This window comes from Crenobacter sp. CS_VA4, assembly GCF_055597485.1.
Genome location: NZ_JBVMAE010000027.1, coordinates 1 through 44,479, shown reverse-complemented (window position 1 = coordinate 44,479; position 44,479 = coordinate 1). Strand labels below are relative to the sequence as shown.

The following is a 44,479-nucleotide window of genomic DNA, read 5'->3' as shown; positions in this document are numbered from 1 at the left end:
ACTGGCTTCGTTTCGCTGTGTCAGCAGCAGAGGAGGCGAACTATACCGAGCCGCCCTGCCTCCGTCAACACCTTTTCGCGAAGAAAATCCAAGAAAACACCACGAACCAATCACCACATCACCCAAACCTATGATCTGCAACAGAATATGAAATTCGACTGTTTGCACAAATCGTTAATGACCCGCCGCAGACCCGCCACCGGCGGTCGTTTCAGCCCGGAACCGGCCCTGAAATCCCGGCCGTTAACCCTGTTCTATTACCCCGAAAAGCAAAAAGCTTGGCCGAACTGCCGTTCGGCCAAGCTTTCATCTAACTAAGATTGCTCTCTCTATATATATAGAGACGAACCGTTACAGCACGTAGCGCGCCAGGTCCTCGCTCTGCGCCACTTCGCCGAGTCGGCTATCGACGTAGGCGGCGTCGATCTCGACGCGGCCGGCCTTGGCGTCGAACGAGACCTCCTCGAGCAGCTTCTCCATCACCGTATAGAGACGACGAGCACCGATGTTCTCGGTCTTCTCGTTGACCCGCCAGGCAATCTCGGCCAGCCGTTCGATGCCGGAATCGGCAAACACCAGCTCGACCCCCTCGGTTTCCAGCAGCGCCTGATACTGACGGGTCAGGCAGGCGTCGGTACTGGTCAGGATTGCCTTGAAGTCGTCGATGCTGAGGCTGCCCAGCTCGACGCGGATCGGTAGACGGCCCTGCAGTTCCGGAATCAGATCGGACGGCCTGGAGAGTTGGAACGCGCCAGAGGCGATGAACAGGATGTGGTCGGTCTTGACCATGCCGTACTTGGTCGAGATGGTGGTGCCTTCGATCAGCGGCAGCAGGTCGCGCTGCACGCCGGCGCGTGACACGTCGGCCGAAGCCCCGTCGCTGCGGCCGGTGATCTTGTCGATCTCGTCGAGGAACACGATGCCGTTCTGCTCGACGTTCTTCAGCGCGTCGGCCTTGGTGTCCTCGTCGTTGACCAGCTTGGCGGCCTCTTCGTCGATCATCTGCTTGAGCGCGTCGGGCACCTTCATCTTGCTGGTCTTCTTCTGGCCGGCGCCGATGCCTTGGAACATCGACTGCAGCTGGCTGGTGAAGTCTTCCATCCCCGGCGGGCCCATGATGTTCATCTGCGCCGGCAGCGCGGCGACGTCGATCTCGATTTCCTTGTCGTCGAACTTGCCCTCGCGCAGCATCTTGCGGAATTTCTGGCGGGTGGCGCTGTCCTCGGCCTTTTCCTCGGGCGCCGGCTCGCCGTAGAAGCCGGCCTTGTGTGCGCGCGGCAGCAGCACGTCGAGGATGCGATCCTCGGCGGCGTCTTCGGCGCGGTGGCGGTTCTTCTTGATCGCCGCGTCGCGCGCGTCCTTGATGGCGGTTTCCATCAGGTCGCGGATGATGGTGTCGACGTCACGGCCGACGTAACCGACCTCGGTGAACTTGGTCGCTTCGATCTTAATGAACGGCGCATTGGCGAGGCGGGCCAGGCGGCGGGCGATCTCGGTCTTGCCGACGCCGGTCGGACCGATCATCAGGATGTTCTTCGGGGTGATCTCGTGGCGCAGCGGCTCGGCCACCTGCTGGCGGCGCCAGCGGTTGCGCAACGCGACGGCGACCGCCTTCTTGGCGTCGCGCTGGCCGATGATGTGCTTGTCGAGTTCGTGAACGATTTCTTGCGGTGTCATGGACATGGGGACTGCCCTTCGTGCGAGGGGCCGCGCCCGTGGCGCCGGCCCGAATGTTTCGGCCAACCTTACGCCAGGATGTCGCTCGGGGTGAGCGTTTCGATCACGTGGTTATGGTTGGTATAGATGCAGATATCGCCGGCGATCTCCAGCGACTTCTTGACCACCACCTCGGGGGGAAGGTCGGTGTTATCGAACAGCGCGCGCGCCGCCGCCTGGGCGTAAGCGCCGCCGGAGCCGATCGCGGCGATGCCCTGCTCGGGCTCGAGCACGTCGCCATTGCCGGTGATGATCAGGGTGCTGTCGATGTCGGCGACGATCAGCATCGCCTCGAGGCGGCGCAGCGCACGGTCGGTGCGCCAGTCCTTGGCCAACTCGATCGCCGCCACCACCAGATTGCCCTGGTGCTTCTGCAGCTTGGCTTCGAAGCGCTCGATCAGGGTGAAGGCGTCGGCGGTGCCGCCGGCAAACCCGGCGAGCACTTTGCCGCCGTGGAGCGTGCGCACCTTGCGCGCACTGGCCTTGATCACGATGTTGCCGAGGGTGACCTGGCCGTCGCCGCCCAGCGCCACATGCTGCCCGCGCCGGACGGAGACGATGGTGGTGCCGTCGAATTGCTGCATAGTCGTATCAACTCCAGATGAAAAAAGCGGCCGGCATGCCGTTGCGTGCGGCCACTTTGCCGATATGGCGACGATGAACGCGATTACAAGCGCCCGGCGGTGGCGGCGCCTGACGAGCCTGACCAGGCAACGGTCGAGCGCGATTGACACGGCACAATGCCGTGCCTAGTCTGTTCAAAAATGAGAATAGTTTGTATTATTGTTCTCATCATGAATTTCCGAGCCCCCCACTTTGCCGTACTGCTCGGCGTGACCGCGCTACATGGCGCGGCGCTGTTCCCGCTCAGCCGCCTCGGCCAGACCCCGGTGATGCCGCCGACGCAGACGAGCCTGGCGCTGGTCTCGCTGCCGGCACTCGGCACCCCGCAGCCGACACCGTCCGCGCCGAAGGCCGCACCGGCGCCGAAACAGCCGACACCGCCCAAGCCTAAGCCGGTCGAGAAACCGACACCGAAACCGCTCGAGAAGGCGATGGCCAAGAGCGTGACCGCGCCGGTCGCTCCGAGCACGCCGGCCCCGACGCCGCCTGCCCAGAGTAAGAGCAGTGCCAGCGAGCACAGCGACAGCCCGCAGAAAGCCGGTCCGGCCAATGGCAACAGCAGCGATGCCCCGGCCCGCGAGGGCCCGGTGACGCCGCCGACCCAGGTCGGCGGCTATGCCAGTACGCCGCGTCCGTCCTACCCGCCGCTGTCGATCGAGATGGGCGAGGAGGGCTCGGTGCGGATCCGCGCGCAGATCGGCGTCGACGGCAACCCGACCGACGTATCGGTCGCCAAGGGGAGCGGCTTCCCGCGTCTCGACCGCGCCGCGGTCACCGCGGTGAAGGGCTGGCGCTTCAACCCGGCCCGCCGCGGCAACGAGCCGATCCCGTTTACCTACACCTTCTCGGTGGACTTCACTCTACGTAACCCTAAGCCATGAACCTGCTGACCGTATTCCACCAAGGCGACGCCGTTCTCGTGACGGTATTTATGATCCTGATCGCGATGTCGATCGCCACCTGGTATTTGATCCTGGTCCGCGGCGTGCACGCCTGGCGCGTGCGCCAGGGCAACCGTCAGGCCGAACAGGCGGTGTGGGCCGCCAGCGACTGGAAGAGCGCCGAGTCGGCGGTGGCCGATTCCGACGCCCCGATCGCCGCGCTGGCGCGTCAGGGCCTGACCGCGGTGCGGCACTACCACGCCAACGCCCACAAGGGCCTCGGCGACTCGTGCACGCTCGACGTGTTCCTGACCCGGGCGATCCGCAAGGGCCTGGCGCAGCAGACCGGCCGGCTGGAATCGGGTCTGACGCTGTTGGCCTCGGTCGGCTCGACCGCGCCGTTCGTCGGCCTGTTCGGCACGGTGTGGGGCATCTACAACGCGCTGGTGCACATCGGCCTGCAGGGCCAGGTGTCGATCGGCACCGTGTCCGGCCCGATCGGCGAGGCGCTGGTCGCCACCGCCGCCGGCCTCGCCGCCGCGATCCCGGCGGTGCTCGCCTACAACGCGCTGACCCGCAGCAACCGGGTGATCGGCCAGGAGCTCGACCACTTCGCCCACGACCTGCATGCGCAGCTGTTGACCGCCCCGGAGGCCGGCCATGGCGTTCGGTAGTTTCGAGAAGGATAGCGCGGCGCCGATGGCCGAGATCAACACCACGCCGCTGGTCGACGTGATGCTGGTGCTGTTGGTGGTGTTCATCGTGACCGCGCCGCTGTTGACCAACGCGGTGCGCGTCAACCTGCCGCGCGCCGCCGCCACCGCCCACACCGAGAAGCCGGACACGATCCGGCTGGTGATCGACGCCCAGGGCGACTACCACTGGAACGACCAGCCGGTCGCGCCCGCCCAGTTGGCCGAACGCTTCGCCGCGGCCGCTTCGGCCAACCCGGAGATCACGCTGGCGCTGTCCGCCGACAAGGACGCCCGCTACGACGCGGTCGCGCAGGCGGTCGCCAAGGCACAGCAGGCCGGCGTGTCGCGCATTGGCTTCGTCACCGAGGCGCCCGGCCGCTAAAAGAAGGGAGCCGCTAAAACCGTCGCGAGCATTCCGCAGGCGAGGCGGACGGAGCGCAGAAACCGGAGTGGACTCGATGTCCATGAGGATTTCGAGCACCGCCCAACGAAGCATCCGGAATGCGCAGCAGATTTTAGCGGCTTCCTAACCGGCGCGTCAGACGCCGGGCTCCACCCCTACCCCGTATTGCCATAACAGACCGCCCGCACCCCTGGTGACGGGCGGCGTGATTTCGTCCGTCCGTCAACAACTCAAAAAGGGAAAACCATGCTTTCCTCGGTGAAGCATTCCTCCTCCATCCGTCACCGCAAGCGCATCGCCTACCCGGCGATCGGCCTGATGGCCGCCGCGCTCTCGCCCGCCCCGGCGTTCGCCGACAGCGCCGAACTGAGCCGCGTCGAGGTGGTCGGCGAGGCCGCGCAACGCGGCACCTACAAGGCCGAGACCAGCTCGATCGGCAAGCCAACCAGAAACTCAAGGACATCCCGCAGTCGGTCGACGTAGTGACCCGCCAGCTGATGGACGACCAGGGCGTCGCGACGCTGAAGGACGCGCTGCGCAACGTGCCGGGCCTGACCTTCACCGCCGGTGAGGCCGGCCGCAGCGGCGACAACATCGTGATCCGCGGCTTCGCCGCCACCACCGACACCTACCTCGACGGCATGCGCGACGTCGGCCAGTACAACCGCGACCCGTTCAACGACGAGCGCGTCGAGGTGCTGAAGGGCGCAAGCTCGATGCTGTTCGGCCGCGGCTCGACCGGCGGCGTGGTCAACCAGGTCGGCAAGACCCCGTACGCCGGCGAGAAGCTCGAGGGCAACCTGACCGTCGGCACCAACGATTTCTACCGCGTCACCGCCGACATCAACCAGGCGCTCGGCGACACCAGCGCGGTACGGCTGAACCTGATGGGCACCGAGGACGGCAGCGACCGCGGCCCGGCGAAGCAGAAACGCTGGGGCGTCGCACCGTCGGTGGCGTTCGGCCTGGGCGAGCCGCTGACCCTGACGCTGTCGTACTTCCACATGGAAGAGGACAACGTGCCCGACTACGGCGTGCCCTACGACCCGAACACGCTGCGCCCGCTCAACGTCGACCGCAAGAAGTTCTACGGCTTCGACAGCGACTTCGAGAAGACCCGTACCGACATCGCCACCGCCAAGCTGAGCTACAGGCTCAGCGACAAGAGCACCCTCACCAACCAGCTGCGCTACAACCGCTTCTGGCGCGACCTGTCGCCGACCGCGCCGCGCCTGCAGGGGGTAAGCGCCGGCGTGCCGGTCACCGACAGCACGGTGATGCACCGGACCAAGCCGCCGCGCAGCGGTGTCGACGAGTCGTGGAACAACCAGACCGACCTGGTCACCCAGTTCGACACCGGCACGGTAAAGCACACTGTGCTGGCAGGCATGGAGCTGACTTCGGAGAAATCCGACTCCAGCCGCTACGCGCTGAAGAACACGCCGCCGAACACCACGGTCGGCAGCCCGAACCCGGGCGACTTCGTCAACCAAGACAGGGTCACCACCAGCACCACCCGCTTCAACGCGACCGACGTCGGCCTGTACGCGATGGACACGCTGGAGCTGACGCCGCAGTGGAAGGCGGTGCTCGGCGTGCGCTGGGACCGCTTCGACGGCGACTACCAGACCCGCGGCTTCCTCGCCAACGGCGCGCTCAACCCGGACCCGAGCCGCACCTTCGATGCCAGCCGCACCGACCGGGTGTGGAGCTACCGCGCCGGCCTGATCTGGCAGCCGGATGTCAGCCAGAGCTACTACGCCAGCTACGGCACCTCGTTCAACCCGTCCGGCGAGACCTACTCGCTCGACACCGCCTCGGCCAAGGTCGACCCGGAAAAGAACCGGAACATCGAGATCGGCGCCAAGTGGGAGCTGATGGACGGCGACGCCAGCCTGCGCGCCGCGCTGTTCCGCATCGAGAAGACCAACGAGCGCAACACCGACCCGCTCACCCCGGGCATCATCGTGCTGTCCGGCAAGCGTCACACCGACGGCATCGAGCTGGAAGGCGCCGGCCGGCTGACCGAACGCTGGGAGATCTTCGCCGGCACCACGTATATGCAGTCGAAGGTCGACAAGGCGGCGCCGGCAGGCACCGGCCAAGTAGGCACCGAGGGCAAGCGGCCGCGCAACACGCCGAACGTCACCGCCAATCTGTGGACCACGTACAAGCTGACCGACGAATTCACCGTCGGCGGCGGGCTGAACTATGTCGGCAAACGCTACGTGTCCGAGGCCAATACCAACTACCTGCCGGCGTACACCGTCGCCAACGCGATGGTCGGCTATGAGACCCGCCGCTACCTGGTGCAGTTGAACCTGAACAACCTGTTCAACAAGACCTATTACGACGGCGCCTACCCGGGCCACGCTCAGTTCGGCACGCCGCGCGAGGCGCAGCTGACCGTCGGCTTCAAGTACTGAGTCCCCGCCGCCGCCGGCCTTGCACCGGCGGCGGGCGTTCGGCCAACGTTGCAAGGTTGGCCGAACGCCCGCGCCCCGGTGAACGACACCGTTTTCCAAGCGGGCCACAGGCCGTCCCCAACCAAGGAAACCCCATGCTGCTCCACATCCCCAACGTGCTGACGCCGGAACAAGTCGCGCACGCCCGCACCCTGATGGCCGCCGCCGACTGGGCCGACGGTCGCGTCACCTCCGGCAGCCAGTCGGCCAAGGTGAAGCACAACCTGCAACTACCCGAAGACAGTCCGGCAGCACAGCAGCTGGCCCAGCTAGTGCTCGATGCGCTAAAGCGCCACGACCTGTTCTTCTCGGCCGCCCTGCCGAAGACGGTGTTCCCGCCGCTGTTCAACTGCTACCAGGGCGGCATGAACTTCGGCAACCACGTCGACAACGCGCTGCGCCGCCACCCGCACAGCGGCGAGTGGATCCGCACCGACGTGTCGTGCACGCTGTTCTTCAGCGAGCCTCATGAATACGACGGCGGCGAGCTGATCGTCGAGGACAGCTACGGCCTGCACAGCGTCAAGCTACCGGCCGGCGACTTGGTGCTCTACCCGTCGACCAGCCTGCACCGGGGTCGAGCCGGTGACGCGCGGCGCCCGCCTCGCCTCGTTCTTCTGGACGCAGAGCATGATCCGCGACGACGCCCGCCGCAGCCTGCTGTTCGACATGGACATGGCGATCTCGGCGCTGCGCCAGCGCCACGGCGACGGTGACGAGCTGGTCGCGCTGACCGCCAGTTATCACAACCTGCTGCGGATGTGGTCGGAGCTCTGAGCCGCTGACTCTCGCTTCGGCGCGGGCCGCCGGCCTGCGCCCTCTTTCCCCGCTGTCACTCCTCGCCCTTCTCCTCGCGGCGCCCATTCCACGCTCACCGACACCGGCCACATACTGACCTCTAGGAAAAAGGCGAGAGATGACATCACGCATGGATATTCACCATGTAATCCATGCAATAACGCACACAAATGCCGATGGAATCAACGAAATAACGGGGCAGGAGAAAAACGGCCCGGGGGAAATCACCCTCAGGAGAAGCTGATTCGGGCCCTACAGACCTAACATAGCGGCAAACTGGAAAGGCCAAATAGTGGCGCCAGGAAGTCTGAAAATCGTCTGCGACCATCGTGCAAACCACTGATTTTTCAGCCATTTCACCATATCACGATTGAATAAAAATCGGAACCGGATCACTGTTGATACGGCGCAATCCGGACGCCGTTGCGGCGGCGACGCGACAGCCAGCTGCCCAGACGAATAACAGACAAGCCAAGTGCGTCGCCCCGCCGGGCAGATCGGCCAGCGGAGCGCTACGCTGACAGCACATGCCGCCGCGCTACGCCCACGTCACAAGTCGGACACGGATAGTCATCCCCAGGCGCGCGGTGTACATTAGGCGACTGTATACAATTTTCCGGTGCGGCCACGATCCACCCGCCGCCGCGCTGTCCACAAGAGAGAAAAGGAAAAACTGCCCCATGTTTTCCGCCGACATCTACACCGCGCGCCGTGCCGCGCTCGCCGCCACCGACCTCGACGGCCTGCTGCTGTTCGTAGGCAACGTCGAGGCGCCGATGAACTACCTGCACAACACCTACCCGTTCCGCCAGGATTCGAGCTTCCGCTACTTCTTCGGCCTAGACGAGCCGAAGCTGGCCGGCCTGATCGACGCGCAAAGCGGCGAGGCGACGCTGTACGGCATCGAGCCGGAAGTCGACGACATCGTCTGGGAAGGCCCGCTGCCGAGCCTGGCCGAGCGCGGTACAACGGTCGGCGTGTCGCATGCCCGCCCGTACGCCGAGCTCGCCGCGGCGTTGGCCGAAGCGCGCGCCGCCGGCCGCCGCGTGCACTACCTGCTGCCGTACCGCGGCGAGACGCAGATCGAGCTGGCACGCCTGTTAGCCGTGCAGCCGGCCGAGGTGAACGGCGGCTACTCGGCCGAGCTGACCCGCGCGGTGGTGGCGCTGCGCGAGATCAAGGGCCCGGAAGAGATCGCCGAGATGGAAGCGGCGCTGGCGGTGACCCGCGAGATGCACATCGCCGCGATGCGCACCGCCCGCCCGGGCGTGGTCGAGCATGAGGTGGTCGGCATCATGGAAGGCATCATGCGCCGCCGCGACTGGCAGCTGGCCTACCCGTCGATCTTCTCGCGCCGCGGCGAGGTGCTGCACAACCACCGCCACGACCAGATGCTGGAAACCGGCGACCTGGTGGTCAACGACACCGGCTGTACCTCGGGCGGCGGCTACGCCAGCGACATCACCCGCACCATCCCGGTCGGCGGCAAGTTCAGCGAACGCCAGCGCGCGCTGTACGACACGGTGCTGGCGATGCAGCTGGCGGCGATCGATGCGCTGCGTGCCGGCGTACGCTACTTCGACGTGCACAAGCTGTCGGCGCGGGTGATGGTCGAGCAGATGCGCGCGCTGGGCTTCTTCCACGGCGACACCGACGAGATCGTCAATTCCGGCGCGTACGCGATCGCGTTCCCGCACGGCCTGGGCCACCAGATCGGCATGGACGTGCACGATATGGAAGGGCTGGGCGAAAACCTGGTCGGCTACGGCGACGAGCTCGAGCGCAGCCCGCTGTTCGGCCTCGGCTACCTGCGGCTGGGCAAGACGCTGAAGGCCGGCATGGTGCTGACCGTCGAGCCGGGCATCTACTTCATCCCGGCGCTGATCGACGCCTGGCGCGCCGAGGGCAAGTTCTACCAGTACATCGACTACGTCAAGTTCGACGAGTACCGCGACTTCGGCGGCATCCGCATCGAGGACAACGTGCTGGTCACCGAGACCGGCAGCCGCGTGCTCGGCGAGCCGATCCCGAAGAGCGCCGACGAGGTCGAGGCGATCATGGCCGGCTGAGCGTTCGGCCAAGCTAGTCACCAACAGGCTGCCCACGGGCAGCCTGTTTTGTTTGGCGCGCCGCCTGCCCAACTTGCGCCGATCCGGTGCACCCCGCGCACCGGATTAGGGAAAACACCAACTGTCGAGTGTTTGCTCGACTCTTATGATGCCCTTGAACCTGCCATTCGGCAGTGCCGGCAGCCACCCGCCCGACAGAGGCAGGGCCCTGCCACCAGCTCCGTCACACCGGCTGCGGAAATCTCAACAATTGCACAGGACGTTCCTGAAGGAGCGCAACAACCATGACGAAGAAGCAACCGTTCTACCGAATCCTGTATGTCCAGGTGATCTTCGCGATCGTCGTCGGCATTCTGTTCGGCCACTTCGCGCCGGAGCTGGCGGTGAAGTTCAAGCCGCTCGGCGACGCCTTCATCAAGCTGATCAAGATGATCATCGGCCCGATCATCTTCTGCACCGTGGTCACCGGCATGGCCGGCATGCACGACATGAAGCAGGTCGGCCGCGTCGGCGGCAAGGCACTGCTGTACTTCGAAGTGGTGTCGACCTTCGCACTCTTGATCGGCCTGGCCGCCGGCCACCTGCTGCAGCCGGGCGCCGGCTTCAACGTCGACCCGGCGCACCTCGACACCGGCGCGATCAGCCAGTACACCAGCCAGGCCAAGCACGGCGACACGCTGGTCGACTTCCTGATGCACCTGATCCCGAACACGCTGTTCAGCGGCTTCGCCGACGGCAACATCCTGCAGATCCTGCTGGTGGCGATCCTGTTCGGCGCCGGCCTGTCGGCGATGGGCAAGACCGGCGAGCCGGTGACGCAGCTGTTCGACAAGATCGCCCACGTGCTGTTCGGCATCGTGCGCATCATCACCAAGCTGGCCCCGCTCGGCGCCTTCGGCGCGATGGCGTTCACCATCGGCAAGTACGGTCTCGGCTCGCTGATCCCGATGGCGAAGCTGGTCGGCACCTTCTACCTGACCGCGATCCTGTTCGTGGTGGTGGTGCTCGGCAGCATCGCCTGGTACGTCGGCTTCAACATCTTCCGCTTCATCGGCTACATCAAGGAAGAGCTGCTGATTGTGCTCGGCACCAGCTCGTCCGAGTCGGCGCTGCCGCAGCTGATGGACAAACTGGAGAACCTCGGCTGCAGCAAGTCAGTGGTCGGGCTGGTGATCCCGACCGGCTATTCGTTCAACCTCGACGGCACCAATATCTACATGACGATGGCGGTGCTGTTCATCGCACAGGCGACCAACACCGACCTATCGCTGACGCAGCAGCTGACACTGCTGGCGGTGACGATGCTGACCTCGAAGGGTGCCTCGGGCGTGACCGGCGCCGGCTTCATCACGCTGGCGGCGACGCTGGCGGTGGTGCCGACCATCCCGGTGTCGGGCATGGTGCTGATCCTCGGCATCGACCGCTTCATGAGCGAATGCCGCTCGCTGACCAATATCACCGGCAACGCCGTCGCCGCGGTGGTGATCTCGGCCTGGGAAAAGGCGCTCGACCGCGACCGGATGCGTGCGGTGCTCGGCGGCAAGGACGTCGCGCCGCTGGCGGACGCTCCGCAACTGCCCTAATCGACGGTCTCGCGCCGGCATGAAAAAACCGCCCCTCGGGGCGGTTTTTCGTTGGCCGAACGGCCGATGGCGCTTACGGCGCCGGGGTCACGGTGCGCTCGACCTTCTGCGACATCACCACGCGCTCCAGCACGTAGCGCACGCTCGACGCGTCGGCCGGCGGATTCGCGACCGGGATGGCCTTCACCTTGACGTAGTAGCTCACGCCCGGCTGCGGCTCGAAGCCCTCGATGCGGCCGTAGAAGTTCTGCCACTGCTCGTCGGCGCTGCGACGCACCTGCAGGCACTCCATCTTGCCGGCGCCGGCGCTGCAGCTCTGGCGCTCTGGGCCGACGTACAGGTACTGCTCGCCGGCGGTCGCTTCACCGGCCGCCGGCTGCTTGGCGGCCCCGCCCGGAGCGGTCGACCCGGCTGCAGCGACACGCTTGAACTGGTAGGTGGCGCCGTCGGCGGCGACCATCTTCAGGTTCTGCGCCCGGCCGTCCGGCATCAGCCGCGGATGGCTCTCGAGCATCTTCAGGAACGCCGCCTCGGTCTGCATCGCCGGCGGCGGACACATCATCTTGGTACCGGCGACCACGGTCTTGCCTTCGGCGTTGGAGGTGGCGACATAGCGGTTGCAGCCGGAGAAGCCGGTCATCTTGCCCGGCTCGAACGCGATGGTCGGCGCACGGCCTTCGACCTTCGGCGACACCTGCTCCCACTGGGTTCCTATCAGGTTCGGAAAGGCCATGGCCGGGGCGGCCACCAGCGCGGCCAGCAGGACGGAATAGCGTTTTTGCATTGTTGCTCCTTTCTGAAACACGCAGGACACGAGCTTCATTATGCACGCGCAACCGTAAATATCACAATATTAGATAAAACTAATTAACAATAAAGAGATCGTAACCGAACTTGCCGATCAGCACCGTCACCAGGATCAGGAACAGCACACGGATCAGCTTCACTCCGCCGTGGATCGCCAAGCGCGCGCCGAGCATGCCGCCGGCCATATTGCACACCGCCATCGGGATCGCCCACGCCCAGACGATGTGGCCGGCCGGGATGAAGAACGACAGCGCGGCGATGTTGGTCGCCATGTTCACCACCTTGGCCGACGCGGTGGCGTGCAGGAAGTCGAAGGCGAAGAAGCGGATGAACAGGAAGGCGAGGAAGCTGCCGGTGCCCGGGCCGAACAGGCCGTCGTAGAAGCCGATCGCCGCGCCGAGCAAGGCCGCGTTGACCCGCTCGCGCCGGGTGATCTCCTTCGGCTTGTGCAGACTGCCGAAGTCCTTCTTGATGAAGGTGTAGATCGCCATGCCGATCAACAGCATGAAGATCAGCGGCTTCATCACCTTGACCGGGATGTAGCTGACCGCGGTGGCACCGGCGAACGAGAACGCGAACGCGAAGCCGGCCGCCGGCAGGATCAGCGCCCACGGCAGCCTGACCCGGCGCAGGTACTGGCGGGTGGCCATGCCGGTGCCGGACACCGAGGCGAACTTGTTGATGCCGAACAGCGTGGCCGGCGGCAGATTGGGCAACAGGTTGAACAGGCCGGGGATCTGCACCAGCCCGCCGCCGCCGACCGCGGCGTCGATCAGGCCGGAGACGAAGGCAATACCACCCAGAAAGACCAGGATTTCCATCGAGAACATCCTTGGGGGAGGGAAAGCGGGCGCACAGGTTGGCTGCACACCCGAAACGCCCCGCTGGGCCGGGTCGGCCGCGGGCAGCCCGGCAGTATACACCCGATGACGTGGTAATTACCGGGGTGACCACCCGTTCGCCCAAGCTAAGCCGCGCTCCAGCGAGCGCCGGCCGACCAGTTTGCCGTGGGCGGCAAGGTTGGCCGAAGCACAAGAAAAAAGCCGCCCCGGGCGGGGCGGCTATCAAGATCAGGAAAACGCGGTCGGTGATCAGCTGTGCTCGACGGCCTTCACCAGGTCTTCGACCACTTTCTTCGCGTCGCCGAACACCATCATCGTCTTGTCCATGTAGAACAGCTCGTTGTCGAGACCGGCGTAACCGGCGTTCATCGAGCGCTTCACCACGATGGTGGTGCGCGCCTTGTACGCCTCGAGGATAGGCATGCCGTAGATCGGGCTCGCCTTGTCCTTCTGCGCCGCCGGGTTCACCACGTCGTTGGCGCCGATCACCAGCACCACGTCGGTGTTGGAGAAGTCGGAGTTGATCTCCTCCATCTCCAGCACCTGCTCGTACGGCACCTCGGCCTCGGCCAACAGCACGTTCATGTGGCCCGGCATCCGGCCGGCCACCGGGTGGATCGCGTAACGCACGGTCACGCCCTTCTCGGTGAGCTTGTCGGCGAATTCCTGCAGCGCGTGCTGGGCGCGCGACACCGCCAGGCCGTAACCCGGCACGATGATCACGCTGTCGGCGTTGCCCATCAGGAACGCCGCATCGTCGGCCGAACCGGACTTGTAGTTCTTCGGACCCGACGCGGCCGCGCCGCCGGCCGCCGTCTCGGTGCCGAAGCCGCCGAGCAGCACCGACACGATCGAGCGGTTCATCGCACGGCACATGATGTACGACAGGATCGCACCGGACGAGCCGACGCAGGCGCCGGCGATGATCAGCACCGGGTTGTTCAGCGTGAAGCCGATACCGGCGGCCGCCCAGCCCGAGTACGAGTTCAGCATCGACACCACCACCGGCATGTCGGCGCCGCCGATCGGGATGATCAGCGTCACGCCGAGCACCAGCGCGACCGCCACCATCGCCAGGAAGGCGGCGTGGCTGTCGGTGGTGAAGTAGGCGGCACCGAAGCCGACCATGGCGATCGCCAGCAGCAGGTTCAACAGATGTTGACCGCCGAACGACACCGCCTTGGAGCCGAACTTGCCGGACAGCTTGCCGTAGGCGATCACCGACGCGGTGAAGGTGATCGCGCCGATGAAGGCGCCGATGAACAGCTCGACCTTCTGCACCGGCGTGTGTTCCTGACCGGTGTGGAAGATCGCGGCGACCGCGATCAGCACCGCCGACAGGCCGACCAGCGAGTGCATCGCGGCGACCAGTTCCGGCATGCCGGTCATCTCGACGGTCTTGGCCTTCCAGGTGCCGATCAGCGCGCCGGCGGCGATCGCACCGCCGAGCAGCGCCCAGATCGGCTTGTCCATGATCATCAGCGTGGTGACCACCGCGATCAGCATGCCGACCATGCCGAAGGTGTTACCGCGGCGCGCCGAGGTCGGCGACGACAGCCCCTTGAGCGCGAGGACGAACAGCACCGCCGCGACCAGATAAAGAATGGCAGAAATGTTTTGCATGGCTGGGCGTCCTTATTTTTTCTTCTTCTTGAACATGTCGAGCATGCGCTGGGTGACCAGGAAGCCACCGAAGATGTTGATGCTCGCCAGGAAAATGCCGATCGCACCGAGCACCGAGGTCAGCGTGATCTGCGCGCCGTTGATGTCGACGACCTGCAGCAGCGCGCCGACGATGATGATGCCCGAGATGGCATTGGTCACCGCCATCAGCGGGGTGTGCAGCGCCGGGGTGACGTTCCACACCACGTGGTAACCGACGAACACCGCCAGCACGAACACGGTCAGACTGGTGATAAACGGATCTACTACCATGAAACTCTCCTGAATTCGTTCAACCGCACCGGCTTAGGCGGTGGTCGGGACAGCGGAAGGCGCCGGCGCGGCGGCCGACTGGCCGAAGCGCACTTCGCCGGCGTGCGTCACCAGCGTGGCGGCGAGCAGCTCGTCTTCCAGGTTGATCGAGAAGCCCTCCTTGGTGAGCATCAGGCTCAGGAAGGTCAGCAGGTTCTTGGCGTACAGCGCCGACGCGTCGCCAGCCATCAGGCCCGGCAGGTTCGGCGTGCCGACCACGGTCACGCCGTTGTCGGTGCGCAGCACCTCGCCACAGCGGGTCGATTCGACGTTGCCGCCAGATTCGGCCGCCATGTCGATGATCACGCTGCCGGCCTTCATCGCCGCCACGGTCGCGGCGGACAGCAGGCGCGGTGCCGGCTTGCCCGGGATCAGCGCGGTGGTGATCACGATGTCGGCAGCCTTGGCGTGCTTGTCGACCAGCTCGGCCTGACGGCGCTTGTAGTCGTCGGACATTTCCTTGGCATACACGCCGTCGCTGGCCGCCTTTTCCTCGTCGGTCATCGGCACCTCGACGAACTTCGCGCCGAGCGACTCGACCTGCTCCTTGGTCGACGGGCGCACGTCGAACGCCTCGACCACCGCGCCGAGGCGCTTGGCGGTCGCGATCGCCTGCAGGCCGGCCACGCCGACGCCGAGGATCAACACCCGCGCCGGTTTCACCGTACCGGCCGCGGTCATCAGCATCGGCATGAAGCGCGGGTAGTATTGGTTCGCTAGCAGCACCGCCTTGTAACCGGCGATGTTGTTCTGGCTGGACAGCACGTCCATCGACTGCGCACGGGTGGTGCGCGGCAGCAGCTCCAGCGCGAACGCCGACACCTTCTTGGCAGCGAGCTTGGGCAGGTCCGGGTTGCTATACGGCGCCAGCATACCGATCAGCACTGCGCCGTCCTTTAGCGCGGCGATGTCGTCGGCCGGCAGCGCGCGCACGCTCAGCACGATGTCGCCGGCGGCCAGCGCCGCCTGACGGCTGTCGGCCAACGTTGCGCCCGCGTCCTGGTAGGCAGCGTCCAGCACGGCCGAAGCCACACCGGCGCCTTTTTCCACCACCACCGAGTGCCCGAGACCCACGAGTTTCTTCACCGTTTCCGGCGTCGCGGCGACGCGCGTCTCGTTGGCCACGCGCTCGGCCACAATGGCGATCTGCATGGTTTCCCTTTCAATAAGTAGCAAGTAATGGTTGTAGCGAACGACCGTGGGACGCATCAGCCATACGGACGTAATCCGCCTAATTCTAAAGCACGAGTTTTGCTAAAGCGCAATGAAATTACAAAATCGCGACATTTTCCACCCAGCGGAATTGCATTTCAGAAAAATCGTTGCCGATGCCCGCGCCGACCGCTTACAAAGGCCACGATGCTAGGCAAGTCGATACCGGTATTTGCTGACCAAGATCAGACAAGCAACAGCCGGCGTGGTATTTCGCCGACAGTTTTCAAGACCAACCCCCGACCCGCCGCAAAACCTTGCCCTGCCTTGATCGTAGTGCATTGGACCGCGGCAGCCATGTCAGCCAACCTCCGCATCAACAGCCAAAACCCCCATGGCATGAACCCTACTTAATCTTGGCGCGGAACTGTGCGAAAATGGCAGACTCTGCAACGAGTACGGGATGCAACAGCAATGATTCTGGTCACCGGCGGCGCCGGCTATATCGGCTCGCACACCTGCCTCGAGCTACTGAACGCCGGCCACGAGTTGGTCGTGCTCGACAACCTGAGCAACAGCAAGGCCGAGTCGCTGCGTCGGGTGCAGGCACTGACCGGCAAGACGCTGCAGTTCGTCGAGGGCGACATCCGCGACGCGGAGACGCTGGATGCGGTATTCCGCTACCCGATCGACGCGGTGATCCACTTCGCCGGACTGAAGGCGGTCGGCGAGTCGGTCGCCAAGCCGCTCGAGTACTACGACAACAACGTCACCGGCACCTTGACGCTGCTGGCGGCGATGCGCCGGCACGGGGTGAAGAAGTTCGTGTTCAGCTCGTCGGCGACGGTGTATGGCGACCCGCACGCGGTGCCGATCCTGGAAGATTTTCCGCTCTCGGCCACCAATCCTTACGGTCGCAGCAAGCTGATCATCGAAGAGATACTGCGCGACCTGATCAAGGCCGAACCGGACTGGCGCATCGCGATCCTGCGCTACTTCAATCCGGTCGGCGCGCACGAGAGCGGCCAGATCGGCGAAGACCCGAACGGCCTCCCGAACAACCTGATGCCGTTCGTCAGCCAAGTCGCGATCGGCAAGCTGCCCCGGCTTAAGGTGTTCGGCAACGACTACCCGACACCGGATGGTACCGGGGTACGCGACTATATCCACGTGGTTGATCTGGCATTGGGGCACCTGAAAGCACTCCAGGCCCTGTCGACCGACGGGCTGCTTACCGTCAACCTCGGCACCGGCCAGGGCTATTCCGTGCTTGAAATGATCAAGGCTTTTGAACAAGCCAGCAGCCGGAGCGTCCCTTTCGATCAGGTCGAGCGCCGTCCCGGCGATATCGCCGTCTGCTACGCCGATCCGGCGCTGGCGGAGCGATTACTTGGCTGGAAGGCCGAACGCGGCCTGAAGGAGATGTGCGAAAGCAGCTGGCAGTGGCAGAGCAACAATCCGGCCGGCTTTCCGTAAAATACACCTCGATTTCAAACACACACTTCGTATCACAGGATAGCGATAGATGATTCTTGTCACCGGCGGCGCCGGCTTCATTGGCGGCAACTTTGTACTCGACTGGCTGGCCGGCTCCGACGAGCCGGTGCTCAACCTCGACAAGCTCACCTACGCCGGCAACCTCGATACCCTGGCCACACTCAAAGACGACCCATGCCATCACTTCGTCCGTGGCGACATCGGCGATCGTGAGCTGGTGGCACGGCTGTTGAGCGAACACCGCCCGCGCGCGGTGATCAACTTTGCCGCCGAGAGCCACGTCGACCGCTCGATCCACGGCCCGAGTGAGTTCATCCAGACCAATGTGGTCGGCACCTTCAATCTGCTCGAAGCGGTGCGCGGCTACTGGAATGAGCTGGAGGGTGAGGCCAAGCAGGCGTTCCGCTTCCTGCACGTCTCCACCGACGAGGTGTACGGCACCCTGTCGGCCGACGATGCGCCGTTCGCCGAAACCCACACCTACGAGCCGAACAGCCCGTACTCGGCGTCCAAGGCCGCCTCCGACCATCTAGTGCGCGCCTGGCACCATACCTACGGCCTGCCGGTGCTGACCACCAACTGTTCGAACAACTACGGCCCTTACCATTTCCCGGAAAAGCTGATCCCACTGGTGATCCTGAATGCGCTGGCCGGCAAACCGCTGCCGATCTACGGCGACGGTCAGCAGGTGCGCGACTGGCTGTACGTAAAAGACCACTGCGCCGCGATCCGCCGCGTGCTGGAAGCCGGCCGACTCGGCGAGACCTATAACGTCGGCGGCTGGAACGAAAAGCCCAACCTCGAAGTGGTGCACACCATCTGCGCCATGCTCGACGAACTACGCCCGCGCGCCGACGGCGAACGCTACGCCAGCCAGATCACCTTCGTGCAGGATCGCCCCGGTCATGACCGCCGCTACGCGATCGACGCGACGAAGCTCGCGCGCGAACTGGGTTGGAAGCCGGCCGAGACCTTCGACACAGGCATCCGCAAGACCGTCGCCTGGTATCTGGACAACCCAGAATGGATCGGCAACGTCACCAGCGGCGCCTACCGCGACTGGGTAGCCACCCACTACGGAGCCTGATCATGACCCGCATCCTGATCACCGGGGCCAACGGCCAGGTCGGTTTCGAGTTGCAACGGGCGCTGGCGCCACTGGGCGAGGTTATCGCCTGCGACCGCCAACAACTGGATCTGACCGATTCGGCCAACATCGCCGCGGTACTCACGCAGTTCCAGCCCGACATCATCGTCAACCCGGCAGCCTACACCGCCGTGGATCGGGCCGAGACCGAGCAGGCTGCCGCGATGGCAATCAATGCCACCGCCCCAGCGCTGTTGGCCGACTGGTCGGCCCAGCACGATGCACTGCTGGTGCATTACTCGACCGACTACGTGTTCGACGGCGAGAAAGATGGTGCCTATGTCGAAGACGACGCCTCCAATCCGCAATCGGTCTATGGCCGAAGTAAATGGGAAGGCGAACAGGCGGTCCGTGCCAGTGCCTGCCGCCAACTGATCCTGCGCACCGGCTGGGTGGTCGGCGCCCATGGCAACAACTTCCTGAAGACCATCCTACGCCTGGCCAAGGAGCGCACCAGCCTGTCGATCGTCGCCGACCAAATCGGCGCCCCAACCTCGGCCGCGCTGATCGCGGATGTAACTTCTCAGCTCTTGGGGCGTTACCTACAGCAGCCGGCCGGATTCCCATTCGGCACTTACCACCTGACGGCATCAGGTAGCACCAGCTGGTACGACTATGCCCGCCATGTAGTGACATTGGCCGAACAGGCCGGTTTGGAACTGGCTCTGCACCCCGACGTCATTCAGCCGATCCCGACCAGCGGCTACCCCTTGCCTGCGCCACGGCCGGCCAACTCGCGACTGAACTGCGACAAGTTGAGCAAAACCTTCGATCTGACCCTGCCCACTTGGCAGCAAGGAGTCGGCTACGTGTTTGTGCAACTGAACGACTGAAATCGATAGGCATCGCAAAGAACATGAAACGCAAAGGCATCATCCTCGCCGGCGGCTCCGGCACCCGCCTCTACCCGGCGACTCTTGCGGTCAGCAAACAACTGCTGCCGATCTACGACAAACCGATGATCTACTACCCGCTCAGTACCCTGATGCTGGCGGGCATCCGCGACATCCTGATCATCTCCACCCCACAGGACACGCCGCGCTTCGAACAATTGCTCGGTGACGGCAGCCAGTGGGGCATCAACCTGCAATACACTGTGCAACCGAGCCCCGACGGCCTGGCCCAGGCTTTTATTCTCGGCGAGTCGTTCATTGATGGCCACCCGTCGGCATTGATATTGGGGGATAACATCTTTCACGGCCACGACCTGGGCGGCACCCTCAGGGTCGCCGACGCTAAGCCAGACGGTGCCACGGTGTTTGCCTACCCAGTGCACGACCCGGAGCGTTACGGGGTAGTCGAATTCGACGCCACTGGCCGCGCGGTCAGCCTGGAAGAGAAACCGCAGCAACCCAAATCGCGTTATGCCGTTACCGGCCTGTATTTTTATGACTCTCAAGTTGTCGACATCGCCAAAGCGGTCAAGCCATCCCATCGAGGCGAATTGGAAATCACCTGCGTCAACGCCGCCTATCTACAGCAAGGCAAGCTTGACGTCCAGCGGCTGGGGCGCGGCTACGCATGGCTAGACACCGGCACGCACGAATCGATGCTGGAAGCCAGCCAATTTATTCACACCATCGAAACCCGTCAGAGCTTTAAAGTCTGCTGCCCGGAAGAAATCGTCTGGCGCAACGGCTGGATCAGCGATGCAACGTTGGCTGAGCACGCCGACCGCTTGAGTAAAACCGGCTACGGTCGCTATTTGCGGCAATTGCTCGACAGCCCCCATTAAGCGTAACTATGAAGCTAATTCCGACGGCCATTCCTGACGTACTGATGATCGAACCCACGGTGCATCACGACCAGCGTGGCTATTTTCTGGAAAGCTTCAACCAACGCGAATTTGAGCAACAGTTAGGCCGCCCGGTAGCTTTTGTGCAGGACAATCACTCGCATTCAGTGCACCGGGTATTGCGTGGCCTCCATTACCAAATAGGCAAACCGCAGGGCAAACTGGTTCGTGTCACAGAGGGTGAAGTCTTTGACGTTGCGGTCGATTTACGGCAGAGCTCACCCACATTCGGTCAGTGGGTCGGCGGTATTCTCTCAGCTGAAAATCACTATCAGCTGTGGATACCGGAAGGGTTTGCTCATGGCTTTTATGTGCTATCACCCACGGCAGATCTACATTACAAATCGACTGAATATTGGCACCCGGATGGTGAGCGTACCATTCTATGGTCTGATGCAGCTCTAGCAATCAAATGGCCTTTATCAGGACTGCCTATTTTGTCCAATAGAGATTCATTTGGGCAAGCATTTAAGGCAGCGGAAACTTACTTATAACCCTCATCTCATGAAACAGAAAAAAATCGCTATCCTTCAGTCAAACTATATCCCGTGGAAAGGATATTTCGACTTAATTGCAGCGGTCGATGAGTTTGTAATATATGACGATATGCAATACACAAAGAATGACTGGCGCAATCGCAACAAAATCAAGACTCCAAAAGGGACTGAATGGATAACAATTCCAGCCGGGAGCAACATTAAAAGACGGATACGCGATGTCGAGCTTTCCGACACTCGCTGGCAAAAAGATCACTGGCGAACAATTGAGAACAACTATCGCCGCGCGCCACATTTTGAAGAAGTCGCAGAGATATTTAAGCCTTTATACACTGAGCACCCGCACACTAATTTATCATTGCTAAATAGAACGTTCATAGAAACAGTATGCTCTTTCCTGAAAATACCCACAAAAATTAGCTACTCTTGGGATTACCAACTATTAGAAGTAGGAAAAACCACACGACTGGCGGACATTTGCCAACAGGCAGGAGCCAATGAATACATATCTGGGCCTGCCGCCAAAGACTATATCGACGAAACATGTTTTTTAAATAGTGCAATTAAACTCACATGGTACGATTATTCTGACTACAAAGAATACCCTCAACTCTGGGGCGAGTTCAACCATTATGTAACCATTCTTGATTTACTGTTCAATACAGGAAGAGATGCACCTTCTTATATGAAGTTTGGCAAAGAAAACTAAAATGAAAACATACATATATGGGGCTGGCACGTACGCCCACTTACTAGCCGAGCTAGCACAAGAACTAGGCATAAAGCCAGATGGATTTATCAGTGACATCCAAACCGACTCCGGCACAGCTGGAAATTACAAAGACGTTACGTCAGGCGACAACAGCATTAAAATCATCCTTGGGATTGGGTATTCAAATTTAAAAGCAAGGCTAGAAGTAATTGAAAAAATCAAATCAGATGGGCACGAGCTCATTAGCTTAATCCATCCCGCTGCATGCATACATCAGAGCGCTCAGATTGGTAATGGTGTTGTTATTATGCAAAATAGCACCATTGATCGACACTGTGTAATAGGAGATGGTGTTGTTGCATGGCCTGGAGCGTGCATAAACCACGACTCCACCATTGGAAAAAACACTTTTCTATCTCCAAATGCAGTTATCTGCGGCTTTAGCAACGTAGGGGATTCATGCTTTGTTGGCGCTAATGCAACTGTCGTTGACAAACAAAACATTCCTAACAACACGTTTATAAAATCAGGTGAAGTTTACTTCAAAAAGGATCAAGAATGACAATAATTCCTTTCAACAAGCCATATTCACATGGTCGGGAGCCTGTCTATATTGCAGAGGCAATTACCTCTGGGAAAACATCTGGCGATGGGGCATTTACAAAAAAGTGCCACCAGTTTTTCGAAAAAAATTATAATTTTAAAAAAACATTACTGACCACGTCCTGCACTGATGCTCTTGAGATGTCAGCCATTTTGCTTGACATCAAACAGGAGGATGAAGTAATTCTGCCCTCTTTTACATTTGTTTCGTCAGCTAATGCTTTTGCACTACGTGGGGCAACTTTGGTTTTTGCGGATAGCGCCAAAGACAACCCCAATATTGACCCTGAACAGCTTGAACAGCTGATTTCCAGAAAGACCCGCGCTATCGTCGTTGTCCACTACGCAGGCGTAGCCTGCGACATGGACAAGATTCTAGAAATTGCCAATCGCCACAACATTCCTGTCGTTGAAGATGCAGCTCAAGCAATTGACTCTTTTTACAAAGGCAAACCGCTTGGAAGCATTGGCACGTTCGGCGCATTTTCATTTCATGAAACAAAGAACATCATATCTGGCGAAGGTGGTTTGCTTGCTATCAATGATGAGCAGCATATTTTACGCGCTGAAATTATCAGAGAAAAGGGAACCAATCGTTCTTCATTTTTCCGTGGAGAAGTCGCGAAGTATGGCTGGGTTGATATCGGATCATCATTTCTCCCTTCCGATATAATTGCTGCCTATCTTTATGCGCAGCTCGAAGAAATGAAAACCATTCAATCCCGCCGAAAGGAAATCTGGAATAGATACTACCAGAATCTTTTTCCTCTTGCGGAGAATGGGTTTATTAAGCTTGCAAGCATCCCCACCTGGGCGTCAAATAACGCACACATGTTTTATTTAGTGTGTTCATCCCTAGAAGAACGCACGAAGCTTATAGAGCATCTAAAATCCAATGGCGTCATGGCCACGTTCCATTATCTTTCACTGCATTCCAGTCCATATTTCGCACAAAAGCACAATGGTCGACCATTACCAAACAGTGATCACTACACTGACTGCTTGGTTCGATTACCACTGTTTTATGAGCTAGCACCAGAACAAATCGATAAAATCTGCTATTTAATCCACTCATTTTATCAAGATCATTCATGAGCTTTTTCAAAGCTGGTCTTACTTTCGCCATCCCTACTGCTTGCAAATTGCTGGCGGGCCTCCTAGCAGTAAAAATTATAGCTCTTTACCTAGGGGCCAGCGGACTTGGCCAGCTTGGTCAGTTCATGAGCTTAATGACAATCGTCACACTCATAGCGGGGGGCGGCATATCAACAGGCATCATAAAATATGTTGCTGAGTTCAAGGAAGATAAAGAAAAGCTCAGTCATTACACTCGAGTTGCCAGCTTAATAACAGCTGGAACAACAGCCATTTTAGCTATTGCTTTGGCGGTTCTTTCCTCGAAAATCTCTGTGTTATTGTTTGGCACGACCAATAAGAGTACCATAATACAAGTACTCGCAATTGCACAGATAGCAATAGCCTTTAGCACATTTTTTCTTGGCTTGCTCAATGGTCATCGCTATGTGAAAGCTTTCGCCACCGTTAGCGTTCTTTCCATTATTTTTGGCACTTTGGGTGTTCTAGTCGGCAGCCGTTGGTTTGGACTAAGCGGAGCTATGTATGGGTTAATGTGGCAAGCATCCTGCCAGATAATATTTCTATTTTCTTGGTATAGAAATTCGCTAAAGGCATCGTGGCTTGATATAAAACCCCTTTGGGAAAAGAGTATTGCAAAAAAATATTCTCATTATACTTTGATGACTTTGACGACGGTTGCCACCATGCAAGTTTCCCAAGTCATCATCAGGAATATTATTTCCTCTCACTCTGGCTGGACTGCAGTCGGTTACTGGCAGGGGGTTTCCCGAATCTCCGATGCTTATCTGCAATTCATCACAATAGTCTTAGCCAATTATTACATGCCGAGGCTTTCTGAATTAAAAGAAAAAAAGGATGTAATTCGGGAAGTAAAGAATGCCTACAAGATAGTAATTCCCATTATATTGATACTTGCACCAAGCATAGTATTTTTTAAAGAAACGATCATAAAACTATTGTTTTCAGCCAGCTTTTTACCAATGAGCAATCTTTTTATTTGGCAAATGGGGGGCGATTTTTTTAAGGTGATGGCGTACATAATAGGTTATGTTGCAGTAGCAAAATCAGCAGTCCATTTTTATATTGGCGCAGAAATTTTCCAAGCTGGACTCGCTTTATTATTAAGTTATATATTTGTGCAAGAATTTGGAGTGCTAGGTGCCGTATATGCCTACTTCCTTACATACATAATTTATGCTATTTGCTCAGTTTTTGCGTTTTACTGCTACGCAAGAAAACTTAATTAAACATGAAGAAAATATTATTCGTTTACGGATCAATGCATCTTGGCGGCATTGAAACCTTTCTGATTCGCTTAGCCGCCAGCTTGAGAAAACGAAATATCAAAGCAACAGTTTTGCTGTTTAACAAAGCTGGGCACCCTGCCATTTTAAAGTCATTGTCCGAAGTTGCAGAAATTAAATATATTGACGAAATATTCAAATTCAAACCTTTTTATTTTGACGCTCTGACAGCAATAAATATATTCGCCCCCTTTTCAAAGAAGAAAACAAAAACCCTTCTTCAGGATATCGACCACATTCATTTTTTTGACAGCTTCTCCATGATGCTTTGCATGAGGATTTTAAAATTCACGTCAGCATCTGGAGTGAAAATATCGGGAGGACTGTACCATCAAAATGAATACTCTTATTGGAGAACAAAGGGCTGCTATTTTTTAAATTGCCTAAATAATTTTTTCAGCAAGACGCTCCCCGAGGAGAATTTTCTATTTTTCAATGAAAAGTCACGCGATAATTTACGACACCAATATAAGCGAAGCTTTTCCAAGTCCTCCCTTCTACCTGTCGGCGTTGACATCTCTGCATATGGCATGAGGGATTTATCAAAAATTGACAAACTTAAAATTGTATCGATTGGGCGGATTACTGATTTCAAAAAATATAACTTCCAATTTATAAGATCATTAGAGACACTCCATGAAAAAGGCCGTAAATTTAGCTACCATATTTATGGTGACGGCCCACTTCTAAGCGATCTTCGCAATGCAATCTCACGTAGTAAAGTTTCTACTTTTATCCATTCACATGGCGCAATAGATTATCCCGAATTTAAGAAAGTAGTATCAGATGCATTCCTATTTATTGGCAGCGGCACAGCATTAGTAGAAGCAGCTGCATGCGGCGTGCCTGCATTAATTGGCATTGAGTCAGAAGATAGCGAGCAAACTTATGGGTTTTTACACGATATAAAAGGGCTTTCCTATCATGAAAAGGGACTCCCTATTGAAAAAAGATCTTTTTCTTATTTTTGCGACTGGCTACAATCTGTTACAGATAAAAACTACACATCAATTTGCTATAAATCCTTAGAAAAGGCCGAGGATTTTTCTATTGACAAGTTATTAAATGGGCTAATTTGCATGGACAAAAAAGCGAAGAAGTTATTTTCACAAGATGTAGAAATCAATAGTGTTGCCTTTTTATTTAGCTTGGTAATTGACCGAATTTTTAATAAAAATAAACCCTCTGGATTTTGGCGACGCTATGATTTCGACAACGACTGCTAAAATAAGCCTCTCTATCGCATTGAGTAAAAATAATGACAAGTGAACTGCGTTACCACGATGGTTACGACACCAAGCCAATAGCTTTACCCCGCGCTCACCGTTTTCTAATAACCTCACTCTGTTTTACCTACGCACTTACTCTAGCCGCACTGCCGTTCATTTTTCAAGATAGGGACAACTATCTTATTTACGCAGAAACTTCGGGGACAATCCTGGCTAGATTTGCTGACTCAAGCATTCTTGGCATCCTATTCAATGAGCCAATTTGGCTCATCATTAACATAGTTCTGTCAATCTTTTTGGACCCAGAACTACAGGTAAGACTTATTGTAGGCGTCTCAGCTTTTTTGTTTTCTCTATCCTTTGTTCGGCAAGGAAAGGACTGGCCACAGGCATTATTTTTAATAATGCTGCTTTTTCTTCCACAAGTTCTAAAAAACTATGTCATACATCTGAGGCAAGGCTTAGCCATCTCTATTTTAACTTTTGGCTACTTTTCTAATTCACGCGCCATCAGAAGACTTATTTATATTACGCCTTTTATTCATTCATCAATGTTTTTTATTGTAGCCTTTCATGTACTGGACCAGATAACCGAGAATATTCTACCCAAGGGAAAATCCTTGCTTATGATATTTTTACCGATTTTATTCGGGTTAGTTCTGAACTATGGGCTTCACTTTATAGCAGCTAATGTTGGTGCACGGCAGGCTGCCGAGTATGATTTCACAGGCGCATCGGTTTCTGGCTTTGGCTTTATCTTCTGGCTTACATGGTTGATATTTGCACTATCTCAAGGTAACCTGCTTTTGAAAAAGTGGCCCCTACCTATAAGCCTACTACTATTTTATTTGACCACCTATTTTTCCGTTGATGTAACTGCAAGAATTTTTGAGTCTGCTCTACCATTGCTTCTCATTTCAACTCTGGACCTGCGTGGTGTGCGCAAGCTAATTTGCGCATCAATGCTAATTGTATATTCCATTATTCAATGGGCGATGATTATTCAGACTTATGGCAGCGCCTACCTTATGGTAGGTTAAGGTAACAATTTCATATTTTGCATATTTATCTTCAGAATTAGCATGAGAAGGCCCCCTTCAAATTAACATGAAAATTGCACTCATAATTACTGGCCTAGGGCTTGGTGGTGCCGAGAGGCAGGTAGTAGACTTAGTCGACCGCTTTGCTGATATGGGCCATAGCATTATGCTTATTGCCCTGACAGGAAAAGCCACCATAAGACCAATATCGTCAAAGGTACGTGTCGAATGCCTTGACATGCGAAAAAATCCGTGTAGCTTTATTGCGTCCGCAAAAAAAGCTCGAAATTTAATTAGAGAATTTTCCCCTGACGTAATCCACAGTCATATGGTGCATGCAAACATCTTTGCAAGATTATTGCGTATCACTACTGCCATCCCAAGATTGATTTGTACTGCACACAACACCAACGAAGGTAGCCGTATGCGTGTCAAGGCTTACCGATTGACAGATGCGTTCGCTGATCTCTCTACAAATGTGAGCCAAGAGGCCGTAAGGACTTTTGTAGAAAAAGGGGCAGTACCCGCAAATCGAATGATTGCAGTGCCGAACGGTATTGACACGTACCAATTTACTTTTGACGAGGAAAAGCGCAATCGCATTCGCGCAGAATTGGGATTAGCCGAAAATCAATTTTTGCTTTTAGCCGTTGGCCGATTACAGGCGGCAAAAGACTACCCTAACTTACTTACGGCATTTTCCATCATCACGCTGTCTTACCCAACGGCACGATTGGCAATCGTGGGCACTGGTGAGCTGTTGGATGATTTACAAGCCCTAGCCAAGAAACTGAATATTACTGAGCAGGTACGATTTCTCGGAGTCCGTCGCGATGTGCCCGCATTAATGAGTGCGGCAGATTTGTACGTAATGTCTTCCGCATGGGAAGGATTCCCGCTGGTAGTAGGCGAAGCGATGGCATGCGAACGGTTAGTCGTTTCGACAGATGCAGGTGGCATCAAAGAATGGCTCGGCGATGAAGAGTTTGTCGTTCCATCACGCGATGCTGAAGCGTTAGCGGAAGCAATTGGTCGCGCATTACGATTAAATTCAGCCGAACGTGCAGCCTATGGGAAATCAGGCCGCGCCAGAGTACGGCAGTATTACTCCCTGGACTCTGTAGCTGAACGCTGGCTGTGGATTTATCAGGGTCATTTCGATGCCTAGTCACAAAAAAGCTATTCTTCTGTGTTCCAATACTGCTTGGTCGATTTACAACTTCCGCCCAGGCCTTGTCAAACAACTATTGGCATTGGATTTTGAGGTTATAGCTCTTGCACCATTTGATGAATGCAGTGCCAAACTAGCAGACATGGGCTGTACTGTTGTCGACTTACCCATGTCGGCCAAAGGCATAAACCCAATTCAGGATTTGATGCTAGCCACACGCTTGACGAGACAATACCGCCAGATCAGGCCAGACTTTATTATCCATTACACCATAAAACCCAATATCTACGGTTCGATTGCCGCCAACTTGACCGGTATCCCATGCATCGCCGTCACAACCGGCCTTGGTTACACTTTTGTCAACGACAACTGGGTAGCTCGGGTAGCCCGTGATCTCTACAAATTTGCATTTCGGAGCCCAAAAGAAGTCTGGTTTCTTAATGAGGACGATCGCAAGAGCTTTCTCGACTATGGCTTATTAGCTAATGATAGAGCGGTGTTATTGCGCGGAGAGGGAATAAATACCAATCACTTTCAGCCTATGCCCAAGCCAATGGAAGACGGAAAGATGCGCTTTCTGTTGATTGCACGCATGCTATGGGACAAAGGTGTGGGTGAATTTGTAGACGCTGCTCGACAAATACGAAAACGCCACCCCAATGCTATATTTCAGCTTTTAGGTGCATGTGGCGTGCCCAACCCTAGCGTTATCAGCCGCGATAAAATAGCCGAATGGGAACGTGAAGACGTAGTGGAATATCTAGGTACCACATCCGATGTTCGTCCACTGATCGCTCAAGCTGATTGCTTGGTCCTGCCGTCTTATCGGGAAGGAGTACCACGCACGATGATGGAGGCAGCCGCAATGGGGAAGCCTCTGATTGTTACTGACGTACCGGGCTGCCGAGATGTCGCACAGCATGGGAAAACTGGTCTTTTATGCCCAGCAAAAGATGTTGCAGGATTGATTGCTAGCATCGAACAGATGTTGGCAATGGATGTGACACAACGACAAGCGATGGGATCTGCAGGGCGGCAATTCATGATTGACACCTTTGATGAGACCAAAATTATTGCTCAATATATGAGAACTTTGCAGCAATATGGGATAGTTAGCTAAATCACTTCCCAATACAAAACCGTGAAAAAATCACCCCCAACAAATCATCGGGGGTGAATTCCCCGGTAATGCGGCTGAGCGCATCCTGCGCCAGCCGCAGCGCCTCGGCCATCAGTTCGCTCTGTTCATAGACGATCTCTGCTTCGGCCAACCTTTGCTGGCCTTCGCGCAGTGCTTCCAGATGACGTTCGCGGGCCAAGAATAGGCCTTCTTCGGCGCCGTGCCAGCCGACCTGGGCCAGCAGTTGCTGGCGCAGCAGTTCGACCCCTTCGCCGCTCTTGGCCGACAGGCGCACGCTGGCGTGGCCGTCTTCGTGGCTCAGGCCGGCGGCTTCGCCGGTGAGGTCGATCTTGTTGTAGACGAATAGGCGCGGCAGGCGGGTGGGGAGCTGGGCGATCAGCGTCTGCATCTCGAAGGTTAAGCCGTCGCGCTGGTCGATCAGCACCAGCGCGAGGTCGGCCTTTTCGACTGCGGCCCAAGTGCGTTCGATGCCGACCTTCTCGACCACGTCGTCGGTATCGCGCAGACCGGCGGTGTCGATGATGTGCAGCGGCACGCCATCGATGACGATTTCCTCGCGCACGGTGTCGCGGGTGGTGCCGGCGATGTCGGTGACGATGGCGATGTCGTCGCCGGCCAGCGCGTTCATCAGGCTGGACTTGCCGACGTTGGGCGGGCCGACCAGTACGACGTGCATGCCCTCGCGCAGCAGGGCCCCCTGGCGGGCGGTGCCGAGCACCTTGGCGACCTGGGCCTGCAGGCCGGCGAGCTTGCCGCGGGCGTTGGCGGCCTCGAGGAAGTCGATGTCTTCCTCGGGGAAGTCGAGGGTGGCTTCGACCAGCATGCGCAGGTTAATCAGCTCGTCGACCAACACGTGGATCTCGTGCGAGAACGCGCCCTTCAGCGATTTAAGCGCGCTCTTGGCGGCGTCTCGCATCGGTAAGCCGTAGAAATCGATAAGCCTGTCAAAGCCTCATATCGGTTGAAGCAAATGCCAGTGACAGAAAAAGCATAACGACGAGCCGGGCAGCACGATAAAGCCGTGATGCCGGCACAAGGGAAGGCAGGGGTTCAATCCAGACGGTGCTTGGCTTTTTCGTAGACATCGCTTTTGTCGCGCTTGCCGACGGAGACGACCACAATAATGATCTGACCATCATCCACTTCGTAGACCAGCCGGTAACCAAGTTGCCGGAGCTTGATCTTGTAGCAGTCTGGCATGTTGTGCAGCCTGGCTGACGGCACGCGGGGGTTCTGAGCCCTTTCTTTCAGTTTCTTGGCGAACTGCAGGCGGACGGTGGCATCCAGCTTGCGCCACTCTCTTTCGGCCTCTTCCCGGAAAACGATCTCATAACTCATCCAGGTCGACCTTGACGGTAGGCTGGTTGCGCCGTTCGATGACCAGTTTCGCGTCTTCCAGGTCCTCAAGGTAATCCATCAATCGCTCGTACTGTTTTGCCGACATCAGGTACGCTTCGGGCCGGTTGTGGTTGAGCACGGCTACCGGTGCGTCTCCGGCTTCACGGAGAACGCCGGCAAAGTTACGCTTGAGTTCGGTGACGCTGACCGCCACGTTTGCGAGTACCAAGTCCATATCTCATCGCTCCTGAGCTGCTGAATTTGATGTCAAATTCAGTGTTGAATATAACATTCATTCAATCGTTGACCAAGCCGCAAGGTTGGATGAACGGCCGGCCGTCCCTGCCTCGTGGGCCGTATTGGCAAACTCGCACAGCCGTTCCAGCCGCAAGGCGAGGCTATCGGCCTTGGGGGCTGACGGGTGGTCTTGCCGGCTGTCCGGGCATGGGGGTCGGGCCGCTTTCGCAGCCGTCACTCGGCGGCGACGGATGGGCCTTGCAACTGCGGTGCAATCACAGCGACTTGATGCGCTCGATCGTGTCCGGGTACTGCTTGACCATCTGAATCAGTAGCGCGGCTTGGGCATTGGGGTGGGAGCGGCCTTGCTCCCAGTTTTCCAACGTGCGGGGGTTGGTGCGCAGGTAGCGCGCAAACACCGCACGTGACACGTTCAGCCGCTCGCGCAGGGCCAGCAGGTCATGGGGGGTGACTTGTGGGGCGGGTGGGGTGTCGTCCAGCGCGTGGCTGCGCAGCGTCAGCTTGCCGCGCCGGCTTTGCTCCAGGGCGTCGAAGCCCTCGGCCAATTCTGCAAACAGGTTGCGCTTCATGGTTCACTCCTTGCGGCAAGCTCACGCTTCAGCATGGCGTTCAGGGCTTGGCGCTCTTGCGCGGTTAGATCGCTCATTTCGTCCTTGTCGTAGAGGGTGAACAGCCAGAACTGGCCGCCGCCGTCCCACCAGTAGTAAATCACCCGCAGCCCGCTGCGTTTGCCTTTGCCACGTCGTTTGTCGGCGTGGCGGACCTTGCGCAAGCCGCCTGTGCCCTCGATCACATTCCCTGCTTCGGGGTTTGCCATGAGCGCGGCCTGCAGTGCGCGGAAGCCTTCGTCGTCCAGATAGTCCGGACGGTAGCGGGCGAAGGCCGGGAGTTCTACGAATAGGGCTTTCGTGCCAAAACTATACGTTATCTACGTATGAATAGAAACAGGCCTTGCCCGTTGCTGGCGTGAGATGGCTGATGCGTTGCACATTTGCCCGTCAGACCGGTGCAAGAACACCGGCCGCGCCGGCGAACGTCTGCGGAAGTGAAATCATTTCCCGATACAGAACCTCGAAAAAATCACCCCCAACAAATCATCAGGGGTGAATTCCCCGGTGATGCGGCTGAGCGCGTCCTGCGCCAGCCGCAGCGCCTCGGCCATCAGTTCGCTCTGCTCGTAGACGATCTCGGCTTCGGCCAACCTTTGCTGGCCTTCGCGCAGTGCTTCCAGATGGCGTTCGCGGGCCAGGAACAGGCCTTCTTCGGCACCGTGCCAGCCGACTTGGGCCAGCAGCTGCTGGCGCAGTAGCTCGACCCCCTCCCCGCTCTTGGCCGACAGCCGGACGCTGGCGTGGCCATGTTCCTGGCTGAGGCCGGCGGCTTCGCCGGTCAGGTCGATCTTGTTGTAGACGAACAGGCGCGGCAGGCGGGTGGGGAGCTGGGCTATCAGCGTCTGCATTTCGGCGGTCAGACCGTTGCGCTGGTCGATCAGCACCAGCGCCAGGTCGGCCTTCTCTACCGCTGCCCAGGTGCGTTCGATGCCGATCTTCTCGACTACGTCGTCGGTGTCGCGCAGGCCGGCGGTGTCGATGATGTGCAGCGGCACGCCATCGATGACGATTTCCTCGCGCACGGTGTCGCGGGTGGTGCCGGCGATGTCGGTGACGATGGCGATGTCGTCGCCGGCCAGCGCGTTCATCAGGCTGGACTTGCCGACGTTGGGCGGGCCGACCAGTACGACGTGCATGCCCTCGCGCAGCAGGGCCCCCTGGCGGGCGGTGCCGAGCACCTTGGCGACCTGGGCCTGCAGGCCGGCGAGCTTGCCGCGGGCGTTGGCGGCCTCGAGGAAGTCGATGTCTTCCTCGGGGAAGTCGAGGGTGGCTTCGACCAGCATGCGCAGGTTAATCAGCTCGTCGACCAACACATGAATCTCGTGCGAGAACGCGCCCTTCAGCGATTTGAGCGCGCTCTTGGCGGCAGTTTCGCTGCTGGCGTCGATCAGGTCGGCGACGCTCTCGGCCTGGGCGAGGTCGAGCTTGTCGTTGAGGAAGGCGCGCTTGGTGAATTCACCCGGTTCTGCCAGGCGGGCGCCGAGCTCGACACAGCGCGCCAGCAGCATCTTCATCACCACCGGGCCGCCGTGACCCTGCAGCTCGATCACGTCCTCGCCGGTGAAACTGTTCGGCCCCGGGAAGTACAGCAAGAGGCCGTTGTCGATCGCACTGCCGTCGGCGGCGTAGAAATCGCTGTAGGTGGTGTAGCGCGGCTTCGGGGTCTTGCCACCGCTGATCGTCTGGGCGAGGGGCAGCAGGTTGGTGCCCGAGACGCGGATCACGCCGACGCCGCCGCGCCCCGGGGCGGTGGCGATGGCGGCGATGGTGACGGGGCTGTAGGCGAGCGACATGGTGGTTTCCTGCGGTAATACGGTCAAGGTTGGCCGAACCGGTCTCGGCCCCCCCTCTGTGACCGCCTGCCGTTGGTCGTATGCGTGGCGGCGCGCCGTGTCGGCGGGGTGTCGTCGGGATGCGGGATAAAACCGCTTCGGCCAACCCTCTCCGAGGGATTCTCAAAATATCCGGCGGGTCGATCCGGACTGGCTGCGACTCTACCCGATTCGGGCGCCGGGCGAAAAGCCGTGGCGCCGGGGTGCCTGCCAGTATGCGCTATGAGGTGGCAGTGGCACACGAGGGGCGCACCGGGTCATGAACGAGGCTCATTGGCTGCGAAGCCCTGTTGTATAATCGTTTTTTGATAAACGCGGCGTTTTGTAATCCATTTTTCAGGGCGGTAATCAAAATCATGGAGCACATTGGGTACCAGTGGTTAGTGCACGAATTTGACGTGCACCCCGTCCAGGACTTTGCCGTACAGACTCGGATCGGGCGAACTCGGTCGACCAAGACGGATGGAGATCATCGGTTTGAAACTTATACGGAAAGCTATCGTCCCGGCGCAACCTTCCGTGAGCATCTGACCTTCGCTTTTCGGTATCAAGGGGTGCATCTGGAGTTCTTGGCTCGGCTGTACCGGTTGCCGGAAGCCAAAGCCGCCCTTGAACAGTGGATCGCCTGCGAGCCAACCGGGTCGTATGCGCGTCGTGCCTGTTTCCTCTATGAGTGGTTGATGCCGACTCGGCTAGATGTGCCGGGCGTTACCCAAGGCAACTATACGGATGCGCTGGACCCGGATGAGTTCGTCGTGGGCGCCTCTGTCAGAAATCAGCGCTGGCGCGTGAATGACAATCTGCCGGGCAGCCGTGATTTCTGCCCGATTATCCGCCGTGTCAGCGACGTGAGGGCGGCAGAGCAGTACGACATGACGGCCAAGCTGGCGGAACTCGAATCTGCCTTCGGCGTTGATCTGATCATGCGCAGCACCGTCTGGCTGACGGTGAAGGAGAGCCGAGCCAGCTTCCTGATCGAGCATGAGCAGGACAAGGAGGATCGTATCCGCCGTTTTGCCGCCGTGATGGAAAGTGAGTGCGGCAAGCATGGCAATCCCTTTACCCCGGAGACGTTGGCCGCCCTGCAAAGTGGCATTCTCGGGGACGCGGCGCTGCGCTATGGTCTGCGCCAGTCGCCGGTCTACGTGGGGCACTCGGAACGCTACCAGCCGGTGGTGGACTACATCGCGCCGCATTGGAGCAACACAGGGTCGTTGCTCTCGGGACTGTCCCGTTTTCTGGATCGGACGCAGGGGAGCTCACCTATCGTGCGGGCGGCGACGGCTTCATTCGGTTTCGTCTACGTACACCCGATGGCTGACGGAAACGGCCGCATCTCGCGTTTCCTGATTAACGACGTGCTGCGCCGGGATGGCGCCGTGCCGGCCCCGATCATCCTCCCGGTGTCGGCGACGATCACCAACAGCACGCATAACCGCGCAGCGTACGATCAGGTTCTCGAACGCTTCTCCCGGCCCTTGCTGCGACATTACGCCGACCAATACCACTTTGGCGACGCCGTCGTTGCCGACGATGGTGTCGAGTACAACCTCCACTTCAGCGGCTACGCTGATGCCCTGCCGGCCTGGTGCTACCCAGACCTCACCCCTCACGTGATCTATATGGCGGGGGTGATTGACGCCACCTTGACTCGTGAAATGCGGGCAGAGGCGAGGTTCCTGCAAGCCAATGACAATGCCAGGGAGGCTATCAAGCGTTTCCTGGAGGCCCCTGACAACGAGCTTGACGGAATTATCCGTAGCATCCGGCAGAATAGGAACAGCATTTCGAACCAACTACGAAAGCGTTACCCGCTGCTGGTTGAAAAGCCCGCGCTGGGCGAGCGAATCGTGCAAGCCGTTGTGACCGCATTCAGCGAATAAGACAGTGATGGAAGCGAATCAAGTGAGTGTACGCGCCGCGTCTGGCGCCAGTATGGAAAAAGCCCGACCGCTTGGGTCGGGCTTCTGGCCTCAGAGGCATTAGGTTCAGCTTTGCAGCTTGGCTTTGTTGGCCTTCTCGATCTGGCGGTTGATGTGCCACTGCTGCGCGATCGACAACAGGTTGTTGATGAAGTAGTACAGCACCAGGCCGGCCGGGAAGAAGAAGAACATCGCCGAGAACGCGATCGGCATGATCTTCATCATCTTCGCCTGCATCGGGTCGGCCGGCGGCGGGTTGAGGAAGGTCTGCGCGAACATGGTAATCGCCATCAGCACCGGCAGCACGAAGAACGGGTCCGGGCGCGACAGGTCGTGAATCCACAGCACCCACGGCGCCTGGCGCAGCTCGACCGACGCGAGCAGCGACCAGTACAGGCCGATGAACACCGGGATCTGGATCAGGATCGGCAGGCAGCCGCCGAGCGGGTTGATCTTCTCGGTCTTGTACATCTCCATCATCGCCTGCTGCAGCTTCATCCGGTCGTCGCCGTGCTGCTCCTTCAGGCGTTCCAGACGCGGCGCCAGCGCCTTCATCTTGCCCATCGAGCGGTATGACGCGGCGGTCAGCGGGTAGAACACCGCCTTGACGATGATGGTCAACAGCACGATCGACCAGCCCCAGTTCAGCACCAGCGCCTGCAGTTTGGTCAACAGCCAGAACAGCGGCGCGGCGAAGATGTGCACCATGCCGTAGTCCTTGACGCGCTCGAAGCCGTCGGCGGTGGCGACCAGGGTGTTGTAGTCTTCCGGACCGGCGTACAGCGGCACGGTGATCGACTCGGACGCGCCCGGCGCCAGCGTCGGCAGGTTCACCAGCGCGGCGGCCGAGAACAGGCCGTTGCCGCTGGCCTTCAGGTCGAACTGGCAGGCCTGCGCGTTCGCGCACACGCCCTTGCCATCGAGCGGGCTCAGGACCCACGCCGACACGAAGTAGTGCTGGACCATCGCCACCCAGCCGTTGTCGGCGTTCTTGACGTAGTCGCCCTTGCCCTTGGCCAGGTCGCCGAACGCCACCTTCTGGAACTTGCCGTCGGCGGTGTACACGGCCGGGCCGGTGTAGGTGGTCGCGAAGCGGCTCTCGCCTTCCGGCGCCTTGTCGTCGCGCAGCAGGCGGAAGTAGGCGGTCGGCGCCAGCGGCGCGGTGCCGGTGTTGGTGATGTCGTAGCGCACGCCGATCTGGTACGAGCCCTTCTTGAAGGTGTACACCTTGCTGACCTTGACGCCGTTGGCTTCCGGCGCGGTCAGTTTCACCTCGACCGTATCGCCGCTGAGCGTGTACTCGGTCTTGTCGGCGCTGAACACGGTCTTATGCGTCGGCAGCGCCGGGTTGCTGGCGGCGATCAGGCCGGTCTGCGCCACGTAGACGCGGCCGCCCTTGTCGGTCAGCAGTTCGAACGGCTTGCTGACATCTTCGGCGGCGTCGTGCTTGAGCAGGTCGAGGCCACGCAGGTCGCCTCCGACGGTGTCGATCTGCGCCTTCAGCACGTCGGTGGTGACGGTGATGCGCTGACCCGAGGTCAACTTGGCGGCCTCGGTGGCCGGCGCGGCAGGCGCGGCGCCCGGCGCGGCCGGCGCGTTGGCGGCGGTCACCGCCGGCTTGGGCGGCGTCTTAGGCGCAAAAAATTCCTGATACCCGAGCAGAATGCCCATGGACAGGACGATGAAAGCTATTAGTCGCTTGGAATCCATCTTCGTACGATTCTCGTCAGGGAACGGGGTCATAGCCGCTGCCGCCCCAGGGGTGGCAGCGCGCCAGGCGCCTCGCCGCCAGATAGCCGCCCTTGATCACGCCGTGCTTGCCCAGCGCCTCGACCGCGTACGCGGAACAGGTCGGCTGGAAGCGACAGCGCGGCGCCAGCCAGGGACTTATCGCCAGCTGGTAGAAGCGGATCAGGAGGATGAGGAGGCGCGACATCGGGCCAGTTTAGCAAAGAGTGCGTCTAATGCCGTCATGGCCTCGGCGCGATTATCGCGCGTGTAGGCCAGTTTGGCGCGTACCACGAAGTCGATGCCGGCAAAGTCGTGCTGGTGAAGGCGGAACCACTCTCGCACGGTGCGCTTGATGTAGTTGCGCCGATTCGCCCGCTTGGCGACCTTCTTGCCGACCACCAGGCCCAGCCGGGCATGGTCGAGGTCGTTCGGCCGGGCGTAAACCTGGAAGTAGCCGTTGCTGCGCGACTGCCGCAAACGAAAAACGGATGAGAACTCATCCGTTTTAAGAAGCCGGTAGGCGCGGCGAAAGCGGTAAGCCAAGCTTACACGGCCAGACGCTTGCGGCCCTTGGCGCGGCGAGCAGCCAGGACGGCGCGGCCACCACGGGTCTTGGAGCGGACGAGGAAGCCGTGGGTGCGCTTGCGACGGGTAACGGACGGCTGGTAAGTGCGTTTCATGTTCTGATTCCTAAAGGGAACGGGAATAAACCCGTGATTACACAGGCAAAGTTCCCCATTGTCAATCGCTGATTTTTTCCGCGCCTGTGGATAACTTTGCCAAAAACCGATAGAATGCTAACACTTATTGCACCGCCTTCGCTGCAAGATCTGTTCGACCCGGCCAAATGCCGTGTTGGCGGACTGCGGCGGCGGTGTCACCTGCCTTGATGAATACCGCAGGCGCGGGGGCCGGCCACTGGCCAGACCCGGCGCGCGACCCACTGCCGCGACCCGTTGCCACACCGGCACGAGCGCGACCACGTGAATTTTAGATCTGGTGTCATGGACTGTAACCAATTCTGGCCGGCGTGCCTGACGCGGCTTGAGGACGAGCTGTCCTCGCAGCAATTCAATACCTGGATCAGGCCGATATCGGCCGAAGCCTCGGACGAAGGCATCGTGCTGCTCGCACCGAACCGCTTCATCCTGCAGTTCATCAAGGACCGTTTCCTCGCCCGCATCGAAGAACTGGCGGTCGAGCTGATCGGCGAAGTGGGCATCGAGCTGAAGGTCGGCAAAGGCCGGGTGCCGCCGGTGGCGAGCGCGCCGAGCGCGTCGGCCAACCCCAAGCCCGCCGCGGGCAGCAGCGCGCCGAGTGCCGCGCCGAGCAGCGCCGCCACCGCCTCGCCGGCCAAGCAGGCGGCGGTGAAGGCGATCGGCGGCGGCGGCCACGAGAGCACCCGGCTGAACCCGGCGTTCACCTTCGACACGCTGGTGACCGGTAAGGGCAACCAGCTGGCGCGCGCCGCTGCGCTGCAGATCGCCGAGAACCCGGGCGACGCGGCGTACAACCCGCTGTTCGTGTACGGCGGCGTCGGCCTCGGTAAGACCCACTTGATCCAGGCGATCGGCAACCACGTCTACCTGAAGAACCCGGCGGCGAAGATCCGCTACATCCACGCCGAACGCTACGTCGCCGACATCATGCGCGCCTATCAGCACAAGGCGTTCGACGAGTTCAAGCGCTACTACCACTCGCTCGACCTGTTGCTAATCGACGACATCCAGTTCTTCGCCGGCAAGAACCGCACGATGGAAGAGTTCTTCTACGCCTTCAACGCGCTGATCGAGGGCGGCAAGCAGGTGATCATGACCTGCGACACCTACCCGAAGCAGATCGAGGGCATGGACGAGCGGCTGATCTCGCGCTTCTCGTGGGGGCTGACGGTGGAGATCCAGCCGCCGGAGCTGGAAATGCGCGTGGCGATCCTGATGAAGAAGGCCGAGGCCGACAACCTGAAGCTCGACCACAACGTGGCGTTCTTCATCGCCCAGAACGTGCGCTCGAACGTGCGCGAGCTGGAAGGCGCGTTGAAACGCGCGGTGGCGTACTCGCGCTTCTCCAACCTGCCGATCACGCTGGAATTGGTCAAGGAAGCGCTGAAGGACATCCTCGCCGCCGGCAACCGCCAGGTCACCGTCGACGCGATCCAGAAGACGGTCGCCGACTACTACAAGATCAAGCTGTCGGACATGCACAGCAAGAAGCGGTCGCGCGACATCGCCCGGCCGCGCCAGATCGCGATGGCGCTGGCCAAAGAACTGACCCAGCTGTCGCTGCCGAACATCGGCGGCGCCTTCGGCGGGCGCGACCACACCACGGTGCTGCACGCCTGCAAGACCATCGCCGAGATGCGCCAGAATGACGGCGACATCGCGCACGATTACGATACGCTGCTAGCCATGCTGCGTAACTGATAACCAGACCAACGATTCATCACGGGAGCCCCGAGCATGCTGATCCTGCAAGCCGAACGCGACGCCCTGCTCAAACCGCTGCAGGCCGTTACCGGCATTGTCGAACGCCGTCACACGCTGCCGATTCTGTCCAACGTCCTGATCGAGAAGAAGGCCGGCCAGGTCAGCCTGCTGGCGACCGACCTGGAAATCCAGATCACCACCGCCAACACCGAAGAGCTGGCCGGCGAAGACTTCCGCCTGACCACCTCGGCGAAGAAGCTGCAGGACATCCTGCGCGCGGTGCCGGCCGGCCCGATCACGCTCGACCAGCAGGACGGCCGCCTGACGCTGAAGGCCGGCAAGAGCCGCTTCAACCTGCAGACGCTGCCGGCGGACGACTTCCCGCTGCTGTCGGTCAGCGGCACCGCCGAGGCGTCGTTCCAGCTGCCGCAGCGCGAGCTGAAGAAGCTGCTGGCGCAGGTGCAGTTCGGCATGGCGGTGCAGGACATCCGCTATTACCTGAACGGCCTGCTGCTGCAGACCGACGGTAACCAGGTGCGCCTGGTCGCGACCGACGGCCACCGCCTGGCGTTCTCGGCGACCACCTTGGCCGAATCGTTACCGAAGGCCGAGGTGATCCTGCCGCGCAAGACCATCCTCGAGCTGTATAAGCTGCTGCAGGACAGCGACGAGCCGATCAACATCGAGCTGCTGTCCAACCAGGTGCGCTTCAGCTTCGGCAGCACCGTGATCATCAGCAAGGTGGTCGACGGCAAGTTCCCCGACTACAACCGGGTGATCCCGCTCGACAACGACAAGCTGTTCCTGATCGGCCGCCTCGAGTTCCTGCACGCGCTGCAGCGCGCGGCGATCCTGGCGAACGAGAAATTCCGCGGCGTGCGCCTGGTGCTGAAGGCCGGCAGCCTGTCGATCCTGTGCACCAACAGCGAGCAGGAAGAAGCCGAGGAAGAACTGGAAATCGGCTATGACGGCGGCAGCCTGGAGATTGGCTTCAACATCAACTACCTGCTCGACGTACTGACCAACCTGCCGACCGAGACGCTGCAACTGGCGTTCGGCGACGGCAACCGCTCGGCGCTGGTGACGATTCCGGACAACCCGGACTTCAAGTACATCGTGATGCCGATGCGCATCTAAGGCGCGGGTGTTCGGCCAACGTTGGCCGAAAGGGAGCCGCGAAAAACCATCGCGAGCAGCGCGCAGGCGAGGCGGACGGAGCGCAGAAACCGGAGTGGACTCGATGTCCATGAGGATTTCGAGCACCGCCCAACGAAGCATCCGCGCTGCGCAGCAGGTTTTTAGGGGTTCCCAACAGCGACGACGGGCGGCGGTATCCGCCCCCACCGAAGTTAAGCAACAAAGAGACGTGTTATGAGTGAACAGGAATACGGCGCGGACAGTATCAAGGTCCTGAAGGGTCTGGATGCCGTCCGTAAGCGCCCCGGCATGTACATTGGCGATACCTCCGACGGCACCGGCTTGCACCACATGGTGTTCGAAGTGCTGGACAACGCCATCGACGAGGCGCTGGCCGGCCACGCTGACACCATCCGCGTCATCATCCACCCGGACAACTCGATCTCGGTCGAGGACAACGGCCGCGGCATCCCGACCGACATCCACCCGGAAGAAGGCCGCTCGGCCGCCGAGGTGATCATGACGATCCTGCACGCCGGCGGTAAGTTCGACAGCAACAGCTACAAGATCTCCGGCGGCCTGCACGGCGTCGGCGTGTCGGTAGTGAACGCGCTGTCCGACTGGCTGAAGCTGAAGGTCTGGCGCGACGGCAAGGTGCACGAGATGGAGTTCCGCCGCGGCGACGCGGTCGCCCCGCTGACCGTCACCGGCCACACCACCCACCGCGGCACCGAGGTGCACTTCCGCGCCAGCGAAGAAACCTTCGGCCTGGTCGAGTACCACTTCGACATCCTCGCCAAGCGGATCCGCGAGCTGTCCTTCCTGAACCAGGGCGTGGCGATCACCCTGATCGACAAGCGCACCGGCAAGGAAGAGAGCTTCGCCTTCTCCGGCGGCGTCGCCGGCTTCGTCGAGTACATGAACCGCAACAAGTCGGTGCTGCACCCGAAGGTGTTCTACGCGCTCGGCGAGAAGGACAGCATGATCGTCGAGGTGGCGATGCAGTGGAACGACTCGTATCAAGAGTCCGTCCAGTGCTTCACCAACAACATCCCGCAGCGTGACGGCGGCGCCCACCTGACCGCGCTGCGCCAGGTGATGACCCGCACGCTGAACCAGTACATCGAGCAGTCCGAAGTGGCCAAGAAGGCCAAGGTCGAGACCGGCGGCGACGACATGCGCGAAGGCCTGACCTGCGTGCTGTCGGTGAAGCTGCCCGACCCGAAGTTCAGCAGCCAGACCAAGGACAAGCTGGTCTCGAGCGAAATCAGCCCGGTGGTCAACGAAATCGTTGGCGACGCGCTGAAGGACTTCCTGCTGGAAAACCCCGCCGACGCCAAGATCATCGTCGGCAAGATCGTCGAAGCCGCCCGCGCCCGCGAAGCGGCGCGCAAGGCGCGCGAGATCACCCGCCGCAAGGGCGTGATGGACGGCCTGGGCCTGCCGGGCAAGCTGGCCGACTGCCAGGAAAAAGACCCGTCCAAGTCTGAAATCTACCTGGTCGAGGGTGACTCCGCCGGCGGTTCGGCCAAGCAGGGCCGCGACCGCAAGTTCCAGGCGATCCTGCCGCTGAAGGGCAAGATCCTCAACGTCGAGCGCGCCCGCTTCGACAAGCTGATCGGCAGCCAGGAAATCGCCACGCTGATCACCGCACTCGGCTGCGGCATCGGCCAGGACGAGTACAACCCGGACAAGCTGCGCTACCACCGCATCATCATCATGACCGACGCCGACGTCGACGGCGCGCACATCCGCACCCTGCTGCTGACCTTCTTCTACCGGCAGATGCCGGAGCTGGTCGAGCGCGGCCACATCTACATCGCCCAGCCGCCGCTCTACAAGGCCAAGCTCGGCAAGCAGGAGCGCTATCTGAAGGACGACTTCGAGCTCGACCAGTACCTGCTGCAGCTGGCGCTGGAAAAGGCCGAGCTGCGCCCTTCGGCCAACGTCGAGCCGCTGTCGAACGAGGCGCTCGGCACCATCGCCCGCCAGTTCCTGCAGGCGCGCGCGGTGATCGAGCGCGAGTCGCGCGTGGTCGACCCGCTGGTGCTGCAGGCGATGCTGAAGACCCCGCGCCTGTCGCTGGCCACCCCGCAGGAAGGCCGCGCCACGCTCGAAGCGCTGCTGCCGCACGTGCCGGCCGACGAGATCGTGCTGGAGCTGGTACGCGACGAGAAGAACGACGCCGAGTACATCAAGATCACCCGCAAGCTGCACGGCAACGTGCTGGTGACCTGGTTCGACCAGGACTTCCTGGAAGGCGGCGACTACGACACGCTGGCCAAGACCGCCGACATGCTGATCGGCCTGCTCGGCGACGGCGCCGAAGTGCGCCGCGGTGAGACGGTCAAGCCGATCGCCGAATTCGGCGAAGCGCTCGACTGGCTGTTGGCCGAAACCAAGCGCGGCATGGGCATCCAGCGCTACAAGGGCCTGGGCGAGATGAACCCGGAGCAGCTGTGGGAAACCACCATGGACCCGACCGTGCGCCGCCTGCTGAAGGTGAAGATCGAGGACGCGATGGGCGCCGACGACGTGTTCACCACGCTGATGGGCGACAACGTCGAACCGCGCCGCGCGTTCATCGAGAGCAATGCGTTGATTGCGCGGAATATTGATGTGTAAATTTGTAGGATCCCATGAATATCTAGATTTTTCCCACTTTTCTAGATTTTTGGGATTCTGCTCACTGCACTCAGGTTAGCAAATGGCCTCCAGTTTTGGAGGCCATTTTTCATTTCCTGGTAATCGATGGGACTTGGATCCAGAGTGTAGCGAGTCCGCTTGTCGACCAGCCCGATCATACGACCAGCGGCGAACGAGTGATAGGTGTCCGGCAGTCAACAGCCCTTAAGGGACTCCAACACGGTGGCTCTTGATGATTTGAACCGCTGATCTGCGATGACGACGCTGACTACAGACGGATCATGAACGACGGCGTAAGCGAGACTAGTGGCTGGTACATGCGCCCCCAAACTTTACATATCAGGCATGCTCATTCTATGACGTTTGTGTTCACATATTACGATCACGGCTAAAAACTGATACATTTATCCCCACTTCATGCACCGCTCCATCATTGTCAAGTTGGGGGCGGCAAGACAAAAAGGCTGAGACACATGAGCATTATTGTGAAGATCGGGGACGAAGAGATTCTCGACCTCTGCGAACGCGGCGAGAACGACTATTTCGATCGAAAGTCCGCCAGGATGAAACCAAGCCAAGTTCAAGACGCGGCTGTGGGGTTCGCAAATGCCGAAGGAGGAACTCTAGTTATTGGTATTGAAGACATTGCAAAAGAGCCAAATCCACTCAAGCGTTGGGCCGGAAAAAACTCCATCGAGGACTACAACGGCTTCATTCAGTCCCTTGCTTCACTCAACCCAGGCATTGACTTCAGTCATCGATTTCTCTTTCGCGATGGTACTTTGACGCGCGACTACGTCCTCGAACTTGTCATTAGAAAGAGTCTGAAAGTTCACGAGACGGCATCTGGTGATGTACTTATCCGCAAAGGTGCTTCGAACATAAAACTCCCAGCCGCCAAAGTGCAAGAGTTAATGCGTGCAAAGGGGATAGTTTCTGAGGAGGACACCCTCCTCGCCGAGGTTACGCCTGACCCCATAATCGACGGAGTGCTGCTGAACAGATTCCTTGCTTCGCTCAGCATCACCAACAAAGACCCATTGGCTTTCTCATTGCAGGAGCGACTAATTGATGCGAAGAGCTATGCGCCGACCGTCGCGGCTGCACTGTTATTCGCCGAGAACCCGAGTGCTGTGGTGCCGCGGCAGTGTGCAGTCAAGATCGTGCGCTACGACTCCTCCCATGAGGAAATCGAGAGGGATAATCTCACCGAGGATCGGCATACCATAGAGGGCCCACTGAAGCAACAAATTGAACTTGCGTGTTGGCGCTCACTGAATTTTGACCAGCCGTGCTCGTTGAATTTTGACCAGGCATGGAGGCCGCCCGCGCAGCGGC

Annotated in this window: 44 protein-coding genes, 2 other RNA genes and 1 pseudogene; 28 read left to right on the top strand and 19 right to left on the bottom strand. The window is 59.4% G+C overall.

Features of this window, described 5'->3' with window-relative positions:
- On the top strand, nucleotides 1-318 hold a 318-nt coding region (locus ACZ2IA_RS18810; RefSeq protein ID WP_470294128.1), incomplete at its 5' end, for a hypothetical protein.
- 33 nt (nucleotides 319-351) lie between these two features.
- On the opposite strand, the gene hslU is transcribed toward ACZ2IA_RS18810, so the two are convergent.
- Both hslU and hslV read right to left on the bottom strand, forming a co-directional pair.
- The gene (gene hslU / locus ACZ2IA_RS18805) at nucleotides 352-1,683 is read right to left on the bottom strand and encodes an ATP-dependent protease ATPase subunit HslU (protein WP_470294127.1); all 1,332 of its coding nucleotides are present in this window, start codon (nucleotides 1,681-1,683) and stop codon (nucleotides 352-354) included.
- Between the two features lie 62 nt (nucleotides 1,684-1,745).
- Nucleotides 1,746-2,300, bottom strand: coding sequence for an ATP-dependent protease subunit HslV (hslV, locus tag ACZ2IA_RS18800; protein WP_470294126.1), 555 nt, complete (start codon nucleotides 2,298-2,300; stop codon nucleotides 1,746-1,748).
- Between the two features lie 210 nt (nucleotides 2,301-2,510).
- Between hslV and ACZ2IA_RS18795 the strand changes: the two genes are divergently transcribed.
- From ACZ2IA_RS18795 to ACZ2IA_RS18785, 3 genes are read left to right on the top strand one after another with little or no spacing between them, the layout of a single operon-like run.
- Nucleotides 2,511-3,221: an energy transducer TonB gene (locus tag ACZ2IA_RS18795; RefSeq protein WP_470294125.1), complete on the top strand. Its 711-nt coding sequence runs from the start codon at nucleotides 2,511-2,513 to the stop codon at nucleotides 3,219-3,221.
- Nucleotides 3,218-3,895, top strand: a complete 678-nt coding sequence (locus ACZ2IA_RS18790; RefSeq protein ID WP_470294124.1) for a MotA/TolQ/ExbB proton channel family protein — start codon at nucleotides 3,218-3,220, stop codon at nucleotides 3,893-3,895. Before ACZ2IA_RS18795 ends, ACZ2IA_RS18790 begins: the two co-directional genes overlap by 4 nt.
- Complete coding sequence (locus ACZ2IA_RS18785) at nucleotides 3,882-4,298, top strand: ExbD/TolR family protein (protein WP_470294123.1); 417 nt, start codon at nucleotides 3,882-3,884, stop codon at nucleotides 4,296-4,298. Before ACZ2IA_RS18790 ends, ACZ2IA_RS18785 begins: the two co-directional genes overlap by 14 nt.
- Before the next feature lie 8 nt (nucleotides 4,299-4,306).
- Here ACZ2IA_RS18785 and ACZ2IA_RS18780 read toward each other — a convergent pair.
- A non-coding RNA gene (locus ACZ2IA_RS18780) (sX9 sRNA) lies at nucleotides 4,307-4,382 on the bottom strand.
- 183 nt (nucleotides 4,383-4,565) lie between these two features.
- On the opposite strand from ACZ2IA_RS18780, the gene ACZ2IA_RS18775 reads away from it, so the two are divergent.
- From ACZ2IA_RS18775 to ACZ2IA_RS18750, 6 genes are all read left to right on the top strand, one after another.
- Nucleotides 4,566-4,802: a hypothetical protein gene (locus tag ACZ2IA_RS18775; protein ID WP_470294122.1), complete on the top strand. Its 237-nt coding sequence runs from the start codon at nucleotides 4,566-4,568 to the stop codon at nucleotides 4,800-4,802.
- On the top strand, nucleotides 4,802-6,745 hold the full coding sequence (locus tag ACZ2IA_RS18770; RefSeq protein WP_470294121.1) for a TonB-dependent receptor: 1,944 nt from the start codon (nucleotides 4,802-4,804) through the stop codon (nucleotides 6,743-6,745). The genes ACZ2IA_RS18775 and ACZ2IA_RS18770 overlap by 1 nt, the downstream gene beginning before the upstream one ends.
- A 134-nt stretch (nucleotides 6,746-6,879) precedes the next feature.
- Nucleotides 6,880-7,500, top strand: a complete 621-nt coding sequence (locus tag ACZ2IA_RS18765) for a Fe2+-dependent dioxygenase (RefSeq protein WP_470294120.1) — start codon at nucleotides 6,880-6,882, stop codon at nucleotides 7,498-7,500.
- Nucleotides 7,460-7,561, top strand: a complete 102-nt coding sequence (locus ACZ2IA_RS18760; protein WP_470294119.1) for a hypothetical protein — start codon at nucleotides 7,460-7,462, stop codon at nucleotides 7,559-7,561. The genes ACZ2IA_RS18765 and ACZ2IA_RS18760 overlap by 41 nt, the downstream gene beginning before the upstream one ends.
- 701 nt (nucleotides 7,562-8,262) lie before the next feature.
- On the top strand, nucleotides 8,263-9,651 hold the full coding sequence (locus tag ACZ2IA_RS18755; RefSeq protein WP_470294118.1) for an aminopeptidase P family protein: 1,389 nt from the start codon (nucleotides 8,263-8,265) through the stop codon (nucleotides 9,649-9,651).
- Nucleotides 9,652-9,935: 284 nt separating this feature from the next.
- A complete protein-coding gene (locus ACZ2IA_RS18750) occupies nucleotides 9,936-11,234 on the top strand; it encodes a dicarboxylate/amino acid:cation symporter (protein WP_470294117.1) in 1,299 nt (432 codons plus the stop codon).
- 73 nt (nucleotides 11,235-11,307) lie between these two features.
- Here ACZ2IA_RS18750 and ACZ2IA_RS18745 read toward each other — a convergent pair whose 3' ends face one another.
- From ACZ2IA_RS18745 to ACZ2IA_RS18725, 5 genes are all read right to left on the bottom strand, one after another.
- Nucleotides 11,308-12,018: a DUF4377 domain-containing protein gene (locus ACZ2IA_RS18745; RefSeq protein WP_470294116.1), complete on the bottom strand. Its 711-nt coding sequence runs from the start codon at nucleotides 12,016-12,018 to the stop codon at nucleotides 11,308-11,310.
- Nucleotides 12,019-12,097: 79 nt separating this feature from the next.
- Nucleotides 12,098-12,862, bottom strand: a complete 765-nt coding sequence (locus ACZ2IA_RS18740) for a sulfite exporter TauE/SafE family protein (RefSeq protein WP_495849313.1) — start codon at nucleotides 12,860-12,862, stop codon at nucleotides 12,098-12,100.
- 270 nt (nucleotides 12,863-13,132) lie between these two features.
- Nucleotides 13,133-14,506 (bottom strand): NAD(P)(+) transhydrogenase (Re/Si-specific) subunit beta, encoded by a 1,374-nt coding sequence (locus ACZ2IA_RS18735; protein ID WP_470294115.1) that lies wholly within the window; start codon nucleotides 14,504-14,506, stop codon nucleotides 13,133-13,135.
- A 12-nt stretch (nucleotides 14,507-14,518) separates the two neighbouring features.
- Nucleotides 14,519-14,818, bottom strand: coding sequence for a proton-translocating transhydrogenase family protein (locus tag ACZ2IA_RS18730; RefSeq protein ID WP_470294114.1), 300 nt, complete (start codon nucleotides 14,816-14,818; stop codon nucleotides 14,519-14,521).
- A gap of 33 nt (nucleotides 14,819-14,851) precedes the next feature.
- Nucleotides 14,852-16,009 (bottom strand): Re/Si-specific NAD(P)(+) transhydrogenase subunit alpha, encoded by a 1,158-nt coding sequence (locus ACZ2IA_RS18725; protein ID WP_470294113.1) that lies wholly within the window; start codon nucleotides 16,007-16,009, stop codon nucleotides 14,852-14,854.
- 474 nt (nucleotides 16,010-16,483) lie between these two features.
- Between ACZ2IA_RS18725 and galE the strand changes: the two genes are divergently transcribed.
- From galE to ACZ2IA_RS18660, 13 genes are all read left to right on the top strand, one after another.
- On the top strand, nucleotides 16,484-17,485 hold the full coding sequence (galE, locus tag ACZ2IA_RS18720; RefSeq protein ID WP_470294112.1) for a UDP-glucose 4-epimerase GalE: 1,002 nt from the start codon (nucleotides 16,484-16,486) through the stop codon (nucleotides 17,483-17,485).
- 49 nt (nucleotides 17,486-17,534) lie between these two features.
- Complete coding sequence (gene rfbB, locus ACZ2IA_RS18715) at nucleotides 17,535-18,593, top strand: dTDP-glucose 4,6-dehydratase (protein WP_470294111.1); 1,059 nt, start codon at nucleotides 17,535-17,537, stop codon at nucleotides 18,591-18,593.
- Nucleotides 18,594-18,595: 2 nt separating this feature from the next.
- Nucleotides 18,596-19,486, top strand: a complete 891-nt coding sequence (rfbD, locus tag ACZ2IA_RS18710; protein WP_470294110.1) for a dTDP-4-dehydrorhamnose reductase — start codon at nucleotides 18,596-18,598, stop codon at nucleotides 19,484-19,486.
- 23 nt (nucleotides 19,487-19,509) lie between these two features.
- On the top strand, nucleotides 19,510-20,388 hold the full coding sequence (rfbA, locus tag ACZ2IA_RS18705; protein WP_470294109.1) for a glucose-1-phosphate thymidylyltransferase RfbA: 879 nt from the start codon (nucleotides 19,510-19,512) through the stop codon (nucleotides 20,386-20,388).
- An 8-nt stretch (nucleotides 20,389-20,396) separates the two neighbouring features.
- Entirely contained in the window at nucleotides 20,397-20,942 is a 546-nt protein-coding gene (gene rfbC / locus ACZ2IA_RS18700) for a dTDP-4-dehydrorhamnose 3,5-epimerase (RefSeq protein WP_470294108.1), read from the top strand.
- A 10-nt stretch (nucleotides 20,943-20,952) separates the two neighbouring features.
- A complete protein-coding gene (locus ACZ2IA_RS18695) occupies nucleotides 20,953-21,654 on the top strand; it encodes a WbqC family protein (protein WP_470294107.1) in 702 nt (233 codons plus the stop codon).
- Nucleotide 21,655: 1 nt separating this feature from the next.
- Nucleotides 21,656-22,219, top strand: a complete 564-nt coding sequence (locus tag ACZ2IA_RS18690) for an LbetaH domain-containing protein (RefSeq protein WP_470294106.1) — start codon at nucleotides 21,656-21,658, stop codon at nucleotides 22,217-22,219.
- Nucleotides 22,216-23,355 (top strand): dTDP-4-amino-4,6-dideoxygalactose transaminase, encoded by a 1,140-nt coding sequence (gene rffA, locus ACZ2IA_RS18685; RefSeq protein WP_470294105.1) that lies wholly within the window; start codon nucleotides 22,216-22,218, stop codon nucleotides 23,353-23,355. The genes ACZ2IA_RS18690 and rffA overlap by 4 nt, the downstream gene beginning before the upstream one ends.
- On the top strand, nucleotides 23,352-24,605 hold the full coding sequence (locus ACZ2IA_RS18680; RefSeq protein WP_470294104.1) for an O-antigen translocase: 1,254 nt from the start codon (nucleotides 23,352-23,354) through the stop codon (nucleotides 24,603-24,605). The genes rffA and ACZ2IA_RS18680 overlap by 4 nt, the downstream gene beginning before the upstream one ends.
- A 2-nt stretch (nucleotides 24,606-24,607) precedes the next feature.
- Complete coding sequence (locus ACZ2IA_RS18675) at nucleotides 24,608-25,888, top strand: glycosyltransferase (RefSeq protein WP_470294103.1); 1,281 nt, start codon at nucleotides 24,608-24,610, stop codon at nucleotides 25,886-25,888.
- Between the two features lie 32 nt (nucleotides 25,889-25,920).
- A complete protein-coding gene (locus ACZ2IA_RS18670; protein ID WP_470294102.1) occupies nucleotides 25,921-26,931 on the top strand; it encodes a hypothetical protein in 1,011 nt (336 codons plus the stop codon).
- Nucleotides 26,932-26,998: 67 nt separating this feature from the next.
- Entirely contained in the window at nucleotides 26,999-28,099 is a 1,101-nt protein-coding gene (locus ACZ2IA_RS18665) for a glycosyltransferase (protein ID WP_470294101.1), read from the top strand.
- Nucleotides 28,092-29,222 carry a glycosyltransferase family 4 protein gene (locus ACZ2IA_RS18660; RefSeq protein ID WP_470294100.1) on the top strand — a complete coding sequence of 377 codons (1,131 nt, stop codon included), beginning with the start codon at nucleotides 28,092-28,094 and terminating at the stop codon, nucleotides 29,220-29,222. The genes ACZ2IA_RS18665 and ACZ2IA_RS18660 overlap by 8 nt, the downstream gene beginning before the upstream one ends.
- Before the next feature lies 1 nt (nucleotide 29,223).
- Here ACZ2IA_RS18660 and ACZ2IA_RS18655 read toward each other — a convergent pair.
- From ACZ2IA_RS18655 to mnmE, 6 genes and pseudogenes are all read right to left on the bottom strand, one after another.
- Nucleotides 29,224-30,189 (bottom strand): annotated as a pseudogene (locus ACZ2IA_RS18655) (tRNA modification GTPase); the annotation flags it as partial.
- A gap of 104 nt (nucleotides 30,190-30,293) precedes the next feature.
- Nucleotides 30,294-30,581: a type II toxin-antitoxin system RelE family toxin gene (locus tag ACZ2IA_RS18650; RefSeq protein ID WP_470294099.1), complete on the bottom strand. Its 288-nt coding sequence runs from the start codon at nucleotides 30,579-30,581 to the stop codon at nucleotides 30,294-30,296.
- A complete protein-coding gene (locus ACZ2IA_RS18645; protein WP_470294098.1) occupies nucleotides 30,571-30,816 on the bottom strand; it encodes a type II toxin-antitoxin system Phd/YefM family antitoxin in 246 nt (81 codons plus the stop codon). Before ACZ2IA_RS18645 ends, ACZ2IA_RS18650 begins: the two co-directional genes overlap by 11 nt.
- 277 nt (nucleotides 30,817-31,093) lie before the next feature.
- Nucleotides 31,094-31,408 carry a helix-turn-helix domain-containing protein gene (locus ACZ2IA_RS18640; protein ID WP_470294097.1) on the bottom strand — a complete coding sequence of 105 codons (315 nt, stop codon included), beginning with the start codon at nucleotides 31,406-31,408 and terminating at the stop codon, nucleotides 31,094-31,096.
- A complete protein-coding gene (locus ACZ2IA_RS18635) occupies nucleotides 31,405-31,656 on the bottom strand; it encodes a hypothetical protein (protein ID WP_470294096.1) in 252 nt (83 codons plus the stop codon). Before ACZ2IA_RS18635 ends, ACZ2IA_RS18640 begins: the two co-directional genes overlap by 4 nt.
- A 234-nt stretch (nucleotides 31,657-31,890) precedes the next feature.
- Complete coding sequence (gene mnmE / locus ACZ2IA_RS18630) at nucleotides 31,891-33,243, bottom strand: tRNA uridine-5-carboxymethylaminomethyl(34) synthesis GTPase MnmE (RefSeq protein ID WP_470294095.1); 1,353 nt, start codon at nucleotides 33,241-33,243, stop codon at nucleotides 31,891-31,893.
- Nucleotides 33,244-33,572: 329 nt separating this feature from the next.
- Here mnmE and ACZ2IA_RS18625 point away from each other — a divergent pair, with 329 nt between their 5' ends.
- Complete coding sequence (locus tag ACZ2IA_RS18625) at nucleotides 33,573-35,165, top strand: Fic family protein (RefSeq protein WP_470294094.1); 1,593 nt, start codon at nucleotides 33,573-33,575, stop codon at nucleotides 35,163-35,165.
- 105 nt (nucleotides 35,166-35,270) lie between these two features.
- On the opposite strand, the gene yidC is transcribed toward ACZ2IA_RS18625, so the two are convergent.
- The 4 genes from yidC to rpmH are packed head-to-tail and all read right to left on the bottom strand — an operon-like array spanning nucleotide 35,271 to nucleotide 37,615.
- Entirely contained in the window at nucleotides 35,271-36,914 is a 1,644-nt protein-coding gene (gene yidC / locus ACZ2IA_RS18620) for a membrane protein insertase YidC (RefSeq protein WP_470294093.1), read from the bottom strand.
- A 16-nt stretch (nucleotides 36,915-36,930) separates the two neighbouring features.
- Nucleotides 36,931-37,140 carry a membrane protein insertion efficiency factor YidD gene (yidD, locus tag ACZ2IA_RS18615; protein ID WP_470294092.1) on the bottom strand — a complete coding sequence of 70 codons (210 nt, stop codon included), beginning with the start codon at nucleotides 37,138-37,140 and terminating at the stop codon, nucleotides 36,931-36,933.
- Nucleotides 37,116-37,478, bottom strand: a complete 363-nt coding sequence (rnpA, locus tag ACZ2IA_RS18610; protein WP_470294091.1) for a ribonuclease P protein component — start codon at nucleotides 37,476-37,478, stop codon at nucleotides 37,116-37,118. The genes yidD and rnpA overlap by 25 nt, the downstream gene beginning before the upstream one ends.
- A 2-nt stretch (nucleotides 37,479-37,480) precedes the next feature.
- Nucleotides 37,481-37,615: a 50S ribosomal protein L34 gene (gene rpmH / locus ACZ2IA_RS18605; RefSeq protein ID WP_004283944.1), complete on the bottom strand. Its 135-nt coding sequence runs from the start codon at nucleotides 37,613-37,615 to the stop codon at nucleotides 37,481-37,483.
- Nucleotides 37,616-37,939: 324 nt separating this feature from the next.
- Here rpmH and dnaA point away from each other — a divergent pair, with 324 nt between their 5' ends.
- Both dnaA and dnaN read left to right on the top strand, forming a co-directional pair.
- Nucleotides 37,940-39,355 (top strand): chromosomal replication initiator protein DnaA, encoded by a 1,416-nt coding sequence (gene dnaA, locus ACZ2IA_RS18600; protein ID WP_470294090.1) that lies wholly within the window; start codon nucleotides 37,940-37,942, stop codon nucleotides 39,353-39,355.
- A 36-nt stretch (nucleotides 39,356-39,391) separates the two neighbouring features.
- A complete protein-coding gene (dnaN, locus tag ACZ2IA_RS18595; protein WP_470294089.1) occupies nucleotides 39,392-40,495 on the top strand; it encodes a DNA polymerase III subunit beta in 1,104 nt (367 codons plus the stop codon).
- Between the two features lie 34 nt (nucleotides 40,496-40,529).
- On the opposite strand, the gene ACZ2IA_RS18590 is transcribed toward dnaN, so the two are convergent.
- Nucleotides 40,530-40,606, bottom strand: a non-coding RNA gene (locus ACZ2IA_RS18590) — sX9 sRNA.
- A gap of 123 nt (nucleotides 40,607-40,729) precedes the next feature.
- Here ACZ2IA_RS18590 and gyrB point away from each other — a divergent pair.
- The gene (gene gyrB, locus ACZ2IA_RS18585; RefSeq protein ID WP_470294088.1) at nucleotides 40,730-43,120 is read left to right on the top strand and encodes a DNA topoisomerase (ATP-hydrolyzing) subunit B; all 2,391 of its coding nucleotides are present in this window, start codon (nucleotides 40,730-40,732) and stop codon (nucleotides 43,118-43,120) included.
- A 494-nt stretch (nucleotides 43,121-43,614) separates the two neighbouring features.
- A partial coding sequence (locus ACZ2IA_RS18580; protein ID WP_470294087.1) for an AlbA family DNA-binding domain-containing protein occupies nucleotides 43,615-44,479 on the top strand: 865 nt, incomplete at its 3' end.

Excerpts from the sequence above, each read along its gene's own strand:
- gyrB (WP_470294088.1), top strand. The coding sequence starts at position 40,730 with ATGAGTGAACAGGAATACGGCGCGGACAGTATCAAGGTCCTGAAGGGT.
- ACZ2IA_RS18670 (WP_470294102.1), top strand. The coding sequence starts at position 25,921 with ATGACAAGTGAACTGCGTTACCACGATGGTTACGACACCAAGCCAATA.
- ACZ2IA_RS18730 (WP_470294114.1), bottom strand. The coding sequence starts at position 14,818 with ATGGTAGTAGATCCGTTTATCACCAGTCTGACCGTGTTCGTGCTGGCG.
- ACZ2IA_RS18735 (WP_470294115.1), bottom strand. The coding sequence starts at position 14,506 with ATGCAAAACATTTCTGCCATTCTTTATCTGGTCGCGGCGGTGCTGTTC.
- ACZ2IA_RS18750 (WP_470294117.1), top strand. The coding sequence starts at position 9,936 with ATGACGAAGAAGCAACCGTTCTACCGAATCCTGTATGTCCAGGTGATC.
- ACZ2IA_RS18760 (WP_470294119.1), top strand. The coding sequence starts at position 7,460 with ATGGCGATCTCGGCGCTGCGCCAGCGCCACGGCGACGGTGACGAGCTG.
- ACZ2IA_RS18695 (WP_470294107.1), top strand. The coding sequence starts at position 20,953 with ATGAAACAGAAAAAAATCGCTATCCTTCAGTCAAACTATATCCCGTGG.
- ACZ2IA_RS18675 (WP_470294103.1), top strand. The coding sequence starts at position 24,608 with ATGAAGAAAATATTATTCGTTTACGGATCAATGCATCTTGGCGGCATT.
- ACZ2IA_RS18725 (WP_470294113.1), bottom strand. The coding sequence starts at position 16,009 with ATGCAGATCGCCATTGTGGCCGAGCGCGTGGCCAACGAGACGCGCGTC.
- ACZ2IA_RS18660 (WP_470294100.1), top strand. The coding sequence starts at position 28,092 with ATGCCTAGTCACAAAAAAGCTATTCTTCTGTGTTCCAATACTGCTTGG.
- mnmE (WP_470294095.1), bottom strand. The coding sequence starts at position 33,243 with ATGTCGCTCGCCTACAGCCCCGTCACCATCGCCGCCATCGCCACCGCC.
- hslU (WP_470294127.1), bottom strand. The coding sequence starts at position 1,683 with ATGTCCATGACACCGCAAGAAATCGTTCACGAACTCGACAAGCACATC.
- ACZ2IA_RS18650 (WP_470294099.1), bottom strand. The coding sequence starts at position 30,581 with ATGAGTTATGAGATCGTTTTCCGGGAAGAGGCCGAAAGAGAGTGGCGC.
- yidC (WP_470294093.1), bottom strand. The coding sequence starts at position 36,914 with ATGGATTCCAAGCGACTAATAGCTTTCATCGTCCTGTCCATGGGCATT.
- dnaN (WP_470294089.1), top strand. The coding sequence starts at position 39,392 with ATGCTGATCCTGCAAGCCGAACGCGACGCCCTGCTCAAACCGCTGCAG.
- yidD (WP_470294092.1), bottom strand. The coding sequence starts at position 37,140 with ATGTCGCGCCTCCTCATCCTCCTGATCCGCTTCTACCAGCTGGCGATA.
- ACZ2IA_RS18790 (WP_470294124.1), top strand. The coding sequence starts at position 3,218 with ATGAACCTGCTGACCGTATTCCACCAAGGCGACGCCGTTCTCGTGACG.
- ACZ2IA_RS18775 (WP_470294122.1), top strand. The coding sequence starts at position 4,566 with ATGCTTTCCTCGGTGAAGCATTCCTCCTCCATCCGTCACCGCAAGCGC.
- rpmH (WP_004283944.1), bottom strand. The coding sequence starts at position 37,615 with ATGAAACGCACTTACCAGCCGTCCGTTACCCGTCGCAAGCGCACCCAC.
- ACZ2IA_RS18645 (WP_470294098.1), bottom strand. The coding sequence starts at position 30,816 with ATGGACTTGGTACTCGCAAACGTGGCGGTCAGCGTCACCGAACTCAAG.
- ACZ2IA_RS18635 (WP_470294096.1), bottom strand. The coding sequence starts at position 31,656 with ATGGCAAACCCCGAAGCAGGGAATGTGATCGAGGGCACAGGCGGCTTG.
- ACZ2IA_RS18680 (WP_470294104.1), top strand. The coding sequence starts at position 23,352 with ATGAGCTTTTTCAAAGCTGGTCTTACTTTCGCCATCCCTACTGCTTGC.
- ACZ2IA_RS18785 (WP_470294123.1), top strand. The coding sequence starts at position 3,882 with ATGGCGTTCGGTAGTTTCGAGAAGGATAGCGCGGCGCCGATGGCCGAG.
- ACZ2IA_RS18740 (WP_495849313.1), bottom strand. The coding sequence starts at position 12,862 with ATGGAAATCCTGGTCTTTCTGGGTGGTATTGCCTTCGTCTCCGGCCTG.
- rfbA (WP_470294109.1), top strand. The coding sequence starts at position 19,510 with ATGAAACGCAAAGGCATCATCCTCGCCGGCGGCTCCGGCACCCGCCTC.
- ACZ2IA_RS18755 (WP_470294118.1), top strand. The coding sequence starts at position 8,263 with ATGTTTTCCGCCGACATCTACACCGCGCGCCGTGCCGCGCTCGCCGCC.
- ACZ2IA_RS18640 (WP_470294097.1), bottom strand. The coding sequence starts at position 31,408 with ATGAAGCGCAACCTGTTTGCAGAATTGGCCGAGGGCTTCGACGCCCTG.
- rfbD (WP_470294110.1), top strand. The coding sequence starts at position 18,596 with ATGACCCGCATCCTGATCACCGGGGCCAACGGCCAGGTCGGTTTCGAG.
- hslV (WP_470294126.1), bottom strand. The coding sequence starts at position 2,300 with ATGCAGCAATTCGACGGCACCACCATCGTCTCCGTCCGGCGCGGGCAG.
- ACZ2IA_RS18665 (WP_470294101.1), top strand. The coding sequence starts at position 26,999 with ATGAAAATTGCACTCATAATTACTGGCCTAGGGCTTGGTGGTGCCGAG.
- dnaA (WP_470294090.1), top strand. The coding sequence starts at position 37,940 with ATGGACTGTAACCAATTCTGGCCGGCGTGCCTGACGCGGCTTGAGGAC.
- rfbC (WP_470294108.1), top strand. The coding sequence starts at position 20,397 with ATGAAGCTAATTCCGACGGCCATTCCTGACGTACTGATGATCGAACCC.
- rffA (WP_470294105.1), top strand. The coding sequence starts at position 22,216 with ATGACAATAATTCCTTTCAACAAGCCATATTCACATGGTCGGGAGCCT.
- ACZ2IA_RS18745 (WP_470294116.1), bottom strand. The coding sequence starts at position 12,018 with ATGCAAAAACGCTATTCCGTCCTGCTGGCCGCGCTGGTGGCCGCCCCG.
- galE (WP_470294112.1), top strand. The coding sequence starts at position 16,484 with ATGATTCTGGTCACCGGCGGCGCCGGCTATATCGGCTCGCACACCTGC.
- ACZ2IA_RS18795 (WP_470294125.1), top strand. The coding sequence starts at position 2,511 with ATGAATTTCCGAGCCCCCCACTTTGCCGTACTGCTCGGCGTGACCGCG.
- rfbB (WP_470294111.1), top strand. The coding sequence starts at position 17,535 with ATGATTCTTGTCACCGGCGGCGCCGGCTTCATTGGCGGCAACTTTGTA.
- ACZ2IA_RS18690 (WP_470294106.1), top strand. The coding sequence starts at position 21,656 with ATGAAAACATACATATATGGGGCTGGCACGTACGCCCACTTACTAGCC.
- ACZ2IA_RS18765 (WP_470294120.1), top strand. The coding sequence starts at position 6,880 with ATGCTGCTCCACATCCCCAACGTGCTGACGCCGGAACAAGTCGCGCAC.